This window comes from Paenibacillus sp. JCM 9796 (assembly GCF_055379675.1).
On the sequence record NZ_AP043723.1, the window covers coordinates 3737501 to 3795171 of the forward strand.

At 56.6% G+C, this 57671-nt stretch carries 44 protein-coding genes, 4 tRNA genes and 2 rRNA genes (2 of these 50 running past the window's edge); 43 read left to right on the plus strand and 7 right to left on the minus strand.

Annotated features, from left to right (window positions below; all coding sequences use genetic code 11):
- The 38 genes from ACZ439_RS18125 to yunB form a co-directional block, all read left to right on the plus strand.
- A 23S ribosomal RNA gene (locus ACZ439_RS18125) occupies positions 1-995 on the plus strand (it extends 2076 nt beyond the left edge of the window).
- A gap of 121 nt (positions 996-1116) precedes the next feature.
- Positions 1117-1233 (plus strand): 5S ribosomal RNA (gene rrf, locus ACZ439_RS18130).
- 49 nt (positions 1234-1282) lie between these two features.
- Positions 1283-1357, plus strand: a tRNA-Gln gene (locus tag ACZ439_RS18135).
- A gap of 7 nt (positions 1358-1364) precedes the next feature.
- Positions 1365-1441 (plus strand) — tRNA-Arg (locus ACZ439_RS18140).
- 172 nt (positions 1442-1613) lie between these two features.
- Positions 1614-1690 (plus strand) — tRNA-Pro (locus ACZ439_RS18145).
- A 3-nt stretch (positions 1691-1693) separates the two neighbouring features.
- Positions 1694-1764, plus strand: a tRNA-Arg gene (locus ACZ439_RS18150).
- Positions 1765-1949: 185 nt separating this feature from the next.
- Entirely contained in the window at positions 1950-4157 is a 2208-nt protein-coding gene (locus ACZ439_RS18155) for an ATP-dependent helicase (protein ID WP_464620009.1), read from the plus strand.
- 313 nt (positions 4158-4470) lie between these two features.
- Positions 4471-10176 carry a glycerophosphodiester phosphodiesterase family protein gene (locus ACZ439_RS18160; RefSeq protein ID WP_464620010.1) on the plus strand — a complete coding sequence of 1902 codons (5706 nt, stop codon included), beginning with the start codon at positions 4471-4473 and terminating at the stop codon, positions 10174-10176.
- A gap of 118 nt (positions 10177-10294) precedes the next feature.
- Positions 10295-10849, plus strand: coding sequence for a glycerol-3-phosphate responsive antiterminator (locus ACZ439_RS18165; protein ID WP_054800343.1), 555 nt, complete (start codon positions 10295-10297; stop codon positions 10847-10849).
- A 221-nt stretch (positions 10850-11070) separates the two neighbouring features.
- Positions 11071-11976 carry an HAD-IIA family hydrolase gene (locus ACZ439_RS18170; protein WP_464620011.1) on the plus strand — a complete coding sequence of 302 codons (906 nt, stop codon included), beginning with the start codon at positions 11071-11073 and terminating at the stop codon, positions 11974-11976.
- A 100-nt stretch (positions 11977-12076) separates the two neighbouring features.
- Positions 12077-13417 (plus strand): ABC transporter substrate-binding protein, encoded by a 1341-nt coding sequence (locus ACZ439_RS18175; protein WP_127605031.1) that lies wholly within the window; start codon positions 12077-12079, stop codon positions 13415-13417.
- A gap of 108 nt (positions 13418-13525) precedes the next feature.
- Positions 13526-14422, plus strand: coding sequence for a carbohydrate ABC transporter permease (locus ACZ439_RS18180; RefSeq protein ID WP_464620012.1), 897 nt, complete (start codon positions 13526-13528; stop codon positions 14420-14422).
- A 24-nt stretch (positions 14423-14446) separates the two neighbouring features.
- Positions 14447-15259: a carbohydrate ABC transporter permease gene (locus ACZ439_RS18185; protein ID WP_127605070.1), complete on the plus strand. Its 813-nt coding sequence runs from the start codon at positions 14447-14449 to the stop codon at positions 15257-15259.
- 40 nt (positions 15260-15299) lie between these two features.
- Positions 15300-16037: a glycerophosphodiester phosphodiesterase family protein gene (locus ACZ439_RS18190; RefSeq protein ID WP_054798299.1), complete on the plus strand. Its 738-nt coding sequence runs from the start codon at positions 15300-15302 to the stop codon at positions 16035-16037.
- 182 nt (positions 16038-16219) lie between these two features.
- Positions 16220-16678, plus strand: a complete 459-nt coding sequence (locus ACZ439_RS18195) for an SRPBCC family protein (protein ID WP_054798295.1) — start codon at positions 16220-16222, stop codon at positions 16676-16678.
- A gap of 112 nt (positions 16679-16790) precedes the next feature.
- The gene (locus ACZ439_RS18200) at positions 16791-17972 is read left to right on the plus strand and encodes an MFS transporter (protein ID WP_164751713.1); all 1182 of its coding nucleotides are present in this window, start codon (positions 16791-16793) and stop codon (positions 17970-17972) included.
- A gap of 399 nt (positions 17973-18371) precedes the next feature.
- Positions 18372-20237, plus strand: coding sequence for a 3D-(3,5/4)-trihydroxycyclohexane-1,2-dione acylhydrolase (decyclizing) (gene iolD, locus ACZ439_RS18205; RefSeq protein WP_155614626.1), 1866 nt, complete (start codon positions 18372-18374; stop codon positions 20235-20237).
- 21 nt (positions 20238-20258) lie between these two features.
- Positions 20259-21191 (plus strand): myo-inosose-2 dehydratase, encoded by a 933-nt coding sequence (iolE, locus tag ACZ439_RS18210; RefSeq protein ID WP_054796329.1) that lies wholly within the window; start codon positions 20259-20261, stop codon positions 21189-21191.
- Between the two features lie 7 nt (positions 21192-21198).
- On the plus strand, positions 21199-22209 hold the full coding sequence (gene iolC, locus ACZ439_RS18215) for a 5-dehydro-2-deoxygluconokinase (protein ID WP_054796330.1): 1011 nt from the start codon (positions 21199-21201) through the stop codon (positions 22207-22209).
- Between the two features lie 50 nt (positions 22210-22259).
- On the plus strand, positions 22260-23705 hold the full coding sequence (locus ACZ439_RS18220) for a CoA-acylating methylmalonate-semialdehyde dehydrogenase (RefSeq protein WP_127605017.1): 1446 nt from the start codon (positions 22260-22262) through the stop codon (positions 23703-23705).
- A 37-nt stretch (positions 23706-23742) separates the two neighbouring features.
- A complete protein-coding gene (gene fba, locus ACZ439_RS18225) occupies positions 23743-24630 on the plus strand; it encodes a class II fructose-1,6-bisphosphate aldolase (protein ID WP_054796332.1) in 888 nt (295 codons plus the stop codon).
- Between the two features lie 13 nt (positions 24631-24643).
- Positions 24644-25693: an inositol 2-dehydrogenase gene (iolG, locus tag ACZ439_RS18230; RefSeq protein WP_054796333.1), complete on the plus strand. Its 1050-nt coding sequence runs from the start codon at positions 24644-24646 to the stop codon at positions 25691-25693.
- 34 nt (positions 25694-25727) lie between these two features.
- Entirely contained in the window at positions 25728-26543 is an 816-nt protein-coding gene (iolB, locus tag ACZ439_RS18235; RefSeq protein ID WP_054800169.1) for a 5-deoxy-glucuronate isomerase, read from the plus strand.
- A 76-nt stretch (positions 26544-26619) separates the two neighbouring features.
- Positions 26620-27633 carry a LacI family DNA-binding transcriptional regulator gene (locus tag ACZ439_RS18240; RefSeq protein ID WP_141336417.1) on the plus strand — a complete coding sequence of 338 codons (1014 nt, stop codon included), beginning with the start codon at positions 26620-26622 and terminating at the stop codon, positions 27631-27633.
- Between the two features lie 327 nt (positions 27634-27960).
- Entirely contained in the window at positions 27961-29298 is a 1338-nt protein-coding gene (locus ACZ439_RS18245; protein ID WP_127605013.1) for a DRTGG domain-containing protein, read from the plus strand.
- 41 nt (positions 29299-29339) lie between these two features.
- On the plus strand, positions 29340-29807 hold the full coding sequence (gene lspA / locus ACZ439_RS18250; protein WP_141336416.1) for a signal peptidase II: 468 nt from the start codon (positions 29340-29342) through the stop codon (positions 29805-29807).
- A 134-nt stretch (positions 29808-29941) separates the two neighbouring features.
- On the plus strand, positions 29942-31129 hold the full coding sequence (locus ACZ439_RS18255; RefSeq protein ID WP_464620013.1) for an MFS transporter: 1188 nt from the start codon (positions 29942-29944) through the stop codon (positions 31127-31129).
- A 482-nt stretch (positions 31130-31611) separates the two neighbouring features.
- A complete protein-coding gene (locus tag ACZ439_RS18260) occupies positions 31612-32274 on the plus strand; it encodes a chromate transporter (RefSeq protein WP_054796334.1) in 663 nt (220 codons plus the stop codon).
- Positions 32275-32291: 17 nt separating this feature from the next.
- Positions 32292-32828 carry a chromate transporter gene (locus ACZ439_RS18265; RefSeq protein ID WP_127605007.1) on the plus strand — a complete coding sequence of 179 codons (537 nt, stop codon included), beginning with the start codon at positions 32292-32294 and terminating at the stop codon, positions 32826-32828.
- A 98-nt stretch (positions 32829-32926) separates the two neighbouring features.
- Positions 32927-33604 (plus strand): response regulator transcription factor, encoded by a 678-nt coding sequence (locus ACZ439_RS18270; RefSeq protein ID WP_127605005.1) that lies wholly within the window; start codon positions 32927-32929, stop codon positions 33602-33604.
- On the plus strand, positions 33601-34971 hold the full coding sequence (locus ACZ439_RS18275) for a sensor histidine kinase (protein ID WP_127605003.1): 1371 nt from the start codon (positions 33601-33603) through the stop codon (positions 34969-34971). Before ACZ439_RS18270 ends, ACZ439_RS18275 begins: the two co-directional genes overlap by 4 nt.
- Positions 34972-35157: 186 nt before the next feature.
- On the plus strand, positions 35158-38271 hold the full coding sequence (locus ACZ439_RS18280) for an efflux RND transporter permease subunit (protein WP_464620014.1): 3114 nt from the start codon (positions 35158-35160) through the stop codon (positions 38269-38271).
- A 55-nt stretch (positions 38272-38326) separates the two neighbouring features.
- Positions 38327-39598, plus strand: coding sequence for an efflux RND transporter periplasmic adaptor subunit (locus tag ACZ439_RS18285; RefSeq protein WP_141335370.1), 1272 nt, complete (start codon positions 38327-38329; stop codon positions 39596-39598).
- A gap of 20 nt (positions 39599-39618) precedes the next feature.
- Positions 39619-41346 (plus strand): DUF4352 domain-containing protein, encoded by a 1728-nt coding sequence (locus ACZ439_RS18290; protein ID WP_054800173.1) that lies wholly within the window; start codon positions 39619-39621, stop codon positions 41344-41346.
- A 161-nt stretch (positions 41347-41507) separates the two neighbouring features.
- The gene (locus tag ACZ439_RS18295) at positions 41508-42755 is read left to right on the plus strand and encodes a DUF445 domain-containing protein (protein ID WP_464620015.1); all 1248 of its coding nucleotides are present in this window, start codon (positions 41508-41510) and stop codon (positions 42753-42755) included.
- A gap of 277 nt (positions 42756-43032) precedes the next feature.
- The gene (locus ACZ439_RS18300) at positions 43033-43905 is read left to right on the plus strand and encodes a hypothetical protein (RefSeq protein WP_054800176.1); all 873 of its coding nucleotides are present in this window, start codon (positions 43033-43035) and stop codon (positions 43903-43905) included.
- A gap of 93 nt (positions 43906-43998) precedes the next feature.
- Positions 43999-44358, plus strand: coding sequence for an ArsR/SmtB family transcription factor (locus tag ACZ439_RS18305; RefSeq protein WP_054796364.1), 360 nt, complete (start codon positions 43999-44001; stop codon positions 44356-44358).
- Between the two features lie 92 nt (positions 44359-44450).
- Positions 44451-45218, plus strand: coding sequence for a sporulation protein YunB (yunB, locus tag ACZ439_RS18310; protein WP_236595799.1), 768 nt, complete (start codon positions 44451-44453; stop codon positions 45216-45218).
- Between the two features lie 176 nt (positions 45219-45394).
- On the opposite strand, the gene ACZ439_RS18315 is transcribed toward yunB, so the two are convergent.
- On the minus strand, positions 45395-46453 hold the full coding sequence (locus ACZ439_RS18315) for a M23 family metallopeptidase (RefSeq protein ID WP_464620016.1): 1059 nt from the start codon (positions 46451-46453) through the stop codon (positions 45395-45397).
- Between the two features lie 127 nt (positions 46454-46580).
- Between ACZ439_RS18315 and larC2 the strand changes: the two genes are divergently transcribed.
- Positions 46581-47057: a nickel pincer cofactor biosynthesis protein LarC2 gene (gene larC2 / locus ACZ439_RS18320; protein WP_054796339.1), complete on the plus strand. Its 477-nt coding sequence runs from the start codon at positions 46581-46583 to the stop codon at positions 47055-47057.
- A gap of 186 nt (positions 47058-47243) precedes the next feature.
- Here the strand turns inward: larC2 and larC are convergent, their stop codons facing one another.
- Both larC and larB read right to left on the minus strand, forming a co-directional pair.
- Positions 47244-48347 carry a nickel pincer cofactor biosynthesis protein LarC gene (gene larC, locus ACZ439_RS18325; protein ID WP_464620017.1) on the minus strand — a complete coding sequence of 368 codons (1104 nt, stop codon included), beginning with the start codon at positions 48345-48347 and terminating at the stop codon, positions 47244-47246.
- A complete protein-coding gene (larB, locus tag ACZ439_RS18330) occupies positions 48344-49222 on the minus strand; it encodes a nickel pincer cofactor biosynthesis protein LarB (protein WP_464620018.1) in 879 nt (292 codons plus the stop codon). Before larB ends, larC begins: the two co-directional genes overlap by 4 nt.
- A gap of 158 nt (positions 49223-49380) precedes the next feature.
- Here larB and lipA point away from each other — a divergent pair, with 158 nt between their 5' ends.
- Together lipA and ACZ439_RS18340 are read left to right on the plus strand one after the other, a co-directional pair.
- Entirely contained in the window at positions 49381-50256 is an 876-nt protein-coding gene (gene lipA, locus ACZ439_RS18335) for a lipoyl synthase (RefSeq protein ID WP_127604989.1), read from the plus strand.
- A gap of 19 nt (positions 50257-50275) precedes the next feature.
- Positions 50276-51100 carry a YutD family protein gene (locus tag ACZ439_RS18340; RefSeq protein ID WP_127604987.1) on the plus strand — a complete coding sequence of 275 codons (825 nt, stop codon included), beginning with the start codon at positions 50276-50278 and terminating at the stop codon, positions 51098-51100.
- Between the two features lie 51 nt (positions 51101-51151).
- Here ACZ439_RS18340 and ACZ439_RS18345 read toward each other — a convergent pair whose 3' ends face one another.
- The 4 genes from ACZ439_RS18345 to ylbJ all read right to left on the minus strand — a co-directional run bounded on the left by ACZ439_RS18345 (position 51152) and on the right by ylbJ (position 56636).
- Positions 51152-51964 carry an NAD kinase gene (locus tag ACZ439_RS18345; protein WP_127604985.1) on the minus strand — a complete coding sequence of 271 codons (813 nt, stop codon included), beginning with the start codon at positions 51962-51964 and terminating at the stop codon, positions 51152-51154.
- 221 nt (positions 51965-52185) lie between these two features.
- Complete coding sequence (locus ACZ439_RS18350; protein ID WP_307720663.1) at positions 52186-52674, minus strand: zinc ribbon domain-containing protein; 489 nt, start codon at positions 52672-52674, stop codon at positions 52186-52188.
- Positions 52675-52744: 70 nt separating this feature from the next.
- A complete protein-coding gene (gene glgP, locus ACZ439_RS18355; RefSeq protein WP_464620019.1) occupies positions 52745-55345 on the minus strand; it encodes an alpha-glucan family phosphorylase in 2601 nt (866 codons plus the stop codon).
- Between the two features lie 40 nt (positions 55346-55385).
- Positions 55386-56636, minus strand: a complete 1251-nt coding sequence (gene ylbJ, locus ACZ439_RS18360; protein WP_464620020.1) for a sporulation integral membrane protein YlbJ — start codon at positions 56634-56636, stop codon at positions 55386-55388.
- Positions 56637-57095: 459 nt separating this feature from the next.
- Between ylbJ and ACZ439_RS18365 the strand changes: the two genes are divergently transcribed.
- Entirely contained in the window at positions 57096-57458 is a 363-nt protein-coding gene (locus ACZ439_RS18365) for a globin domain-containing protein (protein WP_054796367.1), read from the plus strand.
- Between the two features lie 32 nt (positions 57459-57490).
- Positions 57491-57671: the beginning of a DUF2225 domain-containing protein gene (locus ACZ439_RS18370; protein ID WP_054799839.1), read on the plus strand. It continues 518 nt past the right edge of the window; the window shows 181 of its 699 coding nt (coding positions 1-181); its start codon is at positions 57491-57493; its stop codon lies off the right edge, out of view.

Consider the following 57671-nt stretch of genomic DNA (forward strand, 5'->3'; position numbering starts at 1 on the left):
GTAAACGGCGGCCGTAACTATAACGGTCCTAAGGTAGCGAAATTCCTTGTCAGGTAAATTCTGACCCGCACGAATGGCGTAACGACTTGGGCGCTGTCTCGACGAGAGATCCGGTGAAATTTTAATACCTGTGAAGATGCAGGTTACCCGCGACAAGACGGAAAGACCCCATGGAGCTTTACTGCAGCTTGATATTGGACTTTGGTACGATCTGTACAGGATAGGTGGGAGCCTGGGAAGCCTGCGCGCCAGCGTGGGTGGAGGCGCCGTTGGGATACCACCCTGATCGTATCGGAGTTCTAACCTGGTACCGTGAACCGGTACGGGGACAGTGTCAGGTGGGCAGTTTGACTGGGGCGGTCGCCTCCTAAAGAGTAACGGAGGCGCCCCAAGGTTCCCTCAGAATGGTTGGAAATCATTCGAAGAGTGCAAAGGCATAAGGGAGCTTGACTGCGAGACAAACAGGTCGAGCAGGGACGAAAGTCGGGCTTAGTGATCCGGTGGTACCGCATGGAAGGGCCATCGCTCAACGGATAAAAGCTACCCTGGGGATAACAGGCTTATCTCCCCCAAGAGTCCACATCGACGGGGAGGTTTGGCACCTCGATGTCGGCTCATCGCATCCTGGGGCTGAAGTAGGTCCCAAGGGTTGGGCTGTTCGCCCATTAAAGCGGTACGCGAGCTGGGTTCAGAACGTCGTGAGACAGTTCGGTCCCTATCTGTCGTGGGCGCAGGAAATTTGAGAGGAGCTGTCCTTAGTACGAGAGGACCGGGATGGACGTACCGCTGGTGTACCAGTTGTTCCGCCAGGAGCACGGCTGGATAGCCAAGTACGGACGGGATAAGCGCTGAAAGCATCTAAGCGTGAAGCCCCCCTCAAGATGAGATTTCCCAATTCGTAAGACCCCTTGTAGACGACGAGGTTGATAGGTTCGGGGTGGAAGCGCGGCAACGTGTGGAGCTGACGAATACTAATCGGTCGAGGGCTTATCCAAAAGACTTTCACTTTGGTGAAGTCAAAGCATTCAGCATGCTGAGTTTCGTATCCAGTTTTCAAGGTGCAAGCCGCCTTGAATGGCAAGATCTGATGTTTCGCGGCAGAAGCATCAACATCCGTTTGGTGATGATGGCGGAAGGGAACCACGCGTACCCATCCCGAACACGAACGTTAAGCCTTCCAGCGTCGATGGTACTTGGACCGCAGGGTCCCGGGAGAGTAGAACGTCGCCAAGCAAGCTCACCTTGGGTGAGCTTTTTCTATGAAAGTAACTTCAGCAAGCAGTGGGGATTAGCCAAGCGGTAAGGCAACGGACTTTGACTCCGTCATGCCTAGGTTCGAATCCTAGATCCCCAGCCATTGCCATGTGCCCTTAGCTCAGCCGGATAGAGCGTTTGACTACGAATCAAAAGGTCGGGAGTTCGAATCTCTCAGGGCACGCCATTCATCTTCACCGAGTTACAAAGTGTGCTGAGATTTAGATTCGAACGTTAGAGTTCGTCGGAGCTGCGCTTCGAAAGCATTCGCTTCGCAGTCGGCTAAAAGCCGCATCTCTCAGGGCACGCCATTCATCTTCACCGAGTTACAAAGTGTGCTCCAACAGGCCATTTTATCCCGGGACGTAGCTCAGCTTGGTAGAGCACCTGGTTTGGGACCAGGGGGTCGCATGTTCGAATCGTGTCGTCCCGACCATATGCGTATGTAGTTCAATGGAAGAATTCCAGCCTTCTGAGCTGGCGGCATGGGTTCGATTCCCGTCAAACGCTTATCGATCCGTAGAGATCAGTGTACGAAGAGTGAAAAACGAAAGCCCTTCATCATCCGGGCTTTCGTTTTTTGTTTATGCCGGGGAGAGAGCCGGGATCCTATTAGAAGGAGATGCTATAATAGTCTTGTAAGTGTCCTAACCATGTGATGCGGCATTTGATTTAGTTGAAAGGGTTTGTCGGATATGAAAGCAAGTGACGATTTTTTTACCCGAAACATCAAACAAAACGGAGTTTCTTTAAATAACGTCCAGAAGCAGGCAGTTCTTCAAACGGAGGGAGCCTTGCTTCTTCTGGCCTCTCCGGGATCCGGGAAAACGACCACGGTCATCATGCGGATCGGCTACCTCATTGAAGAGAAGGGAGTTGTCCCGTCCCGCATTAAGGCGATTACATTCAGCCGCGCGTCAGCGGCGGATATGAAAGAGCGGTTTAAACGTTTTTTCCCTGATCTTCCGCCGGTTGATTTTTCTACGATTCACAGCATGGCCTTCGAGGTCGTTCGGGAGCATTTCCGTAAAACGAGGACGGCCTATCAAATCATTGAAGGCGACATCAGCTTGGAAGAACTGGGCGATTTGGATTCCGATAGTCCGCCTTTACATAAGAAGTTTATTTTACGGCATTTGTATAAAACGATCGCCCGCGAAAACATCACCGATGATCAAATGGACGAGCTCACCACCTACATTAGCTTCATCAAGAACAAAATGATTCCTGAAGACGAATGGTCGAACGTTCCATGTAATGTGAAGGAAGCGGGGCGAATCCTGTGGGAATATGAGACTTATAAACGGTTAGGCTCGAGCAAGCTGCTGATTGATTACGACGATATGCTGACCATCGCGAACGAGGTGTTGGAGAGGGATCGGGAGCTGCTGCGCAAATATCAGCAAAGGTACGATTATGTGCTGACCGATGAAAGTCAGGACACGTCGATGGTACAGCACGCCATTGTCGAGAAGCTGGTAAGGGAACATGGCAATCTGTGTGTCGTAGCCGACGATGATCAATCCATTTACAGCTGGAGAGGCGCGGAGCCTGCCTATTTGCTTAACTTCAGGCAAGTGTACCCGAATGCCGTTACGCTCTTCATGGAGCAAAACTACAGGTCATCGCAACATATTGTGAAAGCGGCCAACCAATTCATAAAACGAAACAAAAATCGGTACGATAAGAACATGTTTACTCACAACTCATCGCATAAGCCGATCCGAATCAGGAGCTTTGCCGATTACCCTTATCAGACGAAATACTTGGTCCAGGAAATCCAAAAGGTTGAAAGTCTTCGCGATGTGGCGGTGCTGTATCGAAATCATTCCTCTTCCATTCCTTTGATGAACGAATTTGACCGCGCGGGGATTCCCTTTTATATGAAGGATGCTGACATTCGTTTTTTCTCTCATTGGGTCGTGAAAGACATCTTGAACTTCATGCGAATGACCTTTACGGACAAGCGCGTTGATATTATGGAAGAAATTCATACCAAGCTTAACGGGTATATTACCAAGCAGCAGATGGCGGTACTGAAGGGAATCGACAATAACGAATCCGTCTTTGATAATTTGCTGAACTACGTCCCGCTGCAAGATTATCAGCGTAAACAGGTGCAGGAAGTCAAAGAAACCTTGCAACAGATGAAAGGCATGCCGCCGCTTGAGGCAATCCGGGTAATTCGAAACCGGCTTGGCTACGAGAAAGCCATCGACAAGATGTGTGAAAGGCTGGGATTCAGCAAGGAATACTTGACCGGTATTCTGAACACGCTGGAAGCGATCGCGGATACGCTCGAAACGATGGAGGATTTTGCGAAGCGGTTGAAGCACTTGGCGTCTCTGATGAAAAGCTCAAAGTCCAATAAGGACCACAATGCGGTGACCTTCTCCACCCTTCACAGTGCAAAAGGTCTGGAGTTCGAGCGGGTATATATGATCGATCTGATCGACGGCATCCTGCCTGCTTCCGCGGACATGGAGAAAAAGGCCGGAGGGAATCAGGCCCTCTTGGAGGAAGCCGTCCGTTTATTCTACGTCGGCATGACCCGGGCGAAAAGGGAACTGGAGCTGCTTACGTATCAAAAAAGGGATGGCGAAAAAGTAAAAGAATCTCCGTTTGTTGCGGACGTTCGCAGCATCGTCACGCCCGACAAGCCGCTGCCCAAACAGGAAGCGTCCGTCCAGGCAAATACGGTAAAGCCCGCGGTTCCCTTCAACCCGAATGCGATAACGAGCGCGGCTCAACTGAAAATAGGGCTGACGGTTCAGCACCGGTCTTGGGGGCGGGGGGAAATCGTCCAGCTGTCGGGGGAACGAATGGACATTCGCTTTCAGGCCGAGGTTAAGAAGCTTTCAGTTAAAGCTTGCTTGGACATGGGGCTCCTGGAGCCGGGATGAATCTTTACAATCTCTTCGCATGCGGATGACATTCCGGAAACAATGCGCTGGTAAAGTAAAAATAGAAATGTGAGTTCCTTATACGAACCGAATAGACAAGGGTAGGAGACAAGGAGAAAACCCTTCATTGCAGCAATTGGATGAGTCGTCAAGTAAAGACTCTCCGGTTTCGTTTGCTGGATGAAGGGTTTTTTTGTGCTTTCCGAAACTGTGTGCGGGAGGGGTGGTAAGGCCGCCGCGCTTTGATGAACAAGCAGTCTGACCAAGGATGAAAGGGATGAGGGAAATGAACAGGTATAGGAAGTTGTTCCATATGTGGATCATCGTCGCTTTATTAAGCGGCATGCTCCAGCTTAGCGTGCTGCCAGAGCAAGCTCAAGCGGCAGACGCGGGAAGAAAAACGCTCGACGTGAACAAAACGCGGCATGCTCCTGTCATTGACGGCAAGCTCGATGAATCCATCTGGAGCATCAATGAGCGTTTGGACAGACGGATAGGAGAAGGGGGGTTCCAGGAATCCCGCTTTGGCCTACTGTGGGATAACCGTTATTTATATATCGGCGTGAAGTCCGATGACGCGAATTTGATTCATAATGGCTCCGGGTATTGGTTCGAGCAGGATGGCGTGAACATTTTTCTGGATCCGACACAGCATCAGTCTGCGCCGTTTGCCGAGGGCGACATGCAGATCGGCTTGATGTATCAGCCGGGAACGACGACGCCGAAGCTGCAATTCGGGGCTGCGCTGAGCAATCACAGCGGCAAGGATGAGAAGAAGATATTAAGGGCGATTCAAACGACAGCTTCCGGCTGGTCGCTTGAAGTGGCGGTTCCTTGGGACATGCTTCATTTTGACCCTATGCTGAACAAGCGGCTCGGTTTGGAGATCGGCACAACCGACCGGTACGGCGACGATACAAGCCAGCAGCGGACAAGCTATTGGAGCGCCTATAACTCCAGCTCGTTCTGGAACGATACGAGCGGCTACGGTGTCGTGACGCTTGTAGACGGCAGCCCGGTTTCGGGGGATGTGAATCCTGTTCTTCTTCAGGAACATTTCGACGGCTATGCGGCAGGCAGCCTTCCTCCCGGCTGGATCTCGGATGTGAACAGCGGCAGCAGTCCGTTTACGGTTGTGCAGGATACCTACGGTAACGGGAGAATGGAGTTTGACGGGAAAGCATCGGGGAAGCAGGCCCGGGTCATCGCGCCCGTTCAATGGGACAATTATGAGATTGAAGCGGACATGAGATTCGAAGGCGTGGTGAATGCCCAAAGATGGGCGGCGCTCATGTTCCGGGTGCCTACTAACGGCAAGGTCCCTTACGATCAAATGGCTGTCCGGCAGAACGGCACTTATGAAATCGCTTATCGGAAGCCGGATGGAAACTGGTTTTCACCGACGCCGATTACCGGCATGTGGAAGCCGCTGACGTTAAATGAGGATTACACCTTGAAAGTCAGAGTCTTCGGGAACAACGTCAAGGAATATATAAAAGCGAAAACCGATGCCGACTTTACGCTTTTGACGGACCAAACGTTAGGGTCAGATGTGCTCTTGGAAAAAGGCAAAATCGGCTTTCAAGCCGATCAAAGCAAGGTTTCGTTCGACAACTTGAAGGTAACCCGAATCACGGCCGACAACCTGTATATGACGCTGCCGCCTACGATGGAGGCTCTGTCTGGCGCGGTCAATGTAACGGCCAGTGTATACTACTCCGACGGGATTACCGAAGCGGTGCCTTCGGGGATGCTCAAATTGTATGCATCGGATGAGAGTGTCATTAAAATCGTAAACAATCAAATCCTTCCGCTCAAATCAGGTAAAGCGAAAGTGACGGCGATCTACGCCGATGCCGAATGGTCGCAGGAAATAACGGTAACGCCTTCTGCAGTCGGGGCCAAAGTAGTATCGCTTCAGCACGAGAGCGGCTATGTGCTGTCAGCCGCTGCGGGTCAACCGATCGAGCTCGACTCGATAACGCTGCGTGCGGACTACAGCGATTTTACATCGGGGCTGATGAAGGGGAGCGAGGTAAACTGGACTTCCGCCGATCCCGCTGTCGTGATTCATAACGGCACAATGAAGGTACAACAAAAAGGCGTGTATACCGTAACCGCGGAAAAAGATGGTGTCCAAGTGCCTATACGGGTCGCTGCCAAGAATGCCGGCGACAGCGATTATGTGCTCTATGAAGAAAATTTTGACGCGCTTGCGAACGGAACGCTGCCGCAAGGCTGGACAAGAAAACAAGGGACAACTGCCGGCGCGGCGGCCGTGAATAACGGCGCATTTGAAATCGATGCAAGCGCGGCTCCCGACAACCCTTCGAGAGTACTGCTTCCCGATTATTTAGGGGCCTACGGCAATTACAAGATCGAAGCCGACATTACGCATCTGGCGGCCAATAACACAGCGAGATGGAATTCCATCATGTACAGAATTCAGAACGATAATTACCCGTATTACCAGATGGCGGTCAGGCAGGATGCGACGGCGGCCAACGGCGTCGAATTTGCGGAGCGGACGCCTGCCAATGCTTGGAACGTCATGGAAAAAGGATCGTACACAGAAGCTATCAATCCGAATAAGCTGTACCATTACACGATACTAGCCTATGGAAACCGGGTGCAGGAATGGATCGGCAGCCAGCTTGTTATCGATACCGACCGGGCAACCAGCTATGCGAAGGGAAGAATCGGACTTCAAGCCGACGGAAGTAAAATGAAAGTGGACAATATCCGGGTCACTCTGCTGCAAACTCCGCTTCCGGCTATCGTGGATCCGTCGGACCGGTTCGTTCAGGTGACGGAGCCGGATACGAAAATCGCGATGGCGCCTACGGTAGTGGCGGAGATCACAAGTCTGGAGAACTTGGCCGGCTTCACCGGTCCTACCTTGCCGGCAACGGTCATTCTGCATGTGAACAGCGACCTGAAGGTGACCAATCCGACGGGCGAGAAGGAAATCGGCAGTCTCGATTCGGTTCTCGGCACGATTGGAACGAGGATGATTCCTGCCTTTTACGTGAAGGATGAGCTCTCCGTTGAGCGGTTGACGGAGTATTTAAAGAGCATCGGACTTGAAGACGCCTTTGTTGTTTCGAATAACGGAGTTTTGATCAAAAAAGCGAGAACCGCTTATCCGATCATTCGCGGTATCGTCGATTTTACATCGGAGACGAATGGGTCCGAAGATCGATTGATCGATATCCGCAGACAAACGACGGCCAGCTTGGCCAAGATCGCGCTTCTGCCGCAGAGCGCCGCAACGCCTGACAATGTGAACTACCTTCAACAGCGGATGGTCTCGATCTGGACCAAGGAAACGGCGAATGCGGCTGACGAGAGCATCGCGATGCATCGTCTGATTACGGCCGGAGTGAACGGGATTGTCACCGACTCGCCGGATAAGGCGTTCGACGCATTCAAGGTATATACCCATGACTTGACGCTGATCCGCAAGCCGTATATGATCGGCCATCGCGGATTGCCGACCAAAGCTCCCGAGAATACGATAGAAAGCAACCTTCTGGCGATTCAGGCGGGCGCTGATTTTATCGAGAACGACATGTATCTTTCCAAAGACGGGCATTTGGTTATCGTACACGATACCGATTTGACCCGCACGACGAACGGATCCGGGAATGCGGAAAATTACACGCTTGCGGAATTGAAGGCGCTCAATGCCAACAAGCCGATGCCGGCGGGCTACCCTGACGTGAAGATTCCGACCCTGGAGGAGCAGATCGATCTGGCCAAAGTGCACGGGAGAATGATTATGGCCGAGATCAAGACAAGCACCCCTAACGCTGTCGGCACCTACGTCCGGGTAATTAGGGAACAGGATGCCGAGGCGCTGATCGATACGATGTCTTTTCATGCCAGTCAACTGAAATTGATGGCTCAGCTGATGCCGGAGATGCCGCTGGGTTTACTGGTCAGTGCCGGTACGGTCAAGCAAGCCGATACGCAAAAATCTTTGCGCGATGCGCTCATGCTTGTCCAGCCGCTGAATGCTACTTTTAATACGGGCTATGACAGGGAGCTGAACAAAAACTTCCTGGAGGCCGCGAAGCACCGGGGGTTGATCGTATCCCCATGGACCTACAATAACAAAAATGATTTCATCAACATCTTTAAAAGCGGCGTCTATGGCATTACGACCGACTATGCGGACTGGGCCTCAGACTGGGCGGCTGCGCTCAAACCGGTGAATGACAAGTTCGTCCTGCAGCAGAACGAAACCATTCCGTTATCGTCCTATATCGTAACCTTTAAGGGTGAACAAAAGGATGTTCAGCCTGACATCGTATTGTTGGACGGACTGGATACGGTAGAAGCGAACGGCAGCATGCTTACAGCGAAGAAGCCCGGCAGAGCGCATGCCTTGCTTCGCTACTCGTTTGTTATCGACGACAACAATAAGTACGACCTCTATACGCAGCCGGTTCTCATTCATGTGGAGTCCCATAATGCCGATCTGGCAGGGTTAGAGGTGAGCGCGGGCACCTTAACGCCGGCATTTGCTCCGGATACGACAGCGTATCAATGGACGGTTGGCCGCAGCGTAAGCACAATCCGGGTAACGCCAACGGCCGCCGATGCCTGGGCGACGTTGAAAGTGAATGGTGTCCCGACCGTAAGCGGCGCGGTATACGAGGCGGCGCTCAAGTATGGAATGAACCGGATTGCGATTCAAGTGACGGCGGACGACAACACGACGACCAAAGAGTATGTGCTGAGCGTACTCCGGCCCCAGCCTGACTACGAATCGAGCGGCGGAACTTCGTCGCCTGCTCCGTCTGCCGGCGCTCCATCAACCGGCGATGGCATTCGTGTCAAAGAAGAAGACGGCAGAAAAATCGCACAAACTACAGTCGACGACGCGGCGATTCGAGCCGCCGTGAACGGAGCCGGCCAAGGCAGCATTACGCTGCAGGCCGTGGAAGAAGGCGAAGACATCGATCAAGCGTTGATTTCGTTAACTCCGTCAGCGCTTCAAGTCCTTCAGTCACAGCAAGCGGGCAGCACCGTCGTGTTCAAGACGAATCTGGGTGCATGGCAGCTTCCACTGGAGCAAATCGATGTCAGGGCATGGGCGACCAGGCTGGAAGTATCGCCGGACAAGCTCCATGTAACCGTCCGGATGACCAAGGATGACAAGGCTAAATCGGCTGCCGAAGCGAACGGCTTGCAGGTGCTCGCCTCCATCGAATTCAAGTTAACGGCGGCGGCGGAGAATGGAAGCAGCAGTGAAATCTCAAGCTTTAGCCGGTATGTGCCCAGAACGATGAAGCTGAACGGGCCGGTGAATGAACAGACGCTGGCAGCTGTGCGGGTTGAAACCGATGCGAACGGAAACACCGTGTATCAGCCGGTTCCGTTTGCTCTTGCGGATGGCGAAGCGGCTCTGTACAGCAGGTCCAACAGCACCTATATGCTTCTGGACCGCCGTGTAACCTTTAGCGATTTGAGCGGGCATTGGGCTAAACAGGATGTAGAGAGAATGGCCGCCAAATGGATTGTTCAAGGTGTCGATGACGACAAATTCGCGCCGGACCGGGAAGTCACGCGCGCCGAATTTGCCGCGCTGCTCGTGAGATCGCTGGGGCTGGCCGCCGCAGCTCCGGCAGGCGCAACGTTCAAGGACGTCAAGCCGGGGGACTGGTTCGCGAGCGCGGTAAATACCGCGGCCGCTAACGGGCTCGTCACCGGTTACGAAGACGATACCTTCCGCCCCTACGGCTATATCTCGAGGCAGGAAATGGCCGTCATGATTTACCGGACCATGCAGTTTGCCGGTTATCGCGCAGCAGCTCCGGCTGCCGGCAACGCCTCTTTCTCCGATGAATCGGAGATTGCTGCTTGGGCGAGGGAAGCGACGGCCAAACTCGCGGGCCTGCAAATGGTGAACGGCGTGTCAGCGAATCGTTTCGCGCCGGAAAACACGGGAACGAGAGCGGAAAGCGCGGTGCTGCTGAGCAGAATGCTTCGTTCCATCGATTTCTCCAATTAACGTAAGACAGATAGCTGTCCCCACCACGTTTGAATATGGTGGGGACTTTTGAATATTAACACTCCGCAAACAATCGAAGGGTATAGTGGTAGTAAGCAAGCCTTGGAGGTGCACACGCATGAGCAATTATCCGATCATCGCTTCGGTTACGAAAGAGGAGCAAATTTCGAAAGTGCTGGAAAGCAGCGTCACGCGCGTGAATTTAATGGCAGGACATATCGGCAATCTGGAATCGATTATTCAACACATTCATGAAACAGGGAAACAGGTTTACGTCCATTTGGAGATGGTTTCGGGTTTGGGCAGGGATGCGCATACCGTCGAATATTTGGCAGCGAAGTTCAAGGTGGACGGCATCGTAACGACGAAGTCGAACGCGGTCGCTGCGGCCAGGCAGGCGGGCATCAGAAGCATTCAGCGCATCTTTGCCATTGACACTGCGGCCGTTCAAACGGCTGTTCGAATGATTGCGGGATCACATCCGGATGAGGTCGAGCTTATGCCCGGGTTAATGCCGAGGGTCATTCGCGAGCTGAAGAACACGATCAAGCAGCCGCTGATTGTCGGGGGATTGATCCGTTACGAGGAGGAAATCAGGGCTGCGCTGGAAAGCGGTGCAGATTTTATTTCCAGCGGTGATCCGTCCATGTGGAAGCACCCATTTGCACGCTGAAATTTACAAAACCTATGAACGGATTTTATCGTCCCTTGACAAAACTGCCTTATACTAAGTTTATATCGAACATATTTGCTGGTTACGATGGGTTGAGAACAGGAGAAAACCCTTGTTCAGTAAAATGTAAAAAAAAAGCCGGGGCATCTGTGCGATGTGTCCGATGACGCTTATTTTACATTTACGGACAAGGGTTATTTTTATTGGAAAGAGGTAGAGCGGTGACAGAACAGGGGACGCATCAGAAGAACGGGTTCCAGCCTTGCACAGGGGATGGCGCCAAGGAAGAAGGGCGGGTAAAGAAGCGCCCCGCCGGTTTGAATCAATTCGAAGGTTATTTGTTCGATCTGGACGGCACTGTGTATGCCGGCAATTCGATACTGCCGGGCGTGCTGCCTACGCTGAACAGGCTTCGCGAACAGGAGAAATCGCTGCTGTTCGTGACGAATACGACGATTCGTACCATCGAAGAGGTGCAGCAGCGGCTTGAACAGCTCGGAGTCGCATGCAGCGAGGATGAAATTATGACGGCGCTCAGCGTGGCCGGGCTGTACTTCCGGGAGCATGAGCCGGGCGCCAAGGTGTTCATGATCGGCGAGCGGGCCATGAAGCTGGAGCTGGAGCGGTACGGCGTGGAGACGACCGAGGACGCGCTGAGCGCGACGCATGTGCTGGTCGGATTGGACAGGCAGTTTACGTATGACAAGCTGACTCAAGGCATGAATGCCCTTCGCAATGGGGCGCTGCTCCTTGCAGCCAACCCGGACCCGTTCTGCCCGATCGACGACGGAGCGATTCCGGATACGTGGTCGCTGGTGAAGGCGCTGGAGACGGCGAGCTCACGCGAGACGTTCAAAGTGATCGGCAAGCCTTCCGCCTATTATGCGGAAAAGGCGTTCGAGAAGCTGTCTGTCGACCCCGGACGGTGTCTGATGGTCGGAGACCGGATCGAAACCGACATCCGCTTCGGCAAAGCGAGCGGCATGTATACGGCGCTTGTTCTGACAGGAGCCGATTCGCGCAAAGACATCATGCTGACGGGCGTCGAGCCGGATTACGTACTCGCTTCGTTAAGTGAAATTATCGGTGAACAGCGGCTATATACCGGAAGAAGCGGTACCAGCTGATACGCTGCATCAGAGGATTGTCCGAGCTGGATCATACCGGCAGTAACCTTCATTAGGCGAAGGATCTACATAAAACAGAAATTTAGGGAGGAATTTATCTATGAAAAAAGTATTGCTATCCGTGCTTGCGACAACATTCGTCCTGTCGGCTTGCGGCCAAGGAACAGCCGACAAGCCTGCAGCGCAGAACGGGAACGCAAGCTCAAGTCCGGCCGAAACGGCCAAAGCCGCCGATAAGCCGGTAGACGTGCAGTTTTATTTTCCGGTAGCCGTCGGCGGTCCGATCACGAAGCTGATCGATAAATTGGCCGACGATTTCCACAAGGAAAATCCGAACATTACCGTGAAGCCGGTCTACGGCGGCAGCTACCAGGATACGATGACGAAAGTCGCGACGGCTGTGCAGGGCGGTAATTCGCCGGATATCGCGGTCCTCTTGTCTACCGACTTATACAGCCTGCTCTCGATGAATGCGATCGAAGACTTGACGCCGCGGTTTTCCAAAGATTATTTTAACGGCTTCTATGAAGCGTTCATGGGCAACACCAAGTCCGGCGATACCGTATGGAGCGTTCCGTTCCAGCGCAGTACGATCGTGATGTACTACAACAAGGATCTGTTTAAGAAAGCGGGACTCGATCCGGACAAGGCGCCTGCCAACTGGAACGAGCTGAAGGAAGCCGCCAGCAAGCTGACGGTCAAAGACGCATCCGGTAAAGTGACGCAGTGGGGCATTGAAATTCCAAGCACCGGCTATCAATACTGGATGCTGCAGGCGATGTCGCTGCAAACAGGCACGAACATCATGTCGAACGACGGCAAGAAGGTCTATTTCAATAAACCGGAAGTGCAGGAAGCGCTGCAGTTCTACACGGACCTCGGACGCAAGGATAAAGTCATGCCCGAAGGCACATTGGAATGGGCGACCGTACCGTCCGATTTTATCAGCGGCAAAACCGCGATGATGTTCCATACGACAGGCAATCTAACGAAAGTGAAGACGGATGCGAAATTCAATTTCGGCGTAGCTTTCCTGCCGGCTAATAAGCAATACGGGTCTCCGACAGGAGGCGGCAATCTGTACGTGTTCAAAAACATTCCGGAAGAGCGCAAGGCAGCAGCGGTGAAATTTATCGAGTTTCTGACGAAACCGGAGCGGGTAGCCCAATGGTCGATCGATACGGGGTATGTCGGAACGACGAAGGCTTCCTATGAAACCGATTTGCTGAAAAATTACGTGAAAGATTTCCCGCAGGCGGCTGTGGCGAGAGATCAGCTGCAGTATGCGGACAGCGAACTGTCGACGTACCAAAACGGGCAAGTGACCAAGCTGTTTAACGACAATATTCAGGCTGTGCTGCTCGGTAAAATGACGCCTAAAGAAGCGCTCGATAAATCCCAGCAGCAGGCTGACGAAATTCTGAAAAGCTTCCAGAAGTAGCAGTCAATCACAGCCGAAACGGACGGGATTATCACGGCATAGGTGCCGAAGTAATCCCGTCCGTTAGGCAGTCGCGAACAAGCAGGACGTAGAAAAAGGGGGATTCGAATGATACAACGCGCGCCGGGCGCCAAACGAAAAATCAACTGGAGAGAGAACGGCTTCGCTTACGCGCTGCTTCTTCCTTCGCTTGTGTTTCTGGCTTTGTTTACCTTCTATCCGACGATTAAATCGGTGTATGTAAGCTTCTACAGCTCGAATTTGTCCGAAAGGAAGTTCGTCGGCTTCGACCAATATGTACAGGTGTTTCAGGATGATGTGTTTATGAAGGCGCTCGCCAACAATTTACTGCTCGTTCTTGGCACTGTGCCGGTAAGTATTTTGCTGGCGCTCTATCTGGCGGTTTGGATCAACAATAAGCTGAAGGGGACAAGTCTGCTGCGCGCGGCGTTTTTTTATCCGACCTTTATACCGATGATTGCGATCGCCAACATCTGGCTGTTTATCTATACGCCCGACTACGGATTGTTGGATAAATTTATCGGTGTCTTCGGCTTGACGGGGTACAATTGGCTGGGCGATCCGGATTGGGTCATGCTGTCGATGATCGTCATGATCATCTGGAAGGAAGCGGGGTTTTTCATGATCTTTTATTTGGCAGGACTGCAGAACTTGCCGAGGGAAGTGTACGAAGCTGCGGAAATGGAAGGCGCGAGTGCCTTCCAGGCTTTTCGCAAGATCACCTTTCCGCTCTTGATGCCGACAACGCTGTTCGTCATGGTGATTGCCACAACGAACTCCTTTAAATTGGTCGACCACTTATACATCATGACAAAGGGAGGCCCCAATAACGCGAGCAATTTGCTGCTGTACCATATTTATGAGACGGCGTTCAGCTTTTGGGATATGGGCAAGGCGTCCGTGCTGACTGTCGTGCTTCTCGTTATTTTGCTTGTTATTTCCGTTTTCAATTACGCCTATCTGGACAAACGGATCCATTACTAGGAAGAAGAAAGGAGTTCTTCTATGGTGGCACGAGCGATCAACCGTTCCATTATCGTCTTGTTGGGGATGGCCTTTCTGGTTCCGCTGGTTTGGACCGTTGTCACATCGTTTACTCCCTCAAGCGAAGTCATCACAAGAATCAATCCGTTCGCGATAGAACATCCGACGTTTGCCAATTATATATCGGCATGGACGACCATTCCGTTTCTTCGGTACTACTCGAACACGATTTTGATCGTTACCGGCATTTTGGCGGTGCAGCTGATTACGGTTACGCTGGCTGCTTACGCGTTTGCACGGTTGCGTTTTATCGGACAGGGCGTCGTCTTTATTCTCTTCTTGACGCAGATCATGATTCCGCCGGACATTCTGATTTTCCCGAATTATTCAACGATGAAAGAGCTCGGCTTGATTGATAACAAGCTGGCAATTATGCTGCCTTATTGGGCTTCCTCGTTCGGCGTGTTTCTGCTGCGGCAGACGTTCAAGCAAATTCCGCTTGATTTGGACGATGCGTCTAAGGCGGACGGAGCCAAATGGTGGCAAACGCTGTGGCATGTATATTTGCCCTCGGCGAAACCGACTTATATCGCATTCGGGCTCATCTCGGTCAGTACGCACTGGAGCAATTTCATGTGGCCGCTTATCGTAACCGACTCGGTGGAAACCCGGCCGCTGACCGTCGGCATCGCCATATTCGCCCAATCGTTCGAGACGGGAGCCCAGTGGGGAACCGTAACGGCGGCGACGCTGCTGGTTATCCTGCCGCTGCTGCTCGTATTTTTCGTCTTCCAGCGTCAGTTTGTCGAGAGCTTCATGCATTCCGGATTAAAGTAAAAGAACGAAACATGAGAAGAGGGATGGAAGGATGATCGGGATGAATTGGAATCGTAACACGCCATGGGTATTTGCCCATAGGGGGGCGTCAGGGGAAGCGCCGGAAAATACGCTCGCTTCATTCCGGCAGGCGATCCTGCAGCAATGCGATGTCATCGAGCTGGATATTCATTTGACAAGCGACGGGCATGTCGTCGTCTGTCACGATGAAACGCTCGACCGTACGACGGACCGGAGCGGAGCGATTGCAGAGCTGACGCTGGAGGAAATCCGCCGGGCGGATGCCGGTTCCTGGTTTGACCCGGCTTTTGCAGGCGAACGAATTCCGCTGCTGCAGGAAGTGCTGGAGCTGGTGCCGGCTGAGATCGGCTTAAATATAGAGCTGAAGATGAGCTGCGGCGGAAGATTGGAAGAGGCGGCGATCAAGCTTCTCCGCGAGAACGGACGGCTCGCTTCCGTGCTGTTCTCCTCCTACGATCACAAGCTGCTGCACCGGATCAAGCAGCAGGCGCCTGAAGCGCGCATCAGTCTCGTTTACGACTTCAAGCCGCTTCATCCGCTCTCGCTTATCCGTGATTTCGGGCTGGATTTCGGGCTGGATGTGTTCGCCGTGTCGCTGTATCACGGGATGGTGGAACAGGAAGACGTCGAGGCCATTCGCAAGCATGGCAAGCATGTCATCGTGTGGACGGTCAATCAGGAGCCTGCGATGCGCCGGATGCTGGATTGCGGGGTTTCCGGCATCATCACCGATCACCCTGCCCTGTTGAAAAGTTAGGAGCATGGATAAGCACGAAAGTAGCTAGTGCCTGGTAACAGCGTAAACTTGCGCATGTTGCTCAGGCGCCGGCTTTTTTTTATTTTTCAAAGTCCGCGGTAGTTAAAAGTGATGGTCTAATGCCGCCCCTTATGGTAAATTAATTACAATTTATATCTTCCCAAAAAAAGGAGGATTGTCGGATGACCAACCCGAGAATCGACAACGGGTATTCGGAACATCAAGCTCGGAAGCCCGTCGGTCAAACGTCGTCGGTCGGCTTCCAGGTGGGGGTTCGAAGAACGCTGCCGCTGTCCCAAGAGCAGGCATGGCGCTTGCTTACGTCGCCGGAGGGCTTATCCTGGTGGCTGGGCGGGCTGTCCGCCTTGCAGCTGGAACCCGGGCAGCGTTTCTTCTCCAAAGAAGGCACGTCCGGCGAGCTGCGGATCGTAAAGCCGCTCGAACAGCTCCGGTTGTCGTGGCAGCGAGCAGGTTGGGAGCAAGCTTCGACTTTGCAAATTCGTTTACTGGCTGCGGCCGGCGGCAGGACGACGATCAGCTTTCATCAAGAAAAGCTGAAGGATGCGAATGTGCGGGAACAGATGAAGCTGTATTGGGAAGAGGTGCTGGCAAGGCTTACGGAGAAGGCTAAGGCGAAGTAAATCACGAGCGGTGAGCTTTGTGAATCACGAGGATGGTCGACCTTCGACTCGATCGGGTATGCTGAAATCCGGCTCGCCTAAACCTAGTAAACAATTTCGGAGGTACGACAACATGACCGTTGGGAACGGAGCCGGGGCTGAAAAACGCCGACTGAGTCAACTTTACTTTTTGTACTACGCCGCTGTCGGCATCTACATGCCGTACTTGGCGCTATATTTGCAGCAATCGGGCATGAACGGGGTGGCGATCGGCAGCACCATGGGGCTGCTGCCCGTCATTGGGGTCATCTCTCCGCTGTTTTGGGGGTGGCTGTCGGACAGATGGGGGAAAACCGTCGCCGTGATGGCCATTCTTCTGGGCGGAGCGGCCTTCTCGCTGATTCTCTTTATGAGCATGCGGCAGCTTCTGCTGACCGTGGCCGTTTTAGTGCTGATTACGCTGTTCATTAACGCCTATCCGTCCCTGTTGGACGGGATGACGCTATCTTACCTGCAAACCGCCTCCGGGCAGTACGGCCGGCTCCGGGTGTGGGGCTCGGTCGGTTACGGCGTCGGCGGGATGATCGCCACCGCCGTACTGTGGCGGCTGCCGATGGGAAGCTTGTTCCTGACTGCGGCGTTGATTCTGCTGCTCGGGATAGCCGTAACCTTGAGGCTGAAGACCGCCTCACCGTCTTCCGCCGACAGAACCGGCCGAGCTCAAGGCCCCCGAGGACTGGGTTCGGCACCGTTCGTCTTGTTTCTGCTGATGGCGTTTCTGCTGCAGGTGGCAAACAGCTTCTACGGCTCGTTCTTCGGCATTTACATTCACGACGTCGGGGGAACGCAAAGCGCGATCGGCATCGCCAACGTCATCAGCTCGGTCTGCGAGCTTCCGTTCTTTTATTACGCCTCCACGGTCGTTGCGCGCTTCGGCGCCTTAAGGACGCTATCCGCAGCCGGGCTGCTGTATGCCCTGCGGTGGGGCTTGCTCGGGGCGTTCCCCGGGATGGCGACGGCTTACAGTACGCAGCTGCTGCACGGCTGCACCTTCTGCTTGTATTTCGCTGCGGCCATGGATTACATCGCGCGCTCGATACCGGAGCGTTCCCGAACGACCGGCATTGCCGTCTTCACAGCCGTCATCGCCTTGGCGGGTATTCTCGGCAACGTGATGAACGGCTTTTTGTATGATTACCAGGGCTTGCTGTCGATGCCCTATGCGTCGTCCTTGTTCGCTGTGCTCGCCGGGAGCGGCTTCATCGGGCTGGAACGGCACGAGGCGCGTTTACGGGCTCGAGGCTCCTTATCGTGACTGTGTTTGGATAGACCGGCAGCGGGAGCGTACGGCTGCGCGCTGCCGTGTGCCCGGCATCGTCCGCTTCCAAACGATGGGGAGTATGGGCGCAGGAATGCCGGATGGCCCCCGGGCCGAGGCTGGAAAGCCTGATTGTCCGTATTCCAACCGGGGCGGGGGGGTAGCCCGCCTGCGCACAGCTCCTGCTGACCGTTGGAGCGGACGTTATCCGGTAGGGAGGAAGGCGACCGCAACTGATTTCCATCCGGAAGGCGGAAAAAAAGGATTGTCGAAAGCAAATAAATGTAGTAATATCAGATTAAGCGCTTAACCCGGATGGGAACGGCGCTTGAACCAATAGAGGTGAAGCGCTTAACCCAATAAAAAAGTTTCATGTAGAAGGGAGTTTCACGATTTATGAGCACGATTCGTCTTACGATGGCACAAGCCTTGCTCCGGTTTTTGGATGCCCAGTACGTTTCGATGGACGGGGTTGAAACGAAGTTCGTGCAAGGCGTGATGGGAATCTTCGGTCACGGCAACGTAACAGGGCTCGGTGAAGCGCTCGAACGCAGCGCCGGCGCCTTAACGTATGTACAAGGCAAAAACGAGCAAGGCATGGTTCATGCTGCAACCGCTTTCGCGAAGCAGCGCAACCGCCGCCAAATTTACGCCTGCACGTCTTCGATCGGCCCCGGGGCTTTAAACATGGTCACGGCGGCGGCTACTGCCACGGTCAACCGCATCCCGGTGCTGCTGCTGCCCGGCGATAATTTCGCGACCCGCCAGCCGGACCCGGTTCTGCAGCAGCTGGAGGTGGCCGGCGATTATACCGTCTCGGCGAACGATCCGTTCAAGCCGGTCAGCAAATATTGGGACCGGATTACACGTCCCGAGCAGCTGCTGACGGCCGGGCCGAACGCGATGCGCGTGTTGACCGACCCGGCCGAGACAGGCGCGGTGACGCTTGCCCTGCCGCAGGATGTACAGGCGGAAGCTTACGATTACCCGCTGTCGTTCTTCGCGAAGCGGGTGCATTATATCGACCGGCGGCCGCCGGCTCCGGATGCGGTGAAGCGTGCGGCGGAGCTGGTGCGCGGCAAGCGCAAGCCGCTGCTGATCGCCGGCGGCGGCGTGCTGTACGCGTCCGCGACGGCGGAGCTGGCGGCATTCGCCGAGGCGTTCGGCATTCCGGTAGCCGAGACGCAGGCGGGCAAAAGTTCGCTGCCGTGGAATCATCCGCTGAACGTCGGAGCGATCGGCGTAACCGGCACGCTGGCCGCCAACCGCCTGGCGCAGGAGGCGGATCTCATTATCGGCGTCGGCACGCGGTATTCCGATTTTACGACGTCGTCGAAATCGGCGTTCAGGAACCCGGAAGTGCAGTTCGTCAACGTGAACGTCAGCGGCTTCGATTCGGCGAAGCTGAACGGGGTCGCGTTGACCGCCGATGCGAAGGAAGCGCTCCGCGCGCTGCACGAAGCGCTGGCGGCGTCGGCCTACCGCAGCGGTTACGCCGAAGGGGACATTGCGGCGCAGAAGGCGCAATGGGACGGGGAGGTCGACCGCTTGTACGCGGCGGAGCACGAAGCGGGCTTGGCGCAAACCCGGGCGCTCGGCGTGATCAACGAGACGATCGAGCCGACCTCGGTCATCGTATGCGCGGCAGGGAGCTTGCCCGGCGATCTGCACCGGCTGTGGCGGCCGGTTGAGCCGAAGACCTATCACATGGAATACGGCTTCTCCTGCATGGGCTACGAGATTGCCGGTGCATTCGGCGCGGCGCTCGCCGAGCCGGACCGTGAGGTGTACGCTATCGTGGGCGACGGCAGTTACCTGATGCTGCACTCCGAGCTCGTCACCAGTCTGCAGGAAGGACGCAAAATCACGGTGCTGCTGTTCGATAACCACGGTTTCCAGTGTATCCATAACTTGCAGCGGGGCCACGGCAGCGACGGCTTCGGCAATGAATTCCGCTACCGCTCTAACGAAACGGGCCGGCTGACGGGCGGCTACCTGCCGATCGACTTTACGGCGCATGCGCGCAGCTTGGGGGCGAAGGCTTACAAGGCGACGACGCCGGAAGAGCTGAAGGACGCACTGCTGCGGGCAAAAGGTGAAACCGTCACGACGCTGATCGAAATTCCCGTCGTACCGGGCACGAACACGGACGGGTATGAGTCGTGGTGGAACGTCGGCGTGCCGGAAGTGTCCGTCAGCGACAAGGTGAAGCAAGCAAGCGAACGCATGAATGCGCGTATTCAAGCGGTTAAACTCATATAACGGAAAAGGGGGAGTCCGGGCATGCCGAATCCTGAGCAACAGCAAAAGCCAGTGCTGCCTTTTAAGCTGGGCATTCATCCGATCAACTGGGTCGGCGAGGACGTGAAAGAGCACGGCGCGGATACGACATATGAACAAATTTTGGACGAAATCGCGGCGCTTGGTTTAACCGGGACGGAGATGGGGCGCAAATATCCGACCGATCCGGAGGTATTAAAGGCGGAGCTGTCCCGACGGGGCATCAGGCTCGTATCGCAGTGGAAGTCGGTGCTGTTCTCCGACCCGTCCTACCGCGAGAGCGAGCTGCAAGCGTACCGGAAACACGTCGAGTTTCTGAAAGAAATGGGCAGTCAAGTCATCAGCACGTGCGAGATCGGAGGATCGCTGCATTTCGATCCGCGCCGTACGCCGAACGAGAAGGAAGTGCTTCGGCTGGACGAGGCCGGCTGGCAGAGCCTTGCGGAAGGGTTGAACGCCGCCGGTGCCATCGCCAGGGAGTATGGCCTTAAGCTGACGTATCATCATCATGGCGGAACCGTGGTGGAGCAGCCGGAAGAGATCGACCGGCTGATGGAGCTGACCGATCCGGAGCTCGTGTACTTGCTGTTCGATACCGGCCACGCCTACTACGGCGGGGCGGACCCGCTGGAGGTGCTGCGCAAGTATTACGACCGGATCGCATACATTCACCTGAAGGATATCCGGCAGGAGGTGCTCGATCAGGCAAGGGCCGAGCAGGCGGATTTCGTCACCTGTATCCGCAAGGGCGTATTTACCGTTCCGGGCGACGGCTGCCTTGACTTTACCCCGATCTTCCGGGAACTGCTGTCCCGCGGGTACGACGGCTGGGCGATGCTCGAAGGCGAGCAGGACCCCGTCGTGCATCCGGCTTACGAATATGCGAAGAAGGCGATCGCGCATATCGAATCTCTTATTTCCAAGGAAAGAAGGTAGCGAAGCGATGACCTATGTCACATTTCCGGCGGAGAAGCCGCTGGACTTTGTCGCCATCGGGCGGCTCTGCATCGACTTAAATGCGAACGAAATTAACCGTCCGATGGAAGAGACGACGACATTCACGAAATACGTCGGCGGTTCGCCGGCCAACATTACGATCGGGATGGCGCGGTTCGGGCTCCGCACGGCATTTATCGGGAAGATCGCGGACGATCAAATGGGCCGCTTCATCGCCGATTACTTGCAGCGCAACCGGATCGAGACGTCGAACGTCGTCACGGACCGGACCGGGGCGGTGACGGGGCTTGCTTTTACGGAGATTAAAAGCCCGACCGACTGCAGCATCCTGATGTACCGCGATAACGTGGCCGACCTCAAGCTGACGCCGGACGAGGTGAGCGAAGAGCTGATCGCCCGGTCGAAGGTGCTGCTGATCTCGGGGACGGCGCTCGCCCAGAGCCCGTCGCGGGAAGCGGTGTTCCAGGCGCTGCATTATGCCAAGAAACACGGCGCGGTCATCGTCTTCGACCTGGACTATCGGCCTTACACGTGGACTTCGCCGGAAGAAACGGCCGTCTACTATAACCTCGCCGCCGAGAAATGCGACATCCTGCTCGGCACGCGCGAGGAGTTCGATATGATGGAGCGGTTCGATGCGAATCCGGAGCACAGCGACGCCGTGACGGCGGGCAAATGGTTTGATTACTCGGCCAAAATCGTCATCATCAAACACGGCAAGGAAGGCTCCATCGCCTATACGCAGGATGGTGTCGGCCATCGGGCACAAAGCTATCCGGCTCGCGTCGTCAAAACCTTCGGGGCGGGCGACTCGTACGCGGCCGGGTTCCTGTACGGCGTCATGCAGGGCTGGACGCTCGAGAAGAGCATGGCCTTCGGCAGTGCGTCAGCCTGCATCGTGATCTCCAGCCACAGCTGCTCCGACGCCATGCCGACAGCCGAGCAGGTGCACGACTATATCGAACGCTGCAACCGCGGTGAAGTGACGGCTTCTTAAGCTTCTGATAACGAACGGCAACCTAACGAGCGAAAGGGGATTTTTTTTCCATGACCATTACGTTAAAAAACTGGATCGGCGGCGTCTGGGTCGAATCCGCATCCGCCAAAACCGAGCCCGTCTATAATCCGGCTACCGAAGAGGTGCTTGCTTACGTACCGCTTTCCACGAAAGAAGACGTGGACCGCGCCGTACAAAATTCGAAGGAAGCGTTCGCTGTATGGAGCCGAACGCCGGTTCCGCGCCGCGCCCGCATTTTGTTCAAGTACCAGCAGCTGCTGGTCGATCATTGGGAAGAGCTGGCGCAGCTTGTGACGAAGGAGAACGGCAAAAGCTATACGGAAGCGTACGGCGAAGTGCTGCGGGGCATCGAGTGCGTGGAGTTCGCGGCAGGCGCCCCGAACCTGATGATGGGCAAGCAGCTTCCCGATATCGCGTCCAATCTGGAGTCGGGCATGTACCGGTATCCGGTAGGCGTCGTCGCGGGGATTACTCCCTTCAACTTCCCGATGATGGTGCCGTGCTGGATGTTCCCGCTCGCGATCGCCTGCGGCAACACGTTCGTGCTGAAGCCGTCGGAGCGCACGCCGCTGCTGGCTAACCGGCTCGCGGAGCTGTTCCAGGAAGCCGGACTTCCGGAAGGCGTGCTCAACATCGTACATGGCGCGCATGACGTCGTAAACGGGGTCCTCGAGCACCCGGACGTTCGCGCGGTATCCTTCGTCGGCTCCCAGCCGGTCGCAGAGTATGTGTACAAAACCGCATCCGCTCACGGCAAACGCGTTCAGGCGCTGGCAGGCGCCAAAAACCACTCGATCGTCATGCCGGACGCCGATCTCGATCTGACGGTGAAAGAGATCATCAACGCGTCGTTCGGCTCTGCGGGCGAGCGCTGCATGGCGTGCTCCGTCGTTGTCGCGGTCGGCGAGATCGGCGATACGCTGGTGAACCGGCTTGTCGAAGCGGCTAATGCCATCACCATCGGCAACGGCCTGGACGAAGGCGTATTCCTGGGGCCGGTCATTCGCGGACCGCACAAGCAGCGGACGATCGGATATATCGAGACCGGCGTGAACGAAGGCGCGCTGCTGGTTCGCGACGGCCGTCAGGACGCCGCTTGTCACACAGAGGGCTACTTCGTCGGACCGACGATTTTCGATCAGGTGTCGGACGAGATGAAAATATGGCAGGATGAGATCTTCGCACCGGTGTTGTCGGTCGTGCGCGTCGCTACGTTGGATGAAGCGATTGAGCTGGCCAACCGTTCGGACTTTGCCAACGGGGCCTGCCTGTTCACGAAGAACGGCAGCCATGTTCGCCAGTTCCGCGAAACGATCGATGCGGGGATGCTCGGCGTCAACCTCGGCGTTCCTGCCCCGATGGCGTTCTTCCCGTTCTCCGGTTGGAAAAAGTCGTTCTACGGCGATTTGCACGCCAACGGCACCGACGGCGTGGAATTTTATACCCGTAAGAAAATGTTGACGGCCCGCTGGTAAGTCCAGTGACCTTAGCCCGCATGAAGGAGAGAACATTATGGCACTCGTCTCGATGAAGCAGATGCTGCTTGGCGCCTTGGAAGGCGGCTATGCGGTCGGGCAGTTTAATTTAAATAACCTGGAGTTTACGCAAGCGATTTTGCAGGCCGCCCAGGAGGAGCGGGCGCCGGTCATCCTGGGCGTCAGCGAGGCGTACATCCCTTACATGGGGGGCCTCCCCTGCATTGTGGGGATGGTCAAGTCGCTGATCGACCATTACGGGGTCACCGTACCGGTCGCGCTGCATCTGGACCACGGCTCGACGTACGAGCTGTGCCTGCGTGCGCTGCATGCCGGATTCACGTCGGTCATGATCGATGCGTCACACCATTCGCTCGAGCATAACATCGACGTGACGCAGCGCGTCACGCAGGCGGCGCATGCGCTGGGAGCTACGGTGGAAGCGGAGCTCGGCCGGATTACCGGACGCGAGGACGACCTGGTCGTCGACGAAGCGGAAGGCATGTACGCCGTGCCGGACGAGTGCGCGCGCCTTGTACGCGAGACGGGCATCGACTGTCTCGCCCCGGCGCTCGGCTCGGTGCACGGCCCGTACCGCGGACAGCCGAAGCTCGGCTTCGAGCGGATGGGCGTCATCCAGCGCATGACGGGGGTGCCGCTCGTGCTGCACGGCGGAAGCGGACTGCCGGATGAGGAAATCCGGCAGGCGATCTCGCTCGGCACGTGCAAGATCAACGTCAATACCGACAATCAAATGGCGTGTACGGCGGCGATCCGGGCCTTTCTGAATGAACGACCCGATGCGTATGATCCGCGAAACTATTTGATTCCGGCGCGGGAGGCGATCAAATCTTCCGTTATCGCCAAGATGCGTTTATTCGGCAGTTCAGGGCAAGCAGGTAAGCAGGCTAAGCAGGTTAATTGAGAGGAGACCTATCGTGAACAAGATCAGAATCGGAATTATCGGCGCAGGCCGAATCGGCAAAATTCATGCCGACAATTTGCTAAGGCTGCCGCAAGCGGAAATTGCGGCTGTCAGCGATCTATTCGCCGGCCCGGAATTGGAAGCATGGGCGGCGGATCGCGGCATCGCGCGCGTGACGAAAGACAGCGGCGACATTATTGCCGACCCGCAGATCGATGCAATCTTCATCTGCTCGACGACCGATACGCATGTGCCTTTAATCAAGCAGGCGGCGCAGGCGGGCAAGCACATCTTTTGCGAGAAGCCGGTCAGCATGGATATTCATCAAACGGTGGAGGCGCTGGAGGCGGTCCGGCAAGCGGGCGTGAAGCTGCAAATCGGCTTTAACCGCCGCTTCGACCATAACTTCAAACGCGTACGCGAGCACGTGCAGGGCGGTACGATCGGCGATCCGCATATTGTGAAAATTACGTCCCGCGATCCGAATCCGCCGCATCCCGATTACATTAAAGTATCCGGCGGCATTTTCATGGATATGATGATCCACGACTTCGACATGGCCCGCTACGTATCCGGCAGCGAGGTGGAGGAAGTGTATGCGCAGGGCAACGTGCTGATCAACCCGGTGATCGGCGAGCTTGGTGACCTCGACACCGCGATTGTGACGCTGCGCTTTGCGAACGGTGCGCTCGGCGTCATCGACAACAGCCGCCAGGCTGTGTACGGCTATGATCAACGGGTGGAAGTTTTCGGCTCGAAGGGCAGCGTTGCGGTATCCAACGACCATCCGAATACGGCGGAAATCAGCACGGCGGAAGGAATTGTCCGCGACAAGCCGCTGCACTTCTTCCTCGAGCGCTACAACGCGGCTTATATCGAAGAGACGCAGCTGTTTATCGAGAGCTTGACGAACGGCAGCCCGCTGATCGTGGACGGGAATGACGGCTTGCAGGCGGAGCTGATCGCACTCTCGGCCAAGCTGTCCTACAAGCTGGGGCGTCCGGTGAAGACGGCCGAGGCGATCGGGCTCCTGGAATCGGAGCAATTGAAGGAAACGGTTTAAGGAAACGGTTTAACGAAAGAAAGGAGAGGCGAACATGTCGAAGCTGATCGTAAAACCGGAACAGACGCCGGATCGGGAAGGCGTGGTACTGAACATCACCCCGGAGTCGGCGCAGTGGGACTATGTCGGCTTTCAGGTGGTGCGTTTGGCGGAAGGCCAGACGCTCCGCCGGGAAACCGGCAGCATGGAAGTGTGCCTGGTGCTGCTGAGCGGCATCGCAGACGTTGCAACGGCGCATGAAGCATGGCCGGGTATCGGTCGGAGAATGAGCGTGTTTGAGAAAACGCCGCCGTATTCGGTTTACGTGCCGAACGACGACCGCTACGAGGTGACTGCGCGGACGGCGGTCGAGCTGGCCGTCTGCGAGGCGCCGGGCCGGGGCGGGCACGCCGCCCGTTTAATCGCGCCGGAGCAAGTCGGTGTGGAAATGCGCGGGTACGGGTCCATCGAGCGGCAGGTTCATAATATTTTGCCAGAGCAGGAGCCGGCGGACAGTCTCTTGGTGGTGGAAGTGTTCACTCCGAGCGGACACTGGTCCAGCTACCCGCCGCATAAGCACGACCGGGATGCGCTGCCGGACGAATCGCTGCTGGAGGAGACTTATTATTTCCGCGTACAGCCCGAGCAAGGCTTTGCGGTTCAGCGGGTGTACACGGACGACCGTTCGCTTGACGAGACGCTCATCGTCCAGGACGGGCAAGCGGTGCTCGTGCCGAAAGGTTACCATCCGGTATCCGCTCCTCCGGGCTACGAGGTGTATTACTTGAACGTCATGGCCGGACCGACGCGAGTGTGGAAATTTCATAACGACCCCGACCACGCTTGGATCATGACGAAGCCACGTACCTAGACGGGCACGCAAAGCGGTTGCATGTTGTTCTCCTTCTGCGCATAATAGAAGGAAATCCGACAAGCGGGGAATCCACATGAAAGCAACCATATACGACGTCGCGCGCGAAGCCGGCGTGTCGATAGCGGCCGTATCGCAAGTCATCAACGGCAAGGGCAAGATCAGCGAGGAACGGCGGGCTGAAATTATGCGCGTGATGGAGCGGCTGAACTACCAGCCGAGTGTCATTGCCGCCGCCCTGACGGGCAAAAAGACCTACACCCTCGGGCTGCTCGTGCCCGATATTTCCAACCCGTTCTTCGCCGAGATTGCGCGGGCGGTCGAGGATCAAGGACACAGTCTCGGCTACAGCCTTGTTATTTGCAGCACGGACAACAAGGATGAGCGCGTGGAACGTTATTTATCGCTGCTGCAGCAAAAAAGCGTTGACGGCATGATCATCGGAACCGGGATGGACAACAAGGAAATGCTGAAGCCGCTGCTTGAGAATTCGATCCCGATCGCGATGATCGCCCGGGAAATGCCCGGTCACGACGTGCAGACGGTGATCACGGACGACTTCGCCGGCGGCCGTCTTGCCGCGGAGCATCTGCTGGGGCTCGGCCATACCCGGCTGGCCGTGCTTGCCGAGCAGCTCAAGGTAAGCAGCAGCCGGGAGCGGATTCGCGGCTTCCGGCAGCGGCTGGCGGAGGCCGGCATCGATTTGCCGGACGATCGGGTGCTTGCAAGCGGCGACGCCCTGGTCAAGGACGGCAAGCGCAAAGCGACGGAGCTGCTGCAGCGGGCGGAACGTCCGACGGCGATTTTTTGCTGCAACGATCTGCTTGCAATCGGTGCGCTGCAGGCGGCGAAGGAGCTCGGGCTCCGCGTGCCGGAGCAGCTGTCCATTGTCGGCTTCGACAATACGATATTGGCGACGGTCACAGAGCCTCCGCTGACAACGGTTTCCCAGCCGACCGAGGAGATGGGCAAGCTGGCCGTCGATTTGCTGCTCAGCCAGCTGAAGAAGGAAGAGGGCGGCTCAAGGCGAACGGTGCTGCAGCCTGAGCTCGTGACCCGGCGATCGACGGCCGCGCCTTCGAACGAATAACGGGCGCGCGGGTTATCGCGCGAGCAGGCACGGAATCGGACAATACCGCAGGTCGTGGTTCCGCTATTGCGCTAGTGTGCCGCCGAGCCCCCGCTTGCGCAATCGACTTGCTGCCCGCTCCATTGGCGGCCGCAGCGTATATAACCAAGAAGGGTTGGGGATGCTCCCCAACCCTTCTTGGTTTATTCGATTACATGCGCCGCTCCACGCTCCCGTTGCCCGTCGTTCACTCCAGGTGAGTTGCAAGGTGCTACTGCCAATGTGTTACAATGAAAACAGTGGAACAGAATGTAACAGAGTATGGATCGGATAGGTGGGGGAGCGAGCATGAGTGACGGGCTTCAAGGTTTTCTAACGAAACACGAGCAAATTATGGATCATATCGAAAATTTGTCAGCGGGCACCCGCATTTCCGTACGGAAAATCGCCCAAATGCTTGAAGTGAGTGAAGGCACGGCCTACCGTGCTATCAAGGAAGCGGAAAATTTGGGGCTCGTCACGACGAAAGAGCGAATCGGGACGATCCGTGTCGATAAGAAGGAGCGGCAGCATTTTGATAAATTAACGTTCGCGGAGGTCGTCAACATCGTGGACGGAGAGGTGCTCGGGGGCGCCGCCGGGCTGCATAAGCCGCTGAACAAATTCGTTATCGGCGCCATGCAGCTTGAAGCGATGAAGCGTTATATCGAGCCGGACAATCTGCTGATCGTGGGCAACCGGAGCCAGGCCCAGCTGTATGCGCTCGGGCAAGGGGCGGGCGTTCTCGTGACGGGCGGCTTTCATGCGGATGAAGAGGCCCGGAAGCTGGCGGACGAGCTGGAGCTGCCGATCATATCGAGCAGCTATGATACGTTTACGGTGGCGACTATGATTAACCGCGCCATTTACGATCGTCTGATCAAGAAAAAAATTCTTCTCGTCCAGGACATCATCCGTACGGACAGCCCGGTGTACTCGCTGCGCGTCACAGATACGGTCAACGATATGCAGAAGCTGGTCGACGAACACGGGCACACGCGTTTTCCCGTCGTGGATGAGTTTAACCGCCCGGTCGGCATTATTACGACGAAGGATGTGCTGCGTGCGCAGCCGGAGCAGAAGGTTCACGCCTACATGACGAAAAATCCGCTGACCATCAGCGCCAATACTTCCGTCGCCTCGGTGAGCCATACGATGATTTGGGAAGGCATCGAATTGATTCCGGTGATCGATCATAACCGCAAGATGATCGGCGTGATCAGCCGTAAGGACGTGCTGAAAGCGATGCAGTATATCCAAACCCAGCCGCAGAACGGCGAGACGATCGAAGATCTCATCTGGTCCGGATTCGAGAAGGTTCGTCAGCCCGACGGCAGGCCCTGCTTCCGCGGCACCGTCACCGCCCGCATGACCAACTATGCGGGGATGGTGTCGGAAGGCGTATTAACGACACTGATGAATCAGGCGGCGTTGCGGACGGTACGCGACCAGAACCGGGGCAACTTGATTCTGGACAGTTCCTCGAACTATTTCCTGCTGCCGATTCCGATCGACAGCACCATTGAAATTTTCCCGATGATCATTGAGTTCAGCCGCAGGTTTTGTAAGATCGAGGTAGAGATTTATCACGAGGGCAAGCGAATGGCCAAGTCGATGTTCACGGCGCGTTTGATGGACCAGGTATAGGCTGAAGACCGGGGGCTGCGAAGAGGAATGGGGGAGCGGGGATGCGGTATTACGGGATCGTCATCGCGGCGATAGGCATCGATCAGGCGACGAAGCTCTGGGTGCGCTTCCATATGCACTTGGGCGAAACCTTGGTCATCTGGCAGGACGTGCTTCACTTTACGTATTATCGCAACAGCGGAGCGGCAGGAAGCACCTTCCAGGGCTATGGCCGTTATTTTATTATTCCGGCCGTGCTGTTCGTTCTTTACATGGCTTATGCCCGCAAGCAGGGGCAGCTCAAGAACGGTATGGCCGAGGCGGGAGCCGCGCTTCTCGTCGGCGGCGCGATCGGCAACGCGATCGACCGGGCGGTGTTCGGATGGGTGACCGATTTTGTGGATAACGGCCGCGGGATATTAAACTTGGCCGATATCGCAATTCAAGTCGGCGTCCTGCTGCTCTTGGCCGATGCCGTGCGGGATTTCATTGTGAGTCGCCGAGGACGTAAGAGCAATCCTCTAACGTAAGGCTCGTCATCCGATGAAGGCTGGACGATACCCGGACATGATGGGCGGGCGAGGCGCAGCGCAAGGAAAGATTGGCATAATGCTGAAAGTGGAGGGAATTCTAAGGGAAAACCGGCAAAGCGCAGGTGAATCTCTTGAACGTTACCGCTGTTCCCTTTCAAGCTAAAGCAAACATGCTCTTATACGCGGCGATTCTGTTTCTGGTGGAATTCGTGCGCGGCGCTTTTCTCATTTCCTTCCTGCCTGCATACGGCGTTCATCGGCTGGGCTTGTCGACGGCCGGCGTCGGCATTGCGGTGTCCGTACACTATGTCACGGATACGCTGATCAAATGCGGCGCCGGGTATTTGCTTGACCGCTTCTCGCTTCGGCTGATCGCCCCGATCGGGCTTGCATGCTCGCTCGCCGGTCTCCTCATGATGCTGGCTGCCCCTGCGTTATGGCTGCTGGCTCTCGCCGCGGCCCTGTTCGGCGTCGGCATATCGCCGGTATGGCTCGGCGGTTTAAGCCGGGTCGATTCGAAGCGGCGGGCGTCGCACATGGGCGTCATCTATACGTGCTGGCTGGCGGGACTTGGTTCAGGCCCCGTCGCGATCAATTTCCTGCTTGACCGCAGCTATACGGCCGCGTATTGGCTGATGATCGGCTTGTGGGGCGCCGCGCTCGTCTTGTCGCTTTGGCTCGGCGCCGCCGGTCAAGACCAGGTAACCGGGCAGCTTTCGCTCCGGCGGCAGCTTTCCTTGCTGGGGGAGCGGCTGCGCGCGATGAAGGCGCTGCTGCCCGGGATGATGATGCAGACGACCGCAGCAGGCATGCTCGTTCCCGTCATGCCCGGGTTTGCCGCATCGAACCTCGGTCTGAGCTACTCGCAGTATTCGTTGGTGCTCATTGCCGGAGGCGGCCTGACGATGCTGGGCTTAATTCCGATGGGGAAGCTATCCGACCGTTTCGGGAAACGCTGGTTTATCGTGCTCGGCTATTCCGCCTTTGCCCTGGCGCTTCTCGGATTGACTTTAACCCGCTCCCTCGGCATGGCCGTGCTGGTCGCTTCGGTGCTGGGGATTTCGTATGCAGCGGTGCTCCCCGCCTGGAACGCGGTGCTTGCCCAATACGTGCCGAAGGAGCAAAAAGGGCTGGGCTGGGGGCTTTTCTCCAGCGTGGAAGGCATCGGGGTCATGATCGGTCCGGTCCTGGGCGGATGGATCGCCGACCGGTTCAGCCCCGCCATGAGCGTGCTGACCAGCGCCGGTATACTCGGCCTGCTCGCCCTGTATTATTTGTTCGTGCTGTTCGGCGCGCTGAAGCTGAAGATGGAGGCTTGAAGGCGTCCGTCCGTCAAATAGCGGAACGGCAGTCGTTCACTCGTTTCGAAGCCTTGGCGACAACCGCTGGATCCGCCCCTCCATGTCCGCGCGCTGTACCTTCCCCATCGCCCCCGTCGAGGCATCACGGCCGACCGCATCTCCCGCCCCCGTGGAGGCATCATGGCCGACCGACCGCGTCCCACCGCAGCCCGTCGAGGCCACCGCACCCACCCCCTGCACCCTTTTCGCTTATTTTAGAAGATAATTCTGCCCGGTGTCCTCAGCTCCGCAAACTAAACGCCATTTTGAAATTAATTCAACAAAGCACATCGGAAAAGAGGCGTTGAAATACACGGCCTCTTCGCAGCATAAGCTGATTTTATAGGATATATTTAGAGAAGTGATAGGAAACCCGGCGAAAGTTTATTCCAAATCGAAATAAAGTGGAGTATAATAGAGTCAACAACACGATGAGCCATCGTTGTAAGGGGGCGGGCTATATGACAACGGGTCGACTTCGCCTATTAGGGCAATTATTTTATACGTTTCTGCGAATGGGTCCCGTCACGTTCGGCGGCGGTTATGCGATGATTCCCGTTATCGAGCGGGAGGTGACGGTCAAGCGCCGATGGATCGAAGAGCATGAGATGTCCGAGGTGCTATCCGTTTCCGGATCGGCCCCGGGGGGCATCGGCGTGAACGCTGCGGCGTTCATCGGTTACCGGCTGGCCGGAATGCCGGGAGCGGCATCCGCTATCGTAGGCATCACGCTGCCGACGTTTATCATTGCGATACTGCTAAGCGCCGGGTACGCCGTCTTCGGCGGTTATGCGAAGATCGAAGCGGCACTGCAGGGCATTCATGCTGCCGTGTTCGGTCTCATTCTTGTTGCCGCCTACAGAATGGGCCGCAACGCCGTTTACGACATGACGACGTTTCTATCCGCGGTCTGTACCGTCGTGCTGCTGATTTCCGCATCGATCCATCCTTTATTTCTGATCGCTTCGGGCATTTGGGCAGGCATCTCTTTCGTTATCGTGAAACAAAAGCTGGGCATGGTCGTTCGTCTGAACAAAGACGCGGATACCGGGGCGGAAGCGGATGGAAGCTCTGCGCCTAAAGTACCGGCTTACGCCGATTATTACATTGCCGACGGCATCTGAATGTGAGGTGAAGCGCCATGCTATGGAGCTTATTTGTTTCGTTTTTCAAAATCGGCCTCATGTCGTTCGGCGGCGGTTATGCGATGGTTCCGATCATTCAGCATGAGGTTGAAGCGAACGGCTGGCTGAGCGCCGCTGCGTTCGCCGAAACGGTCTCCCTGGCCGGCATGGCGCCGGGACCGATGGCAACGAATTGCGCTACGCTGGTCGGCTTGAAGACGGCGGGCCTCCCCGGCGCAATCGCGTCTACGGGGGGCATGGTGCTGCCTTCGCTGCTCGTGGTCGTGACGATTGCGGCGTTCTTTTTCAAATTCCATCGGCATGCGTGGGTGCGGGCGTCCTTCTACGGGCTCCGTCCCGTCGTCACGGGCTTGATTCTGTACGCTGCGCTGCGGTTCGGGGTGGTCGAAGCGGTCAGCCCGCTGTGGAGCTGGCACACCTTCGGCTCAATCCTTATTGCGGGCGGCGTGATTGTCGGCATCTTGAAGTACAAGATGCATCCCGCGGCCATTCTGGTCTTGTCGGGCTTGGTCGGCATAGCGTTCTTCAGCTAGACCCCGCTGACCGCCGCCTGCCTCCGCCGCCACGTTGAAAAGAAGCGGCGTCTCCTTTATGATCAGGGTATCGGATGGAGCATAAAGGAGGGAGGGCCATGACCAAAATTCTCGTTGTCGACGACGATCCCCATATTCGAAGGCTGATCAAGGCCACCTTGCAGGGCGAAGGCTTCACGCTGCTGGAGGCGGAGAACGGCCGTCAAGCGCTGGACGCCTTGGCGCGCACAACCGTCGATTTGGTCGTGATGGATATTATGATGCCGCACATGGACGGCTGGGAGCTATGCCAGGAAATTCGGGCGTATGATGCCGATTTGCCGCTGCTGATGGTCACGGCAAAGGCCGAGTCCGCCGACAAAGTGAAAGGCTTTCGGCTTGGAACGGACGATTACTTGACCAAGCCTTTCGATCCGATGGAGCTTATGATGCGGGTCAAAGCGCTGCTGAAGCGGTATCGGATCAGCACGTCGCCGGTCATTCGTCTGGGCGGACTGGAGATGAACCGCAACAGCTACGAGGTCCTGTGCCTGGGAGAGCGGATGGAGCTCCCGCCCAAAGAGTTCGAGCTGCTGTTCAAGCTCGTTTCTTACCCGAACCAAATATTTACGCGTAACCAATTGATCGAACAAATATGGGGCATTGATTACGAAGGAGACGACCGGACGGTCGACGTTCATATCAAGCGGCTGCGGGAGCGCCTGCCGGAAGCGGGGACGGGCCTCAGCATCAAGACGATTCGCGGGCTGGGGTACAAGCTGGAGGTGCGGCCGTGATCCGGTCGCTGTACTTGCGCGTGGTGCTGACGTTCTTGCTGGCGGTCACGTTCGGGCTGATCGTGGCCTTTTTTGCGACGACGTATGTGTATCGGGATCGGATCGAACTGGGGATCGAAGAGGAAATGGTCAATACGGCGCAGGATATTGCCGAAACTTATCGGCTTATGGGGACTTCCGCCGCGGATAAGTATATGGGTGAGCGCCATTGGGTGAAGGCGTACTCGATCACGATCGTCGATGACGAAGGCGGGCGAAAAACGTACGGGGCTCGCCGGGACGGGGAGACGATCCCGGACGAAGCCGTCCGGTCGGTGCTGAACGGCGGTATTTATCGCGGCGACGGTCCGCCCTTTCACCGGACGATCGGGTATCCGCTGCAAACCGGCACGTCCAGGCATGCGGTTTTCGTCCAGGCAGCGCGGACCGAGCAATTGAACGATTTGAGGAAAATTGTGCTGACGTCGCTCCTGATCGAGCTCGGGGTCGGCAGCTTGTTTATATTAATTGCCGCGCGCTATTTGGTTCAGCCGCTCAAGCTGATGACGGTGGCGACCCGGCGTATTGCGAAAGGAAACTTTAACATCCGTTTAAACTGGGGCAAAAGAAAGGACGAGCTCGGCGAGCTGGCCCGCAGCTTCAGCGATATGGCCGAGGAGCTGAAGCAGCTTGAGCAGATGCGACGGGACTTCGTCTCCAACGTCTCGCACGAAATCCAGTCCCCGCTGACGTCGATTTCCGGCTTTTCCAAGCTTATCCGCGATCCGGGCATGCCCGCCAACGAGCGAAACCAGTATTTGGATATCATCGAGACGGAGTCGTTGCGCCTTTCCCGGCTTAGCGAAAATTTGCTGAAGCTCGCGTCCCTCGAGTCGGAGCACCACCCGTTTCACCCGGTCACGTTCGATTTGGACGAGCAGCTGCGGCGGGTCGTCGTGGCGCTGGAGCCGCAATGGTCGGCGAAGGAGCTGGAGCTCGAGCTGGAACTGCCGCGGGTCAAAATTACCGGGGACCCCGATCAGCTGAACCAGGTGTGGATCAACTTATTCGGCAACGCCGTTAAATTTACGCCCCGGGAAGGGCGGGTTTCCATCAGGCTCGAGGCGTTAACCGATCGCGTGAAGGTCGTGATAGCGGATACGGGCATAGGGATTAAGGAAGAAGATCTGGAGCCTATTTTCACACGGTTCTATAAAGCGGACCGCGCCCGGCAGCGCGAGCTTGGCGGCAGCGGGCTGGGGCTGTCGATCGTGCGTAAAATCGTCGAGCTTCACCAAGGCTCGGTCGAAGTCCAAAGCCAGCCGGGACAGGGCGCCACATTTATCGTCACGTTGCCGAGCGTGCCCGCAGCTTCCAAAAGCATGTAAACTACCGGTTTGAACCGGACCAAGGACGGTTGTCTGAAGCGAAGCGTTTGGCTCGCCTCGGGCAAACGTCTTTTTTGCGTTTCTGATTGTACCTCCGTTCATACTGCGTTCATATTCGCTTCGTATAGTAGGCAGGACGCCAATTTACAGGAAACGTTCAGGTTAAGGAATGAGGGGAGTGCAGGAATGAATCGAATCACGCAATTTTCTATGAAAAACGTTTCCGCTTTGTTTATCATCATGCTTCTCTTATTCGGCAGCGGGATCTATGCGTCCGGCGAGCTGAAAAAGGAAAACATGCCGGATATCTCGTTCCCCGTCGTTGTGGTGACGACGCAATATGCGGGCGCGCCGAAGGACGTCATGGATGAAATCACGGATCCGATCGAGGAAAAGCTCGCGGGTGTCGAGGACATCGACTCGATGAGCTCGACGTCGAGCGACAACAACTCCATGATTATCATCATGTTTAAGCAGGACGTCGATATCGACAAGAAGAAGCAGGACATCGAAAGCTTACTTACGGAAGTGCGGCTGCCGGCTTCGGCGAGCACGCCCAAGGCTTCCACCTTTGGAGCCTCTTCCATGGCATCCAATTACTTAGTCGTATACGCAGACAACGGAATGAGTCAGACGGAGCTCGACAAGGTGTACCGGGATACGATCGAGCCGGGGCTGGAAAGCATCAAAGGGCTCGACCATATGGACGTCATCGGGGCTCGCGATACGAGCTTGGATATCGAGCTCGATGCCGGTGCGCTTGCGGCCTTCGGCCTGTCGCCTTCGCAAGTCAGCAATGCGATCAGCGCCGCCGTAACGAAAAGTCCGATCGGCAGCGTCAAGCTGAACGGCAACGACAAGATGGCGCGCGTGACCGGCGACATCGACACCTTGTATGCGCTGGAGCAGCTCGAAATCGTGACCGGCAAGGGAGATATCGTCAAGCTGTCGCAAGTGGCGAAAGTCAAGGCGATTACCGAGTCCGACTTCAAAGGACGGTTGGACGGCAAGCCGGCGATTGGGCTCATCTTGTACAAGGCAGGCAGCGCCAACGCGGTCGATTTCTCGGACGACATCCACAACCAGCTCGAAAGCTGGCATCAGACGCTGCCGAATGTCGTGTTCAAGAGCACCTACGACAGCGCGGATCAGATCAGGGACTCGATCAACGGCATGCTGAAGGAAGGCATCGTCGGGGCTCTGCTTGCCTCGCTAATGATTCTCGTGTTTTTGCGCAACGTGCGTATGACCTTGATCGTGCTGGTGTCCATTCCTCTATCGATCCTGATCACGCTGCTGCTGATGTGGCAGTTCGATTTGACCTTAAACACGATGACGCTGGGCGGGATGTTTATCGCCGTCGGACGGGTCGTAGACGATGCGATCGTCGTCATCGAGAACATTTACGCCTCGCTGGAGAAGGCGCAGGCCCGGAACGAATCCGTCATTGCGCTTGCCACGAAGCAGGTTTCGATGGCTATTACGTCCTCAACGCTCGCCACCGTCGGCGTATTTGCGCCGATGGGGATGGTAAGCGGAATTGTGGGCGCCGTTTTCCGGCCTTTCGCCATCACGCTGGCCTGCGCGCTCCTGGCCTCGTTAGTAGTCGCCGTAACCGTCATTCCGATGCTGGCGAAAATATTGGTGCTGCGCGGCGCGAAAAACGTGAAGGCGCATGACGAAACGAAGCCAAGCCGTTTCACCTCGTTCTATGAGAACGTGCTGAAGTGGACGCTTATGAACCGGATCAAGACGCTGCTCATCTCCGGTTTGCTGTTTGTCGTTACGCTGGCCGCTACGATTCCGATGCTGAACGTGTCGTTCCTGCCCAGTAGCGAGGCCTCGAGAACGATGTACTTCTCTCTGAAGTTTCCGTATGAGACGTCCTTCGAGGCGACCGACGAGAAAACCAGAGAGCTGGAGAACATGCTGATGGAAACGAAGGACAGCCGCGGAGAACCCGTCTTCAAATTCGTCGAGGGACTTGTCGGATACAGCGGCAACGACGATGAACGGACCCCGTACGCTTCCCAAATTTATTTGGAAGTGAACGAGAATGTTGATCCGGACAAGGTGAAGGAGCAGGTGAAAGCCTTCATTGTCTCCGAGCTGCCGCAAGGCTCCGAGGTTGAGCCGCGTTCACTCGGCAACGACTTCGGCGGAACGACCACGGACTTCTCGTATTCGCTCAAGGGCGAAGATCAGGACCAACTGGTGAAAGCGGCCGCGCTGGTCAAGGAAAAGCTCCATACGTTCCCTGAATTGAGCGAAATCGAAGACAACCTGAGCGATGCGAAAACCGAGGTCGAAATCGCAGTCGATCAGAAAAAGGCGAGAGCTTACGGTCTGACGGCCGCAAGTGTGCGCGATACCGCCCGCGCTTGGATTCAGAAGCAAAGCATTGGCGACCTCAAGCTGGATAACGAGACGTACACGACGACCGTTTCGCTCGATAAATCCGACAAAGATACGCTTGAGAAGCTCGGCAACCTCCCGCTGACCGGGGTTAACGGAACCACCGTCTATTTGAAGGAAATCGCCAAAGTCAGCGAGATTCAATCGGCGGCGGCGCTCACACGCGAAGATCAGCAGCAGCTCGTGAAGGTGACGGCCAAAATTAATGCCGACAACAAAAACGGCGTCAGCCAACAAGTGACCACGGCGCTGAACGCGCTTGAGCTGCCTGACGGGGTATCCCGCGAAGTAAAAGGGGTTTCGGCCGACATTAACGAAAGCTTCTCGCAGCTGTTTATGGCCATGGGTGTAGCCGTTTGCGTCGTGTACCTGATCATGGTGCTCGCCTTCGGGAACGCAGGTGCGCCGTTCGCGATCTTGTTCTCGCTGCCGCTTGCGGCGATCGGCGGCCTGCTCGGACTTGTGCTGACGGGCGAAGCGCTGAACGTTACGTCGATGATCGGCTTTATGATGCTGATCGGAATTGTGGTCACGAACGCGATCGTGCTGATCGACCGGGCGCAGCAATTGCGCGAGGAAGGGTATACGGTGCGGCAGGCGCTGCTTGAAGCGGGGAAAGTTCGCTTGCGTCCGATCATCATGACGGCGGGTGCGACGATTATGGCCTTGATCCCGCTGGCGCTCGGCTTGTCCGGCGAAGGGGCTTTGATCGGCAAGGGGCTTGGCGTCGTCGTGATTGGGGGCTTAACGACTTCGACGATTTTGACGCTGGTCGTCGTGCCGGTTGTGTATGAAATGATCGAAGGGCTCAAGAACCGGGTATCGCGCAGGTTCAACCGTACGAAGAAGGTCCAGGAGCCTCCGGCGAAAGCGCTCGAGATGTAGAGTCAGGCATCGATCGAACAGACATAGAGATAGAGAAGGTTGAGGAGGCCAAGAGATGAGAAAGGTTAGTGCGGACAACAATAGAGCGTTGAAAAGTCGCTCCGTCGGCGTGCTGGTCGTTGCAGCGGCGATTGCCGTTACGGCGGTCGGCTGCTCCGTTCCGGGGCAAGGAGCGGGTGCGGCGGAAGCGCAGCTCCAGGTACGGGCGGTCCGAACGGAGGCGGTCGTGAAACACGACATCGGACAACCTGTCGAGCAAGTCGCTGACGTTGTGGCGCTGAACGTGTTGGATATCCTGCCGAAGGCAAGCGGCGAGGTGCTGGAAGTGCTGCGCAAGCGCGGCGAGTTCGTGGAGAAGGGCGATGTGCTGTTTCGGATCGACAGCCGCGATGCGGAGTCGGCGAAGCGGAAGAGCGAGCTGGCGCTCAGCAGCGCGCTGGAATCGCTGCAGAAGGCGAAGGACGACCGGGTCAACAACCGCAAGGATTTGGCCGATGCGGTGACGCGGGCGGAAGTGGCACTGAACAATGCGGAGCAGGATTACAATAAAATGCGCAACGATTTCGACGCCGGGAAAGTGACGCAGCATCAGGTTGATCAGTCCAAGCAGCAGGTGGATAACGCGCGGATGAGCTTGGAGTCGGCACGGAGCAAGCTGGCGGCGAACGACAATTCCAATACGATCGCTTCGATCGAGACGCAGGCGGAATCGGCGCGTATTTCCCTGGAAGACGCGACGCGGAATTTGGACAATTACAGCGTGAAGGCGCCGGCGAGCGGGCTCCTGACCGATTTTAACGTCGTGGCGGGACAGACGGTTTCGATGAATGGGGGCAAGGTCGGCCAAGTGCAGCAGATCGATCCGGTCAAAATCAAAACCGAGCTGTCGGAAACGAATTACCAGCTGGTGAAAAACAAGCAGCAGCTTACGTATTACAGCCCGGACGCTCCGGACAAAAAAGGGACCGCCGCCATCAGCTACCTGGCGCCGGTCATGAGCGCCCAGAACAAGACGTTCACGCTGGAACTCGAGGTGCCGAACGCAGACGGCGCGCTCCAGCCAGGCGCCCGCGTCATGGTTCAGCTGACATCGGATGCCGAGCAGCAAGTCGTTGCCGTTCCGACCTTAAGCATCGTGCGCGAAGAGTCCGCGACGTACGTATTTGTACAGCAAGGCGATCAATACCAGAAGCGCCAAGTCAAGCTCGGCCGCATTAACGGCTCCTATCAAGAGGTGCTGGAAGGCGTGAAAGAAGGCGATCAGCTGGTCGTCACAGGACAACACACGTTGAAGGACGGACAACAGGCAGACACTTCCAAATCATAAAGCGAGGAGAGAAATCTAGCATGAGAAAAAGAACCCCTTGGAAAACCGGCATAACCGCCGCGGCGCTTGCCGCGATCCTGGTGCAAGCCAGCGTTCCCGCGCTGGCCGCAGACGCGCAGACTTCCGTCGTATCCGCTCCTTCCGTTAATTACGGCTTGACGAGCGACATCCGCGCCGCATTGAAAGGCGTCTCCGTCGAATCGACGGCGCAAGGCTTGCAGCTGGCGGCCGTCGTCCGGCTATATAATGGCGGAACCGTCCAAAACCGCGTGCCCGAGCATGAGCTTCGCATACGTCAAGCGGACGGCTTGACGTATACGCTAAAGCCCAGCGCCACGAACAAAACGGCGCTGCAGCCGAAGGAGATCGGCGAGCTCGTCTATATGGCTACCGTCGACAGCAAGGCCGAGTTCAAGCCTGCCGACCTGTCTTTGGTGAATGTGAACGAATACACGTATCCGAAGCAGGAAACGACGCTGCTGACGCTGCCGGCCGCAGACCAGGTATGGTACGGGGCGGGCTCGGAGAACGGGCGGCAGCGCGAATCGCTCGCCTGGGGGACAACCTTCCGCATCCCCGGTTTAAACTCGGAGCTGGTGTATACGCCGGTCGGCTTGTCCAAGCAAAGCACGGCCCAGGGGAACGCAGATGTCGTCACTTTGCTGGTTGAGAACCCGGGCGTCGGCAAAGAGACGGTGCCGAGCTTCCGTATCGACGGCCGCGCGGCCGCAAAGACGTATACGGGCGCTTTCACGGACAAGCAGCCCGTCGTTGTGGAAGCCGGCGCGAAGGCGTACGTACATATCGCGATTCCGTACGAGAACGGCTCCGCACTGACGGAATTGTTCGTCATGACGACGGATACGTTTACGCAAGCGGGTAACCCGGCGACGCAGATTGCCATCGATACAGGGCGGCTGAAGCTGGCATTGCCGGACGGAGGGCAGGCTGACCGTCTTCCTGACGCTTATACGCTCGGAACCCCGATTGCCTTCGATCCGCTGACGAAGGTCGTCGATGCGCAAACGGAAGTATCGCTGATGGAGCTGCATTTGCACGAAAATCCCGACGAAGGCTACCAGACGGTTGTCGGCAAGTTCAAGATTACGAACAAGGGCAGTATACCGGCGGCGCTGCCGGCGTTCCAGACGCAGCTCGTGAGCGGCACGGGCGCAACTTATGCCGGATCGAGGCAAGCCAATGTTGCGGAGACGCTTAATCCGGGTCTGAGCTACGTGATCAGCTACTCGTTTAACGTGCCGCAGTCGGAGAAAGGTGACGCACTGACGCTGAAGCTGCTCGATGCGCAAACCGCTTCGCCGTACGTAAGCACAGCGGCTTCGTTAGCGACGTCGGTACAGCAGGAGACGATCGAAGAGCGTCTCGACCTGTATCCGTTCGACGTTAAGCTGAACTACTACACGATCTCCGCCGCGACGACAGGCGCGCAGACGATTGCGTACACGTATAAAGTGCTGCTTGATCTCGATATCGCGCAAGCGGAGGACGTGGTCGCCGACGCCAATTCTTCGAAGCTGCGGTTTGAGGTCGTCGATACGCTGGGTCGCATTCTGGGCTCTACGGACGGCGTGTTCACGGGCACGAACAAGCTGGTAAGCGGCAGACAAACCTTGACGTTCGCCAACATCAAGAGCGAGCAGCTTGAGTTCCCGGTAACCGTGAACGTGTACGAAGTCATCCAAACGCCGGGCGGCGAAGCGAAACGTCTGCTCAAGACGCTGCGTTAAGCTGCGCATAGGATGAAACGGACGGACGAAAGCCACGGCCGTTGGCATACCGCCTGAGGCAGTGGCCGGAAGAGCGTGCGTTTGGCAATTCTCGACATGAAATGCTATACTCTAGACAAATTTATGTCACCCGAGTTGAAGGGAAGGAGTTGACCATTGTCATGAGTGGAAAGGCCAAATATACCGCAGGGGTCTCATTGATTGTTATGTTCATCGGCTTTGTAGCCACGATTCCGTGGGATTCGATTGCCTGGGTGCGGTTCATACAGAGCGGATTCGAAGCGGGCCTGGTTGGAGGACTGGCTGATTGGTTCGCCGTCACGGCATTGTTCCGGCATCCGCTCGGTATCCCGATTCCGCATACGGCGCTGCTTCCGAAAAATCGCGAGCGTGTGACGCAGGCGCTGATTTCCATCGTAGAGAACGAGCTGCTCAGCAAGGAGAGCTTGACCCGGAAGCTGGAATCGCTGCAGATCGGCCGTCGGCTGCTCGAGCTGATCGAGCGGAAGCTCGGCACGACGGAAGCGAAAGCGGCGCTGATCCGCTTGATCGAGACGGTGCTGGAGCAAATTCCGTGGGACGAAGCGGCTCGTTTGGCGGATCGGGAAATCAGGCGGCAGGCCGGCTCGTTGAACGTGCCGGAGCTGCTGCAAACCGGCGTAAGCTATGCCATCGAGCGGCAATACGACGAGAAAGCGGTGAATGGGCTGCTTGATGTCGTATACGATCTGGTCAGCCGGACGGACACGCGAGACTGGCTGGGCGCGCTTGCCGTGAACGCCGTTTCGCAGATGAACACGGGAGGCTTTATGTCGTTCGCGATGAACGCATTCGCGGGGTTTGTCAGCGAGGAGAAGCTGGGAGGGATCATTCAGGAACAGCTGCTGCGGGAAATCGTCCGGTTGAAGAACGGGCAGGATTCGAACCGCCGGTGGATCGTGGGCGAGCTGCGCGCCTATGCCCAGTCGTTCGGTAAGAGCGAGGAGCAGCGCGAAGCGCTTGAGGCGTGGAAGACCGAGCTGCTCGGCGGCCTGGATTTAACCGATAAGGCGGCGCAGGCGCTCGGCGATATCCGCGGACGTCTCGCAGTTTTTATCCGCGAAGAACGGTTTGCGGACGAATACTTGATTCCGTATTTAATCCGTGCGATCCACAACCTTAAAGCGGATTCGGACAGCATGCAGACCATGGAGCAATTCATCCGCTCGGGACTGACTCAGTGGATCGGCGAAAATCACCACCAAATCGGGAAGCTGATCAAGGAGAACGTCGACCGCTTCGATAACGCGACCCTGATCGAAATGATGGAAGACAAGATCGGACAAGATTTGCAGTGGATTCGCGTGAACGGGGCGATTTGCGGGTTCTTCATCGGGCTTATTTTGGCGGCCATTCAAGAGTTCGTCTAAAGCTGCGGCGAGCCTGGGGCTGTTAACGCCGGTGCCGCTTGCATGTCCGCTCCGTGCGTCCGACCGCCCGGCAATAATGTCAACCTCGCTGATAAAGACCATGTATTCCAACAAACACCGCCGCCGCGATCGCCTCGCTTGCCGTACCGGTATTCGTTTACCGCCGTCATACCCGAGGCCGCGGCGGCTTTTCCGTTTCCGCTTCATCGGAGGAGGGCTGGCGGATAGTTTGAATACCATATGGGGGTATGGTATTATTGGCTTGAGGTGAACGATGATGAAAACCAAACCACGTACGATTTTTATCGCGGCGGCTCTCGTGACCGTTTTGCTTCTTGCGGGCTGCGGGACTGGAGGCAAGCAGACGGCGGCTGATCACGGCGGACAAGCGGAGCCGACAACCGGCGGCGGGCACGCAGGGCACGATAGCCATGCGAGCGGCGGCAGCTCAGAGAGCTCCGCTGCGTTGCAGGCGGAATGGAAGCTGTCGAAGGAAAAGCCCGCGGCAGGCGAGACGGCGCAGGTTACAGTACAAATTCGTGATGCGGACGGCAAGCCCGTCGAGAAGTTCGATGTCAACCATGAGAAGCTCATGCATCTGATCGTCGTCAGCAAGGACTTGTCTCACTTTGCACATCTGCATCCGGATTACAGGCAGAACGGTTTGTTCCAAGCGGACGTCCCATTTCCTACGGACGGCGAATACAAGCTGATCGCGGACTTTATTCCGGCGGGAGGGACTGCACGGACCGAGACCCATTGGGTTGCCGCAGGCAGCGGAGCGGGATCGCCGTCGGCGTTGCAGCCTGATGCGAGCCTGGTCAAGACCGTGGACGGCAAGGAAGTGGCGCTGACCTTCGACAAGCTGAAGGCCGGGCAAGAGACGACGATGACGTTTACGATCAAGGACGCCCAGTCCAAGGCTCCGATTACGAACTTGCAGCCGTACCTTGGCGCTGTCGGTCACGTTGTCGTCATTAGCGGCGACGCGGAGCAGTACCTTCACAATCATCCGCTGGATGAAAGTGCGAAGGGGCCGAATGCGGCTTTCGCTACGACGTTCCCGAAGGCGGGTTTGTATAAAATTTGGGGCCAGTTCCAGCACGAAGGGCGCGTATTCACGGTGCCGTTCACGATAAACGTACCGTAAGCAGAGCGAGCTTGATCGGTTTGCGCCGTTTTCTGCTATAATGGAAATCAAGCGGAAGCTTGTACTGTGCGGAAAAGGGCGGTGATACCCGTGATAAACAAGCTGCAGGACCAGTGCGATGAGACATGCGAGGGAACATTGCATATCGCCGAGCTGAAGCAGCAGCTCATCTCCGAATCGACGGCGGCGGGGCTGGCGGATATTTTCAAGGCGCTGGGGGACCCGACCCGGGTCAAAATCATTCATACGCTGCTGCAGCAGGAACTCTGCGTCCATGATTTGACGCTTGTGCTGGAGATGGGGCAATCGGCTGTCTCCCATCAGCTCAGGTATTTGCGCAATTTGCGAATCGTCAAGCGCCGCAAGGTCGGCAAGACGGTGTTTTATTCGCTCGACGACGAGCATATCGAACAAATTTTTGTCCAGATGCTGCAGCACATGAAGCACGAGTAAGCCCGCCGAAGGCGGGCTCTTCTTTTTTACGGCCTGGCCGCATATGCTGGTAGAAGCATAGGCCGTCCGCGGCCGGGAAAGGGGGAACCCCGGTGCTGTTGAGGCGCAGATGGAGAAGCGGTCCCTCGGGCAAGAGCAAGCTGCGGCGTCATATCGCAATCGTTAGTGTCGTGCTGCTCCTGCTCATGATTCAATTTTATATGTACATTGATCGAAGCCTGGTGCCTCCGCTCGTGCATTTGGCTACGGTGCGCATGAAGCAGGTGGCTACCGAATCGATTAATGCAGCCATATCGGACCGCATCGCGCAAAATACGAACTTCGAGAAACTAATCGATTGGAAGACGGACCGGAACGGTAAAATTACAGGTTTTATGCTGAACTACGCCGAGCATATGAGAATATCAGCGGACACGATTCAAATCGTACAGAAGCGGTTGGACGAAATCGGGGAGCTGCCGGATCACATTCCGCTCGGGCAGGCGATGAAAAGCCCGATTCTCGCTTCCTTCGGGCCGGAAATTCCGATTAGACTCGTACCGGCGGCTGCGGCGAAGGTAGACTTGAACACCCGCTACCAGAACGCCGGGATCAACATGATCTTAGTGGAAGTGTACATTAAAGTCCGCGTGGAGGTAACCGTCATCATCCCGTTCGATTCGCAAACGGAGGTGGTGGAGACGGAGCTGCCGGTCTCGTATTCGCTTGTCGTCGGCGATGTGCCGACGTATTATTTCGACGGCAAAGGCAACCCGCTCGGACAGACCAACCCGATGCCGCCCGGCGTCGCGTTGCCGGAGTTGAACATGCAGCCGGGCAAGGGGATGCCATCGAAGGAAGAGGCCGCGGCGGAGGGATAACCGTCCGGAGAAGAGCGAGTGAAGGGGCTGTGCGCAAAACCGGTTTTGGAATTTCGAAGTCCCATGCCAAAGAACCTTCATCTCCACGTTGACCGTGGTTATGAAGGTTCTTTGCTTTGTCTTGTCCGGCCCGGGTTCGGTTGCAGTCTTTCGATTCTTTACGCGGACGGAACGGCTTACTTCTTGCGGCGCAGACGCTCTTCGCGTTCCCACTTCCGCAAATAGGGATACGGGTCGAACGACCAGTCCGTCAGTCCGTTATCCCGATACAACCCGTAGTGCAGATGGGGAGGGAATTTTCCGGAGGTGCCGGGCTTGCCGTAGCCGGAGCTGCCGACCCAGCCAATGACTTGTCCGGGTTTCACGACTTCCCCTTCCTTCACTTCTTTTTTGTTAAACCCGGACAAATGGGCGAAGTAATGATATACATTATTTAAATCACGAATACCGATCCGCCAGCCGCCGTACGGATTCCAGCCCATCACTTCGACGATGCCGTAGGTGGCGCTTCGCACAGGTACGCCGTAACCCGCGAACAAATCGGTCCCTTCGTGGATCCTGTACCCGCCCCAGCCGCGGCTCGCTCCCCAGGTGCTGCGGTACGCATAATCGCTGCTGAGCGGCATGACGAAGCGATGTTCGTGCAGGTCCAACGTATCGAATTTGGCGTAAATCCGGGCAAATTGCTGGATCCGCTGTACACTGCGCGAGTTCTGATAATAATCCCACAAGCCGATGCGCAGGTCTTCATCCGAGCTGCCGCGCTTTAATAAGAAGGTTGCCATGGCATGCAGCCGGTCCAGATCGTTCGAACGGTCGGCGAGGTTATCCCCGGAACCGTCTTTGCCCATGCCTCCGAACAAGATAATGCTCTGCGGGTTCCGGTCTTCGTGATCGGGATTCAGCATGCCGCCCCACTGCAAATCCGTAAAATAAATCGCGACCGTTCCGTCCGGGGCCGGTCTTTTTTTGGCAAGATTGATCGTTCGTTCGTATTGATCCACAGCAGCCAGGTAATACCAGGGGATTCCAGTCAACGCGCTTGTTTTGTCAAAAAGGTCTTTTCGCTCTGCAAATACGGCCTTCATATTCGCCACAGCTTTGTTTTTGGCTGTATTGGTAGCCGGAGGCGCCGCTGCATGCGCAGATGAGCCCGGATCGAAATTCCATACCGCAGTTGCGAGTAAGGTGCTGCACATCCACATTGAGAACTTCCGCGTTAAAGATGCTGCCATTAAAATAGCTACCTCCTAATCACGTACGGTGAAGCTCTACGCTCGCTTCAATAACGTTAGCTTGTGCCGCGGATTGTCTTTTTATCCCGCAATAAGTTTGATATGATGCTATGGGAGGGATGCGCATATGTCTTTTAATCACCGGGACGAGCATGTGGACGACGGGATGCTGCTGCTGCAGGCGAATTTGGACGATATGAACCCGGAGTGGTGCTCCTACATTACCGACTTGCTGCTGGAAGCGGGAGCTAACGACGTTTACTGGATTCCGATTATTATGAAAAAGGGACGTCCCGGCGTGATGCTGAACGTTTTCGTGGATGAATGCAAAACTGGAGACATGGAAGCCATTATTTTCGCCGAGACGACGACGCTCGGGCTTCGATATATGCGGGCCAGCTGTCATAGGCTCGGCCGCGAGTTTATCGCCGTGGATACGCGGTGGGGGACGGTGCAGGTGAAGGCCGGCTTTCATCAGGGTAAGATGGTGCAGTTCGCCCCAGAATTCAAGGAGTGCGAGCAGGCGGCGAGGAAGCATCAGGTGCCGCTAAAGCAGGTGTATGACGAGGTGCGCCGTTTGTTTCTGGAAACGTACGGGGAATAAGCTTGAAGCTTTTCCCATAAGTTAGGGGATAGCGAATCCGCTCTCGGTTCCCTGACGGGAACGAAGGAGGAAGTGGAACAAACACGAACAGGCTGAGGCAGCCTGTTCGTGTTTGTTTTAGGCGCGGACGCCTTGCCCCTTATCTTTCCCGCAATCGGCCGGATCAGACTTCAGAGCCTTTGCCCACTAATGCTGGTGAGAATTCAGGCGTTGCGTGGAATCTCCGTTCACCCCATTGCCCGCCCGGGCTGCGCCAAGAACAGGGCCGCTCTCGTGCAATTTATGAGGGGGGTCTTGGGGATGGTCCCGGTGCAGGTGCATGCGCACCTGTTCTTGATGATGCTCGTGATGGTGATGATGATCATGCTCGTGCTCGTGTTTGGCGTTGTGTCCGTCATGATCATGCTGATGATGCTCATGATGATGGTGATGATCGTCATGACTATGGCGGTGATGCCCGTGGTCATGATCATGCTGATGGTGGTGCTCGTGATGATGGTGGTTATGCCCGTGCTCGTGATGGATCTCATCGTGGTGCACGCGCCACTTGTTCAGGTAAGGGTCCGCTTGTCCGACGACCGCACGCAGTACGTTCGGCTGATTCGGCAAGTCGCGGGTGCCCGCGCCGTAACCGATCGATTCCACGATCATCGGCGGAAGGCCTTTGGCGAATTCGTCCACCACTCCAGCGATAATACCGGCGCCGGTCGGCGTCGTCATTTCGAGCGAATAGGCGGTCGGCGCGATCGGCAGCCCGCGCATCATTTCGAGAGTGGCGGGAGCGGGCACGGGATAAATGCCGTGATCGCAATGGACCGTGCCAGAGCCAAGCGGAACGGCGGAAGACAATATTTTCTCGATGCCGAGCGAGTCGACAGCCAGCGCTACGCCAACAACATCGGCGATGGAATCGATGGCGCCCACTTCGTGAAAATGCACGCGATCGATCGGAATATCGTGAATTTTGGCCTCGGCGATGGCGATTTTCTCGAAGATGGCAAGGCTCAGCTTGACCGTTCGCTCCGAAAACCCGGCTTGTTCGATGATGCTGACGATTTCAGAATAATGGCGATGATGCTTGGGAGGCGTATGCGGATCGAGCAGCACGTCCAGCTTTAGTGCGGAGATGCCGCGTTTGTTCACCCGCTTCCATTCAAGCGTAAATGGCTCCACTTGAATTTTGCGCAATTCTTCTTCAATATAATGGCGATCCGCCCCGGCGTCGACCAAGGCTCCTAACGTCATATCGCCGCTGATGCCGGAGAAGCAGTCCAAGTATAAAATTTTCATCGGTCATCCCTCTTTGTCTGGTTCTTTATGATCAAGGCTGCGTTGTAACCGGCGCCAAATCCGTTGTCGATATTCACGACCGAGATGCCGGGCGCGCAGGCGTTCAGCATGGAAAGCAGAGCGGCCACGCCTTGGAAGCTGGCGCCGTAGCCGATGCTTGTCGGCACGGCGATGACCGGCACGGCGACAAGACCGCCGAGCACGCTGGCCAGCGCGCCTTCCATCCCGGCGACGACGACGACAGCGTCGGCCCCTCGAATAAGCGGGAGCCGGCGGAATAGCCGGTGAATGCCGGCAACCCCGACATCGTAGACGCGCTCCACGCGGGTGCCGAAGCATTCGGCGGTCACGGCAGCTTCTTCGGCGACAGGCACGTCGCTCGTTCCTGCGCAGACAACCGCGATGTAAGGCGCCGCGCCGGAAGCGTCCGGCGTTTGTCCGCCGCGCAGCCACGTTAAGGCGCGCGCTTCGGCGCGGTAGACCGCGCCCGGGAACCGCTCCAGCACGGCGGCTGCTTTGTCTGCGCTAACGCGGGTGGCGAGCACCCGATCGCTATGCGCGGACAGCCGCTCCATAATGGCTGCAATCTGCTCCGCGGACTTGCCTTCACCGTAAATGACCTCGGGAAACCCCGTCCGTTCAGCCCGGTGCAAATCAAGCTGCGCGTAGCCTAGCGTATCGTCGATACCGGGCACTCCCGGCGCTTGCCCCAAGACCGCTTCGCGCGCGTCCGTCTGTCGGCCGGCATGCGCTGCTGCGCCCGCCGGCCGCTCCGCCGAAAGCTGCTCGCGTTCTTCCTCTAGCAGCCGTTTCGCTTCCGCGACGTCCAGATCGCCGGACTGAACCAGCTTCAATATATGATCCATGTTCATCATATGAGCAAATCCTCCCCGGGAAACACTCATCTTAGTGTAGCATATTTCGAAATCGAACGAAATTCGCGGGATGGATTGTTGCGCCATTCATGATATAATAACTTCAATAAACATTATTAGTAATGTTCGGATTCCAGCAGAGGAAAGTAGGGATAACGATGGCGACACCGTCGATTGAGCGAAAACCGGAATGGTTAAAAATTAAATTAGCCAACGGCGATTCTTATAAAGAACTGAAAAATATGATGCGCACCAAAACGCTCCACACCGTATGCGAAGAAGCCAAATGTCCAAATATTCACGAATGCTGGGCGAACCGGACGGCGACGTTTATGATCCTGGGGGACATTTGTACGCGGGCTTGCCGATTTTGCGCCGTCAAAACAGGCTTGCCGACCGAGCTGGACTTGCAGGAGCCGGAACGGGTAGCCGAGGCTGCCGAGCAAATGGGCCTTCGCCACGTCGTAGTGACATCCGTTGCAAGAGACGACTTGAAGGACGGCGGAGCCTCCATCTTCGCCGCAACGATTCGAGCGCTGCGCGCGCGTCTGCCGTTATCCGGCGTCGAAGTGCTGATCCCGGATTTTCAGGGGGATGAGGAAGCGCTGCGGACGGTACTTGAAGCGAAACCGAACATTTTGAATCATAACGTGGAGACGGTGGAGCGGTTGTCCGATAAAGTAAGAGCGAAGGCAAAATACGGCCGCTCGCTCGAGCTGCTGGAACGGTCGAAGCGAATCGCGCCGGACATCCCGACCAAGTCGAGCATTATGCTGGGCGTCGGTGAAACGTGGGACGAGATCCTGCGGACGATGGACGATTTGCGCGCCATCAACTGCGACATCATGACCATCGGCCAATATTTGCAGCCGAGCCCGCAGCATTTGCCCGTGACGACCTATTACACGCCCGAGCAATTCGCCGAGTTGAAGGCGGAAGGCATGAAGCGCGGATTCAGCCATGTGGAGTCCGGCCCGCTTGTACGCAGTTCATATCACGCCCATGATCAGGTCAAATCAGCCCAGCAGTCGTAACCTTAAGGAGGCACGCTCCGTGATCCAAATTTCCAACAAAACCTATGAAGTGTTCGTCGATCATAAGAACGGCTGGCGTCCCGAGGCGTTCCGCGAGCGGTATAGCGAAGTGCTGGACCGGTACGATTACATTGTCGGGGACTGGGGATACAGCCAGCTTCGGCTGCGTGGTTTTTTCAAAGACAACCATCCGAAAGCGACGAAGGACACGGTCATCTCCACGATTGAAGATTACTTAAACGAATATTGCAACTTTGGCTGCGCTTATTTCATCCTTGAGAAAACCGGAACCCGGGAAATCCCTCCGTCGGAGCAAGGCGGCGATGAAGAAGGGGCGGCGCAAGAGGAAGGGGAACCGGCACAGGACGCCGGCGAGCAGCAGTCTGTTCCGGCCGGGCAGGAGCGCAGGGAGCAAGCGCCGACGCGGCATAACACGCACGCTGCCCGCGCCGAGACGAAGCAGGAGCATGCGCGTTCGTCCTCTCCAGGCGGCGGCCGCAATCACGGCCGAGGACAGCAGCAGGAATCGTCCGGCAAGCAAGGCGGTTCGCATCAAGGAACTTCTAAGCCGCAAAGCGGTTCTCATTTCCGCGGGAAAGACGGCAAGCCGGGGGCGTCGAAAGGCCCGAACGCGCAAGGCTCGCCGCGCAATGACCGTAACGATCGACCTGATCGCAGCGACCGTCAGGACCGCAACGAGCAAGGGGGACGTGCGCAAGGCGGCAACAACCAGGGCCAGGGTCAAGGTAACCAGGGTCAAGGTAACCAGGGTCAAGGTAACAAGTCGAACCGCAATCACGGCCATCACAGCCAGAAGCCGAAGCCGGAATCGTCCCGCGTGTAGGCTGAAAATCATGCAAGAAGCCCCGCCAATCGGCGGGGCTTCTTGCATGATTTAGATCATGTCGTATCCAATAAACGCCTCACGAACGCGGCTCCAGAACGGGAACGGGCGGAAGCGGGCGAACTTTACTTTTTTTCCGGCGGCTACCATGCTTCGGATCGACACAATATCATTGCGCTGCATGTATACATGATCGAGCGAGAGCACAATATTTTGCCGGGGGCGGGGATAAATGTCGCAATGGTGATGCTTCGGCAGCAGGATCGGCGAGCCGAGCGTCCGGAAGACACGGTTGTTGATGGAGGCGATTTCCGCGATCTGAATCGTGTCGAGCGACGGATGGATGATGGCGCCCCCGAGACTTTTATTGTAAGCGGTGCTGCCCGACGGAGTCGAGATGCAGATGCCGTCGCCGCGGAACGTTTCGAGCAGCTCGTCGTTGATGTGCAGCTCGGCCACCAAGGTGGCATCGACGCCCTTCAACGTAAATTCGTTCAGCGCCAGCTCGGTCTCAATGCCCTGCTGTGTCGTGATTTGAATTTCCACCAGCGGGTATTTGACCACCCTCAAATCGTTCTGCCGGGCGCTTTCTCCCATCAACTGCGCAAGCAGTTCGACCTCGTCCGGCTTCCAATCGGCGAAAAATCCGAGACGCCCCGTATGTATACCGACAAACGCGATATGATCGAGCTGTTCTTTGTACCGATGGAAGGCGTGAAGCAGCGTGCCGTCTCCGCCGATCGAGAGGACGATATCCGGATTCGTTTCCTCGTGAACCAATCCGTTCCGCTGTATGAGATCGTGAAACGTATTCATCAATTGGATCGAGACTTCGTCGCCGCGGTGAACCACATTGTATTTCAACTGGTTGTCCTCCTCAAGGCTTTCGTTAGAAAGCCACTTCGTAAGCATAAGCAAGGCTTTCGTTAGAAAGCCACTTCGTAAGCATAAGCAAGGCTTTCGTCATAAAGCCGCATCGTAAGCATAGCTCCATCCATCATAATCAATCTTGTCAAATAATACAATGCCGCCCCCGTCAAAAGGGGCGGCATGCCGGGAACGGCCCGGCGCTGCAGCCACTCCTTTTAAACCGATTCGCCGCACTTCGGGCAATAACGATAGCTGGCTTCGATTTTATCGCCGCAATACGGGCAGAAGCTTTTGCCTCCGCTGTCTGCGCTTCGATCCGCTGATTCATTTCCCCTTGACGCCCGTGGGGGGCGTCCCGCGAACCGATCCAGCGGATCGGGCTCGCGGTCGGCATCGACGATGTCAAAAGTCGACATGCGATTGCGGCCGGTCGCGTTCTTGAAGTGGTAGACGGCTTGCACGATGCCGAATCCGATAAAGACGAACCCGAACAGCGGAAAGACGATACCGACAAGCGGAAACGGCGCATCGCGAGTGATCGAGAACGCCATAATCGTCCAGAATATACCGAAGATAACGGCAAACAAGCTGCCGGCTGCTCCCATCGCGGAAGGGCCGCGTCCCGGTTTTATGCTTTTCATCGTATCGCCCCAATCGCTGGAAATCGTATCCTTCGGTTTTACATACGGATGTTGCCGCCGCAAAGTTGCAATCCTGACAGAAACGCGCAGCAAGAAGAAGCCGCCCCGGGATAACAGGACGGCTTCCTATCGGCTAATACGCTTTGACCAAGGGCAGCTCGAAGCGGTGGGTGAAATTGGCGCTTACCGGATGAACGCGTACGGAAAAGTGCGAGCCGTGGCGGAGATGCGACGGAATGACCGCACGGTAAACGATCGTGTTCTCGTTAAGATGACGGGTCGGCTCCATGACGACGACGACCTGCCGCCAGCCATCGGGCTGTTCTTCGTAATAGACGAGCTCTACGGCCGTGTCGCGGTACCACATCGGCCCGAAGTGCACCGTGGCGGTGGCTTCCTTTGTCGGCGCCATGCTCGGGACGGGCTGCCTGCCGGTCGTAAGGCCGTCGTTAACCTCGAGCACGCGGACGTGCTGCCAATTGCTCCGCACAAACTTCTTATAGTCGGCGACCTTTGTCGCCTCCTCGTAATGGTTGCTTACGAAACGCTGCGTCCGCACAAGCGAGGGAACATAGGTGCCGTTCGTATAATCCATCACCATCCGGTCCGTATTGTAGACCGGCGACAAGGTGCGGATCGAATGCTTCATCCGATCGACCCACGGGGACGGGAACTCGCCCTGACTGTAATAAAGCGGCACGATTTCATGCTCCAGGACGTGGTACAACGACTGTGTATTTTCCCGATCTTGCGTCTCCGGGTCCGACTTGTCATTGGAATGGATGCTCCAGCCGTTGGTGCCGTCGTAACCTTCCTCCCACCAGCCGTCCAGCACGCTGAAATTGAGAACGCCGTTCATCGCTGCCTTCTGGCCGCTGGTACCGCTGGCTTCGTACGGGCGGCGCGGGTTGTTCAACCAGACGTCGACGCCCTGGACAAGGACGCGGGCGAGGTTGATATCGTAATTTTCCAGGATGACGATTTTGCCGCGGAATCGATCCATCTGCGACACTTGATAAATGTCCCGGATCATGTCCTGTCCGGGCTGATCGGCCGGATGCGCCTTCCCGGCGAATATGAACTGCAAGGGGCGCTCGGGATTGTTGACGAGCCGGTCCAACCGGTTCAAATCGTTAAACAGGAGACGGGCCCGTTTATAGGTCGCAAACCGGCGCGCGAACCCGACGGTCAGCGCTTGCTCGGACAAATAGCCGTCCACTTCCGCAAGCTTATCGGCGGGTAGGCTGCTGCGTCTGCGCTGTTCGCGAAGGTTGTCGCGCGCCAGCCCGATCAGCCTCTTCTTCAACCCGCTGTGAATGTTCCAGAGCGACTCGTTGGGCACGATCTGCAGCGAGCTCCACATGTCCGGGTCGGTCTGATGCTGCTGCCAGCCGCCGGGAAAAAAGCGGTTAAATAGCGCCTTCAGCTCCGGAGCCAGCCACGTGTTCAGATGCACGCCATTCGTAATGTGCCCGATCGGCACTTCATTCACATCAATGTCCCCGTGGAACTCCCGGAACATCTCGCGGGACACATGCCCGTGCAGCTTGCTGACGCCATTGCGCAGCGCAGCGGTGTTCATCGCAAGATGCGTCATATTGAAAGCCTGCTTGCGCTCGTCGAATCCGAGACGGGTGAAATCGTGCCGGAAGCCCGGATAGTCCGCAAACAGCTTGCTGAAATAGTAGTCGAACATCGGAAGCGGGAACGCGTCGTGTCCGGCCGGCACCGGCGTATGCGTAGTGAAGACGGTGCCGGCGCGAACGACCTCGAGCGCCACGTGGAAGGGCAGCCCCTGATCCAACTGTTCCCGCAGCCGTTCGAAAGAGAGGAACGCCGCATGGCCTTCATTGATATGATACGCCCCGGTCGGGATTCCAAGCGCCCGCAGCGCCCGGATGCCGCCTACGCCAAGGAGCACCTCCTGCGCGATCCGGATATCCTGGTTACCGCCGTACAGCTGTCCGGTCAGCTCGCGGTCCCAGGGACTGTTATCTGGCAGATCGGCGTCGAGCAAATAGACAGGTATGCGGCCCACCTGGACTTGCCAAACCTTTAGACGCACCGTACGGTCCGCCACCGGTACCGTGATGTACAGCTCCTCGGGAGCCGTTTCAGTCGCAGCGTCCGGGGATGACGACGGCTCCTCGCATTCCTGCGAGGACTCGGAATCGAGCGCATACGCCGGGCCGATCGGCAGCTTCATGAAGTCGTAGACGACGTTCTCGGCTTGTTGTCCGCCCCGGTTATCGATTTTTTGATTGAAATAACCTTTCTTATACAACAGGCCGATGCCGACGAGCGGCACACCCAAATCGCTTGCCGATTTGCAATGATCCCCGGCAAGCACGCCGAGCCCCCCGGAGTAGATCGGCAGCAATTCGTGAAAGCCGAATTCCGCCGAGAAGTAAGCGACCGCTTGATGAACGTGCTGCGGGTATTGCCGCTCGAACCAGGTCTGCCTCTCCATATAGTCGTCGTACTGCTGGATAACCGCCTGGTAGCGCCTTAGGAAATCGCCATTCCCGGCGAGCCGTTCCAGCTTTTCGTTCGGAGCCTCGATGAGCAGACGCATAGGGTTGTGCTGACACTGGTCCCACAAGGTCGCATCGATCTCGGCAAACAGCGACTTGGCGCTGTCGTTCCAGCTGTACCACAGGTTGTGAGCAAGCTCGGATAATCGGACAAGGGCCGCAGGCAGCGGGATTTGACGTGCACGGAACAACGTATGCATCAGGTCACCTCAATCTAAATTTTGGATATACCGTATGAACTTAAGTTCGGATCCGCTTCATACATCTTCGGGCGAAGAGGAAGCAGGCGGACAGCAGCAGCATGATGACAAGGGAAACCGTAAAAGCCGTCAGCGCCGCCGGCAGCGTATGCCGGAACCAGGTCGCGAGCGGCTGCGTCACGTCTACGGTGGAGTAAGCGGACGGCTCGAACGTCGCGGGAACGGCGGCCAGCGGCTCCCAGAGGAGCAGGACCAGGGCGGCCGCCAGCAAGCCGTGCACGAACCGCGCGAATAAGAACGGCGTGTAGCGAAACGGCGTGCGGTGAAGCACGCTGACGATTTGCGCATGAACGGACAGCCCTGCCCACGAGAGCACCCAGGCCGCAATCGCCGCTTTGTACATGGGCGGAATGCCGATTGCGCTGCCGGCCTCTTTGGCTCCTAGCGTCACCTCGAAAAATCCGTTCACGACGGCTTCTGCCAAGACGGAGGGAATGCCTGCGCCCTGCAGCACGGTTTGCACCCCCGTATAAATGAACGACATCACGCCTGCGGACGCCAGTACTTCCATGACGACGGAGAAAAACACGACCAAGCCTCCGATGACGAACGATAATTGGAGACCCGAGGATAAAGCTTGCGTCAGCATGACGCCAAGCGTTCGTCCGTCCTGCAATCTAGCCGTGTGCATCGCCCGAAACGATTGCTTCCATATACCTATCCGACTGACCTTGGGGGCTTTTGCCTCCCGGATCTGAACGCCATGACCCGCCCTCGGCTTGCCATGAAACCGCATCATCAAACCGACGAGAACGGCTGAGCCGTAATGGGCGGCGGCGAGCAGCCCGGCAAGCGACGGGCTGTGAAAGAAGCCGACCGATACGGCGCCGATCAGAAAGATCGGATCCGACGACGTCGTAAACGCGACAAGCCGTTCGCCTTCCTCGCGGGTAACGATACGCTGATCCCACAGCTGGCTCGTCAGCCGGGCGCCGATCGGATACCCGGAGGCAAAACCCATCGCCATCACGAAGCCCCCGATCCCGGGCACGCGAAATAGCGGCCGCATCATCGGATCGAGCAGCGTCCCGAAGAAATGCACAATGCCGATGCCGAGCATCATCTCGGAGATGACGAAGAACGGAAACAGTGCGGGAAAGAGCACATCCCACCAGATGGCAATGCCCTTGATGGACGCCCGAAAAGACGGTTCCGGAAAGATCAGCATCATACTGGCTAACAGGACGGCGGCGAGTGCGGCGAGCTGCAGGCCGGGATTTGTTTTGCGCAAAAAAGTCACTTCCTCTCCAAAGAGCCTGTCATTCTGGTATATGACGAGCTTCCCGGAGACATGCTCCTGAATGGAAGATATAGGCATGCAAAAATTAAAGAGAGTGCTTTCAAAAATGCTGTTTGTTTATTTTTTTTATGGTACAATGGTACTAATATGAGAATGGGAGTGATCCTTATGATGGGCGTTATTGCTGGAATTCTCGTATGTGCATTTGTATATGTCATCAGGGAGACCTTAATGACCTCTGGTGAAGAAGACGCCTAAGTTGAAACGGCCGTTGCTGTGTTTACCGGTCAACGCGCCGAGTGGGATAGGATTCGAATGACGATGCTAAAGCGCATGCATTAGCATCTTTTTTTGTTGACTGACATCGCGCCCCCTTTGTAAGACAAGGACGGTGCCGCCGATTATCTTAGGGTTAAGGAGCTGATTGCTTTGACGCATGAACGAGAATCGATGACGATATATGAAGCGATGGGCGGGGTGGAAGGCATTCGCCGAATCGTCGAAGCCTTCTATCCGAAGGTTCAGGCCCACCCGCTGATCGGCCCGTTATTTCCTGACAATATTAGGCCGGTGATGGAGAGGCAAACTTTATTTTTAAGTCAATTTTTCGGCGGACCGCCGCTGTATTCGGAACAATACGGCCATCCGATGATGCGCGCCCGCCACCTCCCTTTCCCCATTACCGAAGAGCGAGCGGAAGCGTGGCTCGGCTGCATGGCGTTAGCGCTTGAAGAAACCGGCATGGAGCCGCAGCTGCGGCGCGCCGTGCTGGAACGGCTGAAGGGGCCTGCCTATCATTTTGTGAACAGCTGAATGTCATATGCCGATTAAAGGAAGTGTATGAAATGATGGAGCCTCTATTCCAAGCAAAAGTCCAATGCCCCCAGTGCGATGCGGAATTCAGAACGTCTCGGGTAAGGCCGAGCTTCAAGAAGTCGATCAAGTCCGACACGGACTTTTGCCTGCATTATAAAGATCTGAATCCCGATTATTACGTCGTGCGGATTTGTCCGTTTTGCGGCTTCG

What these genes read in the sequence shown, in the direction of transcription:
- ACZ439_RS18155 (WP_464620009.1), top strand. Translation starts at nt 1,950, where the DNA reads ATGAAAGCAAGTGACGATTTTTTTACCCGAAACATCAAACAAAACGGA.
- ACZ439_RS18160 (WP_464620010.1), top strand. Translation starts at nt 4,471, where the DNA reads ATGTGGATCATCGTCGCTTTATTAAGCGGCATGCTCCAGCTTAGCGTG.
- ACZ439_RS18165 (WP_054800343.1), top strand. Translation starts at nt 10,295, where the DNA reads ATGAGCAATTATCCGATCATCGCTTCGGTTACGAAAGAGGAGCAAATT.
- ACZ439_RS18175 (WP_127605031.1), top strand. Translation starts at nt 12,077, where the DNA reads ATGAAAAAAGTATTGCTATCCGTGCTTGCGACAACATTCGTCCTGTCG.
- ACZ439_RS18180 (WP_464620012.1), top strand. Translation starts at nt 13,526, where the DNA reads ATGATACAACGCGCGCCGGGCGCCAAACGAAAAATCAACTGGAGAGAG.
- ACZ439_RS18190 (WP_054798299.1), top strand. Translation starts at nt 15,300, where the DNA reads ATGAATTGGAATCGTAACACGCCATGGGTATTTGCCCATAGGGGGGCG.
- ACZ439_RS18195 (WP_054798295.1), top strand. Translation starts at nt 16,220, where the DNA reads ATGACCAACCCGAGAATCGACAACGGGTATTCGGAACATCAAGCTCGG.
- ACZ439_RS18200 (WP_164751713.1), top strand. Translation starts at nt 16,791, where the DNA reads ATGACCGTTGGGAACGGAGCCGGGGCTGAAAAACGCCGACTGAGTCAA.
- iolD (WP_155614626.1), top strand. Translation starts at nt 18,372, where the DNA reads ATGAGCACGATTCGTCTTACGATGGCACAAGCCTTGCTCCGGTTTTTG.
- iolE (WP_054796329.1), top strand. Translation starts at nt 20,259, where the DNA reads ATGCCGAATCCTGAGCAACAGCAAAAGCCAGTGCTGCCTTTTAAGCTG.
- iolC (WP_054796330.1), top strand. Translation starts at nt 21,199, where the DNA reads ATGACCTATGTCACATTTCCGGCGGAGAAGCCGCTGGACTTTGTCGCC.
- ACZ439_RS18220 (WP_127605017.1), top strand. Translation starts at nt 22,260, where the DNA reads ATGACCATTACGTTAAAAAACTGGATCGGCGGCGTCTGGGTCGAATCC.
- fba (WP_054796332.1), top strand. Translation starts at nt 23,743, where the DNA reads ATGGCACTCGTCTCGATGAAGCAGATGCTGCTTGGCGCCTTGGAAGGC.
- iolB (WP_054800169.1), top strand. Translation starts at nt 25,728, where the DNA reads ATGTCGAAGCTGATCGTAAAACCGGAACAGACGCCGGATCGGGAAGGC.
- ACZ439_RS18240 (WP_141336417.1), top strand. Translation starts at nt 26,620, where the DNA reads ATGAAAGCAACCATATACGACGTCGCGCGCGAAGCCGGCGTGTCGATA.
- ACZ439_RS18245 (WP_127605013.1), top strand. Translation starts at nt 27,961, where the DNA reads ATGAGTGACGGGCTTCAAGGTTTTCTAACGAAACACGAGCAAATTATG.
- lspA (WP_141336416.1), top strand. Translation starts at nt 29,340, where the DNA reads ATGCGGTATTACGGGATCGTCATCGCGGCGATAGGCATCGATCAGGCG.
- ACZ439_RS18260 (WP_054796334.1), top strand. Translation starts at nt 31,612, where the DNA reads ATGACAACGGGTCGACTTCGCCTATTAGGGCAATTATTTTATACGTTT.
- ACZ439_RS18265 (WP_127605007.1), top strand. Translation starts at nt 32,292, where the DNA reads ATGCTATGGAGCTTATTTGTTTCGTTTTTCAAAATCGGCCTCATGTCG.
- ACZ439_RS18270 (WP_127605005.1), top strand. Translation starts at nt 32,927, where the DNA reads ATGACCAAAATTCTCGTTGTCGACGACGATCCCCATATTCGAAGGCTG.
- ACZ439_RS18280 (WP_464620014.1), top strand. Translation starts at nt 35,158, where the DNA reads ATGAATCGAATCACGCAATTTTCTATGAAAAACGTTTCCGCTTTGTTT.
- ACZ439_RS18285 (WP_141335370.1), top strand. Translation starts at nt 38,327, where the DNA reads ATGAGAAAGGTTAGTGCGGACAACAATAGAGCGTTGAAAAGTCGCTCC.
- ACZ439_RS18290 (WP_054800173.1), top strand. Translation starts at nt 39,619, where the DNA reads ATGAGAAAAAGAACCCCTTGGAAAACCGGCATAACCGCCGCGGCGCTT.
- ACZ439_RS18295 (WP_464620015.1), top strand. Translation starts at nt 41,508, where the DNA reads ATGAGTGGAAAGGCCAAATATACCGCAGGGGTCTCATTGATTGTTATG.
- ACZ439_RS18300 (WP_054800176.1), top strand. Translation starts at nt 43,033, where the DNA reads ATGAAAACCAAACCACGTACGATTTTTATCGCGGCGGCTCTCGTGACC.
- ACZ439_RS18315 (WP_464620016.1), bottom strand. Translation starts at nt 46,453, where the DNA reads ATGGCAGCATCTTTAACGCGGAAGTTCTCAATGTGGATGTGCAGCACC.
- larC2 (WP_054796339.1), top strand. Translation starts at nt 46,581, where the DNA reads ATGTCTTTTAATCACCGGGACGAGCATGTGGACGACGGGATGCTGCTG.
- larC (WP_464620017.1), bottom strand. Translation starts at nt 48,347, where the DNA reads ATGAAAATTTTATACTTGGACTGCTTCTCCGGCATCAGCGGCGATATG.
- larB (WP_464620018.1), bottom strand. Translation starts at nt 49,222, where the DNA reads ATGATGAACATGGATCATATATTGAAGCTGGTTCAGTCCGGCGATCTG.
- lipA (WP_127604989.1), top strand. Translation starts at nt 49,381, where the DNA reads ATGGCGACACCGTCGATTGAGCGAAAACCGGAATGGTTAAAAATTAAA.
- glgP (WP_464620019.1), bottom strand. Translation starts at nt 55,345, where the DNA reads ATGCATACGTTGTTCCGTGCACGTCAAATCCCGCTGCCTGCGGCCCTT.
- ACZ439_RS18365 (WP_054796367.1), top strand. Translation starts at nt 57,096, where the DNA reads ATGACGATATATGAAGCGATGGGCGGGGTGGAAGGCATTCGCCGAATC.